This window comes from Lactobacillus sp. HBUAS51381 (assembly GCF_012641095.1).
Classification (GTDB): Bacteria; Bacillota; Bacilli; order Lactobacillales; family Lactobacillaceae; genus Levilactobacillus.
In genome coordinates this window covers 1-57671 of sequence record NZ_JAAVSC010000012.1, presented here as the reverse complement: position 1 = coordinate 57671, position 57671 = coordinate 1, and the positions used below count along the sequence as shown (strand labels likewise).

The 57671-nt window shown below is 51.1% G+C and carries 53 protein-coding genes and 2 tRNA genes (1 of these 55 running past the window's edge); 48 read left to right on the top strand and 7 right to left on the bottom strand.

Annotation, left to right across the window (positions count from 1 at the left end):
• From HEQ50_RS05930 to whiA, 23 genes are all read left to right on the top strand, one after another.
• On the top strand, positions 1 to 15 hold the 3' portion of the coding sequence (locus HEQ50_RS05930) for a response regulator transcription factor (RefSeq protein WP_168899606.1). The gene continues 693 nt to the left of window position 1, outside the view; only the last 15 of its 708 coding nucleotides appear in the window; its start codon lies off the left edge, out of view; it ends in the stop codon at positions 13 to 15.
• Positions 12 to 1361: a cell wall metabolism sensor histidine kinase WalK gene (locus HEQ50_RS05925; protein WP_168899605.1), complete on the top strand. Its 1350-nt coding sequence runs from the start codon at positions 12 to 14 to the stop codon at positions 1359 to 1361. Before HEQ50_RS05930 ends, HEQ50_RS05925 begins: the two co-directional genes overlap by 4 nt.
• A 412-nt stretch (positions 1362 to 1773) precedes the next feature.
• Positions 1774 to 2658, top strand: a complete 885-nt coding sequence (locus HEQ50_RS05920; RefSeq protein WP_168899604.1) for a phosphate ABC transporter substrate-binding protein — start codon at positions 1774 to 1776, stop codon at positions 2656 to 2658.
• A complete protein-coding gene (pstC, locus tag HEQ50_RS05915; protein WP_168899603.1) occupies positions 2658 to 3587 on the top strand; it encodes a phosphate ABC transporter permease subunit PstC in 930 nt (309 codons plus the stop codon). The genes HEQ50_RS05920 and pstC overlap by 1 nt, the downstream gene beginning before the upstream one ends.
• Before the next feature lie 2 nt (positions 3588 to 3589).
• Positions 3590 to 4474 (top strand): phosphate ABC transporter permease PstA, encoded by an 885-nt coding sequence (gene pstA, locus HEQ50_RS05910; RefSeq protein ID WP_168899615.1) that lies wholly within the window; start codon positions 3590 to 3592, stop codon positions 4472 to 4474.
• A 48-nt stretch (positions 4475 to 4522) separates the two neighbouring features.
• A complete protein-coding gene (pstB, locus tag HEQ50_RS05905) occupies positions 4523 to 5311 on the top strand; it encodes a phosphate ABC transporter ATP-binding protein PstB (protein ID WP_232842693.1) in 789 nt (262 codons plus the stop codon).
• Between the two features lie 18 nt (positions 5312 to 5329).
• Positions 5330 to 6088 (top strand): phosphate ABC transporter ATP-binding protein PstB, encoded by a 759-nt coding sequence (gene pstB, locus HEQ50_RS05900; protein WP_168899601.1) that lies wholly within the window; start codon positions 5330 to 5332, stop codon positions 6086 to 6088.
• 11 nt (positions 6089 to 6099) lie between these two features.
• Complete coding sequence (phoU, locus tag HEQ50_RS05895) at positions 6100 to 6777, top strand: phosphate signaling complex protein PhoU (protein WP_168899600.1); 678 nt, start codon at positions 6100 to 6102, stop codon at positions 6775 to 6777.
• A 156-nt stretch (positions 6778 to 6933) separates the two neighbouring features.
• Entirely contained in the window at positions 6934 to 7272 is a 339-nt protein-coding gene (locus tag HEQ50_RS05890) for a PspC domain-containing protein (protein WP_168899599.1), read from the top strand.
• Between the two features lies 1 nt (position 7273).
• Positions 7274 to 7645, top strand: a complete 372-nt coding sequence (locus HEQ50_RS05885) for a phage holin family protein (protein WP_168899598.1) — start codon at positions 7274 to 7276, stop codon at positions 7643 to 7645.
• Positions 7646 to 7733: 88 nt separating this feature from the next.
• Complete coding sequence (hprK, locus tag HEQ50_RS05880; protein ID WP_020088205.1) at positions 7734 to 8669, top strand: HPr(Ser) kinase/phosphatase; 936 nt, start codon at positions 7734 to 7736, stop codon at positions 8667 to 8669.
• A 5-nt stretch (positions 8670 to 8674) separates the two neighbouring features.
• Positions 8675 to 9538, top strand: coding sequence for a prolipoprotein diacylglyceryl transferase (gene lgt / locus HEQ50_RS05875; RefSeq protein WP_168899597.1), 864 nt, complete (start codon positions 8675 to 8677; stop codon positions 9536 to 9538).
• Positions 9539 to 9553: 15 nt separating this feature from the next.
• Positions 9554 to 10567, top strand: coding sequence for an NAD(P)H-dependent glycerol-3-phosphate dehydrogenase (locus tag HEQ50_RS05870; protein ID WP_168899596.1), 1014 nt, complete (start codon positions 9554 to 9556; stop codon positions 10565 to 10567).
• Positions 10568 to 10596: 29 nt separating this feature from the next.
• Positions 10597 to 11502, top strand: coding sequence for a UTP--glucose-1-phosphate uridylyltransferase GalU (gene galU / locus HEQ50_RS05865; protein WP_168899595.1), 906 nt, complete (start codon positions 10597 to 10599; stop codon positions 11500 to 11502).
• Positions 11503 to 11568: 66 nt separating this feature from the next.
• Positions 11569 to 12510 (top strand): thioredoxin-disulfide reductase, encoded by a 942-nt coding sequence (gene trxB, locus HEQ50_RS05860; protein WP_168899594.1) that lies wholly within the window; start codon positions 11569 to 11571, stop codon positions 12508 to 12510.
• Positions 12511 to 12703: 193 nt separating this feature from the next.
• Positions 12704 to 13348 (top strand): YfbR-like 5'-deoxynucleotidase, encoded by a 645-nt coding sequence (locus HEQ50_RS05855; RefSeq protein ID WP_168899593.1) that lies wholly within the window; start codon positions 12704 to 12706, stop codon positions 13346 to 13348.
• A complete protein-coding gene (locus HEQ50_RS05850; RefSeq protein WP_168899592.1) occupies positions 13345 to 13866 on the top strand; it encodes an acetyltransferase in 522 nt (173 codons plus the stop codon). The genes HEQ50_RS05855 and HEQ50_RS05850 overlap by 4 nt, the downstream gene beginning before the upstream one ends.
• A gap of 210 nt (positions 13867 to 14076) precedes the next feature.
• Entirely contained in the window at positions 14077 to 16083 is a 2007-nt protein-coding gene (gene uvrB / locus HEQ50_RS05845; protein ID WP_168899591.1) for an excinuclease ABC subunit UvrB, read from the top strand.
• A 21-nt stretch (positions 16084 to 16104) separates the two neighbouring features.
• Positions 16105 to 18954 (top strand): excinuclease ABC subunit UvrA, encoded by a 2850-nt coding sequence (uvrA, locus tag HEQ50_RS05840; protein ID WP_168899590.1) that lies wholly within the window; start codon positions 16105 to 16107, stop codon positions 18952 to 18954.
• A 158-nt stretch (positions 18955 to 19112) separates the two neighbouring features.
• Complete coding sequence (locus HEQ50_RS05835) at positions 19113 to 19655, top strand: HdeD family acid-resistance protein (RefSeq protein WP_168899589.1); 543 nt, start codon at positions 19113 to 19115, stop codon at positions 19653 to 19655.
• A 495-nt stretch (positions 19656 to 20150) separates the two neighbouring features.
• Positions 20151 to 21035 carry an RNase adapter RapZ gene (gene rapZ / locus HEQ50_RS05830; RefSeq protein ID WP_168899588.1) on the top strand — a complete coding sequence of 295 codons (885 nt, stop codon included), beginning with the start codon at positions 20151 to 20153 and terminating at the stop codon, positions 21033 to 21035.
• The gene (gene yvcK / locus HEQ50_RS05825; protein WP_168899587.1) at positions 21032 to 22045 is read left to right on the top strand and encodes a YvcK family protein; all 1014 of its coding nucleotides are present in this window, start codon (positions 21032 to 21034) and stop codon (positions 22043 to 22045) included. The genes rapZ and yvcK overlap by 4 nt, the downstream gene beginning before the upstream one ends.
• A 3-nt stretch (positions 22046 to 22048) precedes the next feature.
• Positions 22049 to 22987 carry a DNA-binding protein WhiA gene (gene whiA / locus HEQ50_RS05820; RefSeq protein WP_168899586.1) on the top strand — a complete coding sequence of 313 codons (939 nt, stop codon included), beginning with the start codon at positions 22049 to 22051 and terminating at the stop codon, positions 22985 to 22987.
• A gap of 285 nt (positions 22988 to 23272) precedes the next feature.
• Here whiA and clpP read toward each other — a convergent pair whose 3' ends face one another.
• Positions 23273 to 23869 carry an ATP-dependent Clp endopeptidase proteolytic subunit ClpP gene (gene clpP / locus HEQ50_RS05815; protein WP_168899585.1) on the bottom strand — a complete coding sequence of 199 codons (597 nt, stop codon included), beginning with the start codon at positions 23867 to 23869 and terminating at the stop codon, positions 23273 to 23275.
• Positions 23870 to 24144: 275 nt separating this feature from the next.
• Here clpP and HEQ50_RS05810 point away from each other — a divergent pair, with 275 nt between their 5' ends.
• Together HEQ50_RS05810 and HEQ50_RS05805 are read left to right on the top strand one after the other, a co-directional pair.
• Entirely contained in the window at positions 24145 to 24594 is a 450-nt protein-coding gene (locus tag HEQ50_RS05810) for a LytTR family DNA-binding domain-containing protein (protein ID WP_168899584.1), read from the top strand.
• 5 nt (positions 24595 to 24599) lie between these two features.
• Positions 24600 to 25337 carry a LiaF domain-containing protein gene (locus HEQ50_RS05805; protein WP_168899583.1) on the top strand — a complete coding sequence of 246 codons (738 nt, stop codon included), beginning with the start codon at positions 24600 to 24602 and terminating at the stop codon, positions 25335 to 25337.
• A gap of 95 nt (positions 25338 to 25432) precedes the next feature.
• On the opposite strand, the gene HEQ50_RS05800 is transcribed toward HEQ50_RS05805, so the two are convergent.
• Positions 25433 to 25504: transfer RNA gene (locus HEQ50_RS05800), tRNA-Arg, on the bottom strand.
• A gap of 193 nt (positions 25505 to 25697) precedes the next feature.
• Here HEQ50_RS05800 and HEQ50_RS05795 point away from each other — a divergent pair.
• Positions 25698 to 26306 (top strand): ECF transporter S component, encoded by a 609-nt coding sequence (locus HEQ50_RS05795; protein ID WP_168899582.1) that lies wholly within the window; start codon positions 25698 to 25700, stop codon positions 26304 to 26306.
• A gap of 145 nt (positions 26307 to 26451) precedes the next feature.
• Here HEQ50_RS05795 and HEQ50_RS05790 read toward each other — a convergent pair.
• Positions 26452 to 26523, bottom strand: a tRNA-Arg gene (locus HEQ50_RS05790).
• A gap of 255 nt (positions 26524 to 26778) precedes the next feature.
• Here HEQ50_RS05790 and HEQ50_RS05785 point away from each other — a divergent pair.
• From HEQ50_RS05785 to HEQ50_RS05730, 12 genes are all read left to right on the top strand, one after another.
• Positions 26779 to 27807 (top strand): sugar-binding transcriptional regulator, encoded by a 1029-nt coding sequence (locus HEQ50_RS05785; protein WP_168899581.1) that lies wholly within the window; start codon positions 26779 to 26781, stop codon positions 27805 to 27807.
• Between the two features lie 69 nt (positions 27808 to 27876).
• On the top strand, positions 27877 to 28887 hold the full coding sequence (gene gap, locus HEQ50_RS05780) for a type I glyceraldehyde-3-phosphate dehydrogenase (protein ID WP_168899580.1): 1011 nt from the start codon (positions 27877 to 27879) through the stop codon (positions 28885 to 28887).
• A gap of 189 nt (positions 28888 to 29076) precedes the next feature.
• Positions 29077 to 30279: a phosphoglycerate kinase gene (gene pgk / locus HEQ50_RS05775; RefSeq protein ID WP_168899579.1), complete on the top strand. Its 1203-nt coding sequence runs from the start codon at positions 29077 to 29079 to the stop codon at positions 30277 to 30279.
• Positions 30280 to 30422: 143 nt separating this feature from the next.
• The gene (gene tpiA, locus HEQ50_RS05770; protein ID WP_168899578.1) at positions 30423 to 31181 is read left to right on the top strand and encodes a triose-phosphate isomerase; all 759 of its coding nucleotides are present in this window, start codon (positions 30423 to 30425) and stop codon (positions 31179 to 31181) included.
• Positions 31182 to 31290: 109 nt separating this feature from the next.
• The gene (eno, locus tag HEQ50_RS05765) at positions 31291 to 32610 is read left to right on the top strand and encodes a phosphopyruvate hydratase (RefSeq protein ID WP_168899577.1); all 1320 of its coding nucleotides are present in this window, start codon (positions 31291 to 31293) and stop codon (positions 32608 to 32610) included.
• Between the two features lie 120 nt (positions 32611 to 32730).
• Positions 32731 to 33921, top strand: coding sequence for an LPXTG cell wall anchor domain-containing protein (locus HEQ50_RS05760; protein ID WP_168899576.1), 1191 nt, complete (start codon positions 32731 to 32733; stop codon positions 33919 to 33921).
• Between the two features lie 59 nt (positions 33922 to 33980).
• On the top strand, positions 33981 to 35537 hold the full coding sequence (locus HEQ50_RS05755; RefSeq protein WP_168899575.1) for a ClC family H(+)/Cl(-) exchange transporter: 1557 nt from the start codon (positions 33981 to 33983) through the stop codon (positions 35535 to 35537).
• Positions 35538 to 35633: 96 nt separating this feature from the next.
• Positions 35634 to 35870, top strand: a complete 237-nt coding sequence (gene secG / locus HEQ50_RS05750) for a preprotein translocase subunit SecG (RefSeq protein ID WP_168899574.1) — start codon at positions 35634 to 35636, stop codon at positions 35868 to 35870.
• A 149-nt stretch (positions 35871 to 36019) separates the two neighbouring features.
• On the top strand, positions 36020 to 36763 hold the full coding sequence (locus HEQ50_RS05745; RefSeq protein ID WP_168899573.1) for a carboxylesterase: 744 nt from the start codon (positions 36020 to 36022) through the stop codon (positions 36761 to 36763).
• Between the two features lie 19 nt (positions 36764 to 36782).
• On the top strand, positions 36783 to 39185 hold the full coding sequence (gene rnr, locus HEQ50_RS05740) for a ribonuclease R (RefSeq protein ID WP_168899572.1): 2403 nt from the start codon (positions 36783 to 36785) through the stop codon (positions 39183 to 39185).
• A gap of 15 nt (positions 39186 to 39200) precedes the next feature.
• The gene (gene smpB, locus HEQ50_RS05735) at positions 39201 to 39674 is read left to right on the top strand and encodes an SsrA-binding protein SmpB (RefSeq protein WP_168899571.1); all 474 of its coding nucleotides are present in this window, start codon (positions 39201 to 39203) and stop codon (positions 39672 to 39674) included.
• Between the two features lie 373 nt (positions 39675 to 40047).
• On the top strand, positions 40048 to 41835 hold the full coding sequence (locus tag HEQ50_RS05730) for a DUF5776 domain-containing protein (protein WP_168899570.1): 1788 nt from the start codon (positions 40048 to 40050) through the stop codon (positions 41833 to 41835).
• Positions 41836 to 41944: 109 nt separating this feature from the next.
• Here HEQ50_RS05730 and HEQ50_RS05725 read toward each other — a convergent pair whose 3' ends face one another.
• Positions 41945 to 42526, bottom strand: a complete 582-nt coding sequence (locus HEQ50_RS05725; protein ID WP_168899569.1) for an LURP-one-related/scramblase family protein — start codon at positions 42524 to 42526, stop codon at positions 41945 to 41947.
• 123 nt (positions 42527 to 42649) lie between these two features.
• On the opposite strand from HEQ50_RS05725, the gene HEQ50_RS05720 reads away from it, so the two are divergent.
• The 4 genes from HEQ50_RS05720 to HEQ50_RS05705 all read left to right on the top strand — a co-directional run bounded on the left by HEQ50_RS05720 (position 42650) and on the right by HEQ50_RS05705 (position 45520).
• Positions 42650 to 43372 carry a uracil-DNA glycosylase gene (locus HEQ50_RS05720; RefSeq protein ID WP_168899568.1) on the top strand — a complete coding sequence of 241 codons (723 nt, stop codon included), beginning with the start codon at positions 42650 to 42652 and terminating at the stop codon, positions 43370 to 43372.
• Between the two features lie 43 nt (positions 43373 to 43415).
• Positions 43416 to 44393 (top strand): phosphate acetyltransferase, encoded by a 978-nt coding sequence (gene pta / locus HEQ50_RS05715; protein WP_168899567.1) that lies wholly within the window; start codon positions 43416 to 43418, stop codon positions 44391 to 44393.
• A 145-nt stretch (positions 44394 to 44538) separates the two neighbouring features.
• Complete coding sequence (tsaE, locus tag HEQ50_RS05710) at positions 44539 to 45018, top strand: tRNA (adenosine(37)-N6)-threonylcarbamoyltransferase complex ATPase subunit type 1 TsaE (RefSeq protein ID WP_168899566.1); 480 nt, start codon at positions 44539 to 44541, stop codon at positions 45016 to 45018.
• Complete coding sequence (locus tag HEQ50_RS05705) at positions 45011 to 45520, top strand: N-acetyltransferase (RefSeq protein ID WP_168899565.1); 510 nt, start codon at positions 45011 to 45013, stop codon at positions 45518 to 45520. The genes tsaE and HEQ50_RS05705 overlap by 8 nt, the downstream gene beginning before the upstream one ends.
• A 668-nt stretch (positions 45521 to 46188) precedes the next feature.
• Here the strand turns inward: HEQ50_RS05705 and HEQ50_RS05700 are convergent.
• Both HEQ50_RS05700 and HEQ50_RS05695 read right to left on the bottom strand, forming a co-directional pair.
• Positions 46189 to 46725, bottom strand: coding sequence for a 3'-5' exonuclease (locus HEQ50_RS05700; protein WP_168899564.1), 537 nt, complete (start codon positions 46723 to 46725; stop codon positions 46189 to 46191).
• Positions 46726 to 46751: 26 nt separating this feature from the next.
• Positions 46752 to 47513, bottom strand: a complete 762-nt coding sequence (locus HEQ50_RS05695; protein ID WP_168899563.1) for an exodeoxyribonuclease III — start codon at positions 47511 to 47513, stop codon at positions 46752 to 46754.
• Between the two features lie 335 nt (positions 47514 to 47848).
• Between HEQ50_RS05695 and murB the strand changes: the two genes are divergently transcribed.
• Both murB and HEQ50_RS05685 read left to right on the top strand, forming a co-directional pair.
• Positions 47849 to 48760, top strand: coding sequence for a UDP-N-acetylmuramate dehydrogenase (murB, locus tag HEQ50_RS05690; RefSeq protein ID WP_334427167.1), 912 nt, complete (start codon positions 47849 to 47851; stop codon positions 48758 to 48760).
• 21 nt (positions 48761 to 48781) lie between these two features.
• The gene (locus HEQ50_RS05685; protein ID WP_168899561.1) at positions 48782 to 50920 is read left to right on the top strand and encodes a sodium:proton antiporter; all 2139 of its coding nucleotides are present in this window, start codon (positions 48782 to 48784) and stop codon (positions 50918 to 50920) included.
• 375 nt (positions 50921 to 51295) lie between these two features.
• On the opposite strand, the gene HEQ50_RS05680 is transcribed toward HEQ50_RS05685, so the two are convergent.
• Positions 51296 to 51961 (bottom strand): DUF1361 domain-containing protein, encoded by a 666-nt coding sequence (locus HEQ50_RS05680; RefSeq protein WP_168899560.1) that lies wholly within the window; start codon positions 51959 to 51961, stop codon positions 51296 to 51298.
• A 245-nt stretch (positions 51962 to 52206) separates the two neighbouring features.
• On the opposite strand from HEQ50_RS05680, the gene cdaA reads away from it, so the two are divergent.
• The 4 genes from cdaA to glmS all read left to right on the top strand — a co-directional run bounded on the left by cdaA (position 52207) and on the right by glmS (position 57526).
• On the top strand, positions 52207 to 53055 hold the full coding sequence (gene cdaA, locus HEQ50_RS05675) for a diadenylate cyclase CdaA (RefSeq protein ID WP_168899559.1): 849 nt from the start codon (positions 52207 to 52209) through the stop codon (positions 53053 to 53055).
• On the top strand, positions 53055 to 54023 hold the full coding sequence (locus HEQ50_RS05670; RefSeq protein ID WP_168899558.1) for a YbbR-like domain-containing protein: 969 nt from the start codon (positions 53055 to 53057) through the stop codon (positions 54021 to 54023). The genes cdaA and HEQ50_RS05670 overlap by 1 nt, the downstream gene beginning before the upstream one ends.
• Before the next feature lie 32 nt (positions 54024 to 54055).
• On the top strand, positions 54056 to 55411 hold the full coding sequence (gene glmM / locus HEQ50_RS05665; RefSeq protein WP_168899557.1) for a phosphoglucosamine mutase: 1356 nt from the start codon (positions 54056 to 54058) through the stop codon (positions 55409 to 55411).
• Between the two features lie 291 nt (positions 55412 to 55702).
• A complete protein-coding gene (gene glmS / locus HEQ50_RS05660; protein WP_168899556.1) occupies positions 55703 to 57526 on the top strand; it encodes a glutamine--fructose-6-phosphate transaminase (isomerizing) in 1824 nt (607 codons plus the stop codon).
• Positions 57527 to 57671 lie beyond the last annotated feature (145 nt).

Sequence of the window (57671 nt, the reverse complement as noted above, 5' to 3'; positions counted from 1 at the left end):
GAGGCCCAGTCATGAAACGTCTGTTAGTGGTGTGGTTAACGATTGGTGTAGCCAACACAGTACTGGTCTGGATGATCCGACCAGCGCAATTAGGAATCGCCATTATCTTGAGCTGGTCGTTTGCGTTAATTGAGACGGCAGGCGTGCGGATTCTGTTGCGCTGGGGGGATCGACGGATCAACATTCTTACCAAAAAGGTCGAGGGAATTCGCCATTCCGAGACGCCAGCACATGTGCTCTTGTCTCCTCACGATCCCTTTTATCAGTTGGCCTTACAGATTAATTATCTCCAGACCCATCAGCGGAAGGTACAGCGGCGGATGGCGGGCCAGAACCAGGAGTTTGCAACCCTACTGGATTACCTGCCCATTGGGGTGATGGTGATTGACCGTTATCGGAAAGTGGAGCTGGCCAACCCGGCGATGGAACAATTCTTACAGCACCAAATTTCACCGCGGCGGCACCCCTTTACCCAGGATGTTCGGCAATTCGAATTGGCCAGTCTCATCAATTCGGCCTTGAGTGAAGCGACCACCCAGCACCGGGTGTTGAAGCTACCGGGGACACCGAATGAACGAACGGTTGATGCACAGGCCATTTATACGGAAACGTCGCAGGATTATTTTCAGGTCTTGGTCTTGTTGTATGATGTCACGGAAGTCTATGCGGTTGAGCAGATGCAGGTGGACTTCGTGTCCAATGCGTCCCACGAATTAAAGACACCGGTGACGGCAATTTCTGGCTTCGCTCAGACGCTACTAGCGGGGGCCAAGGATGATCCGGAGAAGTTGACGGAGTTCTTGGAAATTATCGATCAGCAGAGTAAACGCCTGGTGGAATTGATCAACGATGTGTTGACCATTTCTCATTTGGAGTCCGGAAATGCGGTCGAACTGGCGGAGGTGCCGGTGGGCAAACAGATTGAGATGCAGGTTTCACTATTGAAGCCACTGGCAGCAGTTAATCAGGTCACACTGATTAATGACGTGGCGCCCGACCTGGTGGCAGCCACCGATCAGCACAAGTTTGATCAGATTTTAAAGAACGTCTTAGGTAATGCGATTAAATACAATCGGCCCAACGGCAAGGTCACGTTATCGGCGACGGTGACCGGCAAGACCTGGGCCCTACGGATTGCGGACACCGGCGTGGGGATTTCGGCGCAGGACCAATTACGCGTCTTTGAGCGTTTTTACAGGGCGGAAGTCTCACACTCCAATCAGCGGGTCAGCGGAAGTGGCCTGGGCCTCGCCATCGTTCGGGAACTGGTCCAGTCGCTTAACGGCAAGATTGATTTGCAGAGTCAGCTGGATAAAGGGACGACGGTGACGATGACGTTTCCGGTGAACGCACCAAATTAATCGGAAGCCTCACGCGGTCCCCACAGCGCCGGAATCTCTGGCAGCCGCAGGTGGTCGTTGATGACTAATTTAATGGCGATAAGCCTTACCAGCTGGGACTGGAGCGTATTGTAAACTTTCATATGATAAGAATGGCGGACTCTCACCTTAGATGTGGTGGGGGCCCGCTATTTTTTTGCAGACGCAACTGCCCAGCGCTTAGCAAGAGGTTTGTCGGCTAAAGAAGCAGGTCAGCCCCCTGATCGATCGGCCGTCGATTAACCTGTAACACGACTGTTTTCACGAAAAAGTTATCGAGGTCGGGTAACATTTACACAACCTTTACAATACGCCTACAGGACATTTACATTGATTCGGTATACTTATTTTTGAAAAGGTCGCGCAGTAGCGTGTGCCGATAGGAGGTAGCGGTATGTCGAAGAAACGCTGGTGGCAAGGATTGGGCTTACTACTTGTCGTAGGTCTAGGTCTCTTTGCCTATCAAACGCGTGAGGTTAGCCACGCGGGCGAATCCATTACGGCAGTTGGATCAACGGCCTTGCAACCCTTGGTGGAAGCAGCCGGTGAGCAGTATACGGGTGAACACCTAGGCACGTTTATCAACGTTCAAGGTGGCGGAACCGGGACGGGGCTTAGCCAGATTCAAGAAGGCGCCGTTCAAATTGGAAATTCAGACCTTTTTGCCGGTGAGCAAAAGGGCATCAGAGCCCAACAATTGGTTGACCACCGTGTCGCCGTGGTGGGCATCACACCAGTCGTGAATAAAAAGGCAGGGGTCAACCATTTAACGACCGCACAACTCATTCAAGTCTTTACGGGTAAGGTGACGAACTGGCGCGAAGTTGGGGGGAAGAATGTTCCCATCGTTTTAGTCAACCGGGCACAAGGGAGCGGGACCCGGGCAACGTTTGAGCAATTTGGCTTAGCGGGGCATCAATCCAAGACCGCTCAGGAACAAGATTCATCGGGAATGGTTCGCCAAATTGTGGCCACCACACCGGGCGCGATTAGCTACGTGGCTTTCTCCTACGTGGACAAGACCGTTCAAGCCATCACGCTAAATGGGGTGGCACCAACGGAAGCTAACGTGATTACGAATGACTGGAAGATTTGGTCCTACGAGCACCTGTACACCAAAGGACAACCGACGGGCTTAACCAAGAACTTTATTCGGTACGTGCAGTCAGCGGCCGTTCAAAAGTCTCTAGTCCGGCAATTGGGGTACCTGTCACCGGATCAAATGAAAGTTAGCCGTGACGTTGACGGTCAAATTACGAAATTGGAGGGCGCCAAGTGATGAAATCCACAGAACAACTGGAACAACAGCTGAAGCGCCATTCCAAGGCCGCCAAATTAGAAATTTGGGGGAAAGTGGTTAGTTTCTCTGCGCTGCTTTTAATTGTGGCCGTAGTGGTTGCCATCATTGGTTTCGTGGCCTCCAAAGGTCTGGCTACGTTCTTTAGTAATCACGTGAGCCTCTGGGATTTCCTGTCGGGTAAGAGCTGGAATCCCGGGGTAACGGATGCGCACGGTAAGCCGGAAGTTGGCGCCCTACCGATGATTGTGGGCTCATTTCTGATTACAATCTTATCGGCCATTGTGGCGACACCGTTTGCGATTGGAACGGCGGTCTTCATGAACGAGATTTCGCCGAATAAAGGCGCAAAGATTTTACAGCCGGTCACAGAATTACTAGTGGGGATTCCCTCGGTGGTGTACGGGTTCATCGGCTTATCCGTGGTGGTTCCCGTAACGCGAGCCGTCTTTGGTGGGAGTGGTTTCGGGATTCTTTCCGGGACCTGCGTGCTCTTCGTCATGATCTTGCCCACAGTAACCTCGATGAGCGTGGACGCTTTACGCTCGGTTCCCCGTTACTATCGAGAAGCCTCACTGGCGTTGGGCGCCACGCAATGGCAGACCATTTATAAGGTGGTCTTGCGGGCGGCGACACCGGGAATGATGACGGCCGTGGTCTTCGGGATGGCGCGAGCCTTTGGTGAGGCCCTGGCCGTTCAAATGGTGATTGGGAATGCGGCATTGATGCCGGGGAGTTTGGTCGATCCAGCGTCAACGCTGACCTCCGTTTTGACAACGGGGATTGGGAACACCGTCATGGGGTCACTACAGAACAATGCGTTGTGGTCATTAGCCCTCGTTCTGCTCCTCATGTCATTAGTCTTTAACCTGATCATTCGCTTGATTGGTCGAAAGGGGCGTCTCCAATAGTGATAAATCCAAAAACACAAAATAAAATTGCGATTGGCACGTTGTATGGCGTTGCCGGGTTGGTCGTTTTGATCTTAATGGCGCTCTTAGGCTATATTCTGATTAGCGGACTGCCGCAGCTGAGCTGGCATTTCCTGACGGCCCCTGCCAAGGCCTTTCTCAAAGGTGGCGGGGTTGGTATTCAGTTGTATAACTCATTTTATCTCTTGATTCTGGCAATGCTGATCTCGTTTCCCATTGCCTTGGGGGCGGCGATTTACCTTTACGAGTATGCCAAGGATAACTGGGTGACGACCACGATTCGAACGGCGATTGAAATCTTGAGTTCACTGCCTTCCGTGGTGGTGGGGCTGTTTGGCTTCCTGTTCTTTGTGGTCAAACTGAACCTGGGCTTCTCGATTCTCTCGGGGGCGTTTGCCCTGACGTTCTTCAACCTGCCCTTACTGACGCGGAGCATTGAAGACTCCTTGCGGACGATTGATACCACACAACGCGAGGGGGGACTGGCGCTGGGACTTTCTCGCTGGGAAACGGTCACGCGGGTGATCCTCCCGGCCGCGGTCCCGAGCATCCTGACGGGGGTGATTCTGAGTGCCGGTCGGGTCTTCGGTGAGGCGGCCGCCCTGATTTACACGGCGGGGCAAAGTGCACCGGCACTGGACTTTACGGATTGGAATCCCTTCAATATTTCCAGTCCACTGAATCCGATGCGGCCGGCCGAAACTCTGGCCGTTCACATTTGGAAGATTAATTCGGAAGGGATCATGCCGGATGCTAAGGCCATCTCGTCGGGGTCTTCGGCCGTCTTGGTCCTGGCTATTCTGTTATTTAACTTTGCCGCACGTTACTTGGGCAAACGCCTGTACAAGCGGTTAACGTCCGCATAGAGGAGGTCGCGCATGTTTTTAAGCAATGATATTACCCAAAATACGGAGATGCTGGATCGGCATGTGGTGCAACCGGCCGACCCCCAGCACCCCACGATCCTCTCTACCGAGGATCTCCACGTTTATTATGGTAAGAAAGAGGCGATTGCCGAAGGTGACTTGCGGTTCGCGAGTAATCAGATTACGGCGTTGATTGGGCCATCCGGTTCGGGTAAATCGACCTTTCTGCGGTCCCTTAACCGGATGAACGACCGGATTGCCACGGTGACGGGACGAATCATGTACCGGGGCGTCGATATTAACCAACCGGACATTGACGTCTACGAGATGCGACGACGGGTGGGGATGGTCTTTCAGCGGCCCAATCCCTTCGCCAAGTCCATTTACGACAATATCGCCTTTGCCTTGCGGTTACGGGGCGTGACCGATAAACATGCGCTCGATGAAATTGTGGAGACCTCATTGAAGCAGGCGGCCCTGTGGAATCAGGTCAAAGACGATCTGAATAAGAGTGCACTGGCCCTCTCAGGCGGGCAGGCCCAACGGCTGTGCATCGCCAGGGCCATCGCGGTGAAGCCGGATATTCTGTTGTTGGATGAACCGGCCAGTGCGCTGGACCCGGTGTCAACCAGTCAGTTAGAGGATACATTGTTAGAACTTAAGCAGCACTACAGCATTATTATCGTGACCCACAACATGCAACAGGCCGGGCGGATTAGTGAATATACGGCATTTTTCAATCAGGGGCGCGTATTGGAATATGATACGACGAGCCATATTTTCACCAATCCGCAGGTTCAAGTGACGAGCGATTACGTTTCGGGGAACTTCGGTTAACGAGGAGGAGAATGGATAATGAGTAAGGAAATTTTAACCACTAAGGATCTTCATTTGTATTACGGAGACAAGGAAGCCCTCAAGGGAATCAACCTCAATTTTGATGCCAAGGGGATTACGGCGCTGATTGGACCATCCGGGTGTGGCAAGTCCACGTACTTGCGGACGTTAAACCGGATGAACGACTTGATTCCTAACGTCACCATTACGGGGACGATTAAGTTCAAGGGGCAAGACCTGTACGCGCCTAGCGCCGACACCGTTCAGATTCGTAAGGAAATTGGCATGGTGTTCCAGCAACCCAATCCGTTTCCATTTTCAATCTACGATAACGTCATCTACGGGTTACGGATCGCAGGAGAAAAGGATAAGGAAAAGCTGGATGCGGTCGTTGAAAAGTCCTTGCGTCAGGCGGCCGTTTGGGATGAGGTTAAGGATCATCTGCACGAAAGCGCGCTGGCCTTGTCCGGTGGGCAACAACAACGGGTCTGCATTGCGCGGGTACTCGCCGTTTCACCTGAAATTATTCTGTTGGATGAACCCACGAGCGCCTTGGATCCCGTTTCAAGTAGTCAAATTGAAACAACCCTCTTGAATTTACGCCACGATTATACGATTATTACAGTAACCCATAATCTCCAACAAGCGTCACGAATCGCGGATCGGACCGCGTTCTTCATGAACGGTGAGTTGGTGGAAGTGGACCAAACTAAAAATATTTTTATGAATCCCGCTGAAAAGCAGACGGAAGATTATATTAGCGGTCGATTCGGTTAAGGAGGCAAGTTATGCGTAGATTGTTTGATGACGAATTGGCGGAACTGGACGCAGACTTCACGGAAATGGGGATGTTGGTCAGCGAGGTCGTTCAACAGGCAGTGGATGCGTTTATGAACCGCGATGCCGTGGCGGCGCAGAAACTGATCGATCACGATCACGAGATTAACCAACGCGAAATTTCATTGGAGCAGAAAACCTTTGAAATGATCGCCTTGTATCAACCCGTAACCACGGATCTGCGAGAAATTGTGACCATTCTAAAGGCGGTTTCAGAACTGGAGCGCGCGGCGGATCACGCTAGAAACGTCGCCCACTCCGCCATCAAGTTTGGCAGCAAGCAGAAGATTCCGGTGCTGGAGCAGTTGATTGGTGAGATGAGTCAGATTACGACCCAGATGATTCGCGAGGTTCTGGCCGCTTACGTCAACAAAGATGACCAGGCCGCACGGGTCCTGGCGGAGGTTGACCGCAAGCTGGATCAACTGAACCATCAGATTAGAGCCGATAGTTATCAACAGATGCGGTTGGACCCGGCGTTTGAGACCGGCGCATCGATTTACCTTAACGTGGCCCAAGATCTCAGTCGAATTGGCGATTATGTGACCAACGTTTGTGAATGGATTGTCTACCTGAAGTCCGGCCAGATTGTGGAATTGAATCCGGCGAATGCCGACAACGCGAACTAGCGCGCGGCGGAACCGCATTAGCCGCGATTAGACCAAAAACTTAATCTAACCTGAAGATTTAACGGAACGGCCACTGGAAACTTGCTTTCAGTGGCCGCTTTCGTTATTCTTGCCATAAAAGGAATTTCAGGTTTTAAAGAAAAGGAGTGTCCGCTGATGGCAGAAAAAAAGCGTTTTGTTCGTTCTCGCACCAACCGTTTAGTGGGCGGTGTCCTGGGCGGAATCGCTGAACACTTTGGCTGGAACGCCAATTTGCTGCGGGTGATTTACGTCTTGGTTACGGTTCTGATGCCGTTTGCCCATGGCATCTTAGGACTTGCCGTTTACGTTATTTTATACACGTTCATGCCGCTCGAAGATCGTGCGGAGGGAAGTGGTCCCAGTTTGAGGGATTTATTTCGGGGAGCCAGTCCGGCACCTAAAGATAGTGGCCGTAAAGTCATCCACGATGTAACGGAACAGGACGTCAAGGATTCGCACAAGGACGGTGATTAGTATGCGCTTTTGGACCAGAATTCTAGTCAATGCCGTGATCTTCTTGGCATTGGCTGGTTTTTTTCAAAGTTCAATGGCTGGTGGTCTGCAGAATGCCTTCTACGTCTCCGGTGTCGGGATAGCCTTGTTAGCCAGCTTTGTTCTGGCGCTACTTAATGCCGTTGTCAAGCCGATCCTGTTCGTCTTGTCGTTGCCGATTACGGTGCTCACGCTGGGCCTGTTTAGTGTTGTGATTAACGCCATTATGTTGGAATTGACGGCCTGGTTTGTGGGCAGTAATTTTGCCTTTTCGTCGTTTTGGATCACCATGATGGTCGCTGTGATCATGTCGCTCTTCAATGCCATCATTAGCGATCATTTTGCCCACAATTAAGTTACCCGATACGGATGAATTTGGTAGGAGTAACTCCGGTAAAGTGCTAAAATTAAAGTAGTTCACTATGCAATAAGGAGGAACTCCTATGCCAGAAAGTGTTACAGTGGCTGATCTTGTGAAAGCGAACCGGCTAGATGTCTATTCCGGTGAGGATCATTTAGATCGGCTGATTACAACGAGTGATATTTCACGTCCCGGTTTGGAATTAACCGGGTACTTTAACTACTATCCAGCAAAACGGATTCAACTGTTGGGAATTACGGAAACGTCTTTTGCTAAGGGGATGACCCACGAAAAGATTCTCGATGTGATGCGGAAGATGTGTCAACCGGAGACACCGGCGTTCGTGATCTCTACCCAGCTCGATCCCCCCGAGGAACTGAAACAGTCGGCCGAGGAAGCCGGCATTCCGATTCTGGGAACGAAGCTGACGACGTCACGGGTCTTGAGTAACATGACCAATTTCCTCGAAGGTAAGCTGGCCGAACGTCAATCCGTCCACGGGGTCCTAGTCGACATTTACGGGGTCGGTGTCATGATCACCGGGGATTCCGGTGTGGGTAAAAGTGAAACCGCTTTGGAATTGGTCAAACGGGGCCATCGGTTGATTGCCGATGACCGAGTTGAGGTCTATCAACAAGACGAACAAACTCTGGTTGGGGCAGCACCGGCCATCCTGAGTCATTTACTGGAGATTCGGGGGATTGGGATCATTGATGTCATGAACCTGTTTGGTGCCGGGGCCGTCCGAGCCGAAACCGATATTGATTTGATTGTTCATCTCCAAGCGTGGAAGGACGATAACCATTTCGACCGGTTGGGGAACAACAGTGAATCGCAGAAATTCTTTGACGTGGTCGTTCCTAAGATTACGATTCCGGTTAGAACTGGGCGTAACTTAGCGATTATCGTTGAAGCGGCGGCCATGAACTTCCGGGCACGGTCAATGGGTTACGATGCCACCAAGGTCTTCGACGAGAACCTGAATCGACTAATTAAACAAAACTCACAAAACAAATAGGGGAGATGGGCGTTATTTTTTCACCAATCGTGGCGGCGCTTAATCCCATCGCCATTCATCTTGGCCCCATCGCAGTGCACTGGTATGGCGTGATCATCGCAACTGGTGTGGTCATTGCCGTTATTTTGGCAGTTCGCGAGGGCCGTCGTCGGGGGATTAATCCCGATGACATTTACGATATGATTCTATGGGCGTTACCCGCGGCGTTGATTGCGGCGCGGGCGTATTACGTGATCTTTCAGTGGCCGTATTATGCGAAGCATCCCGGCGAGATTATTGCCATTTGGGACGGGGGTATCGCGATTTACGGTTCACTGATTGGGGCGGGCTTGGTCGTCTTCTTTTTCTGTCGATCGCGGTTTATCCCGGTCTGGCTCATGCTGGACGTCGCCGCTCCGACGGTCATCTTAGGCCAAGCCATCGGTCGTTGGGGAAACTTCATGAATCAGGAAGCCTTTGGCCGGATAACCAGTCTGGCCTTCTTACAGGGCCTACACTTACCCAACTTTGTGATTAATCAGATGTTGATTAATGGGGCCTATCGTCAGCCAACCTTTTTGTATGAGTCGACGTGGGACCTTCTGGGGTTCATCGTGCTCATGAGCTTACGGCACACGCCGGGGCTCTTTAAACAGGGCGAGGTGTTTCTCAGCTACGTGTTGTGGTACGCCTTCGGTCGTTTCTTTATCGAAGGCATGCGGACGGATAGTCTGATGCTGGTTGGCGGCCTGCGCGTTTCACAACTGTTGTCAGTCGTGTTGGTGGTCGGCGCGTTAATCATCTGGGTCTACCGTCGTCGGCAACAGGTGCAACCAGCCGCCTATCTGGACGGCAATCCGTTCCGCGAACAATCTAAACTTTCTAAATAAGGAGAATCCATTACTATGTCAGAGAAAATTGCAGTACTCGGTGCCGGTTCATGGGGGTCAATCTTAGCGAGTGTCTTGGATGAAAATGGGCATGACGTCCGGTTATGGTCGTACAATCCAAAACAAGTTGAGGAATTAAATACGGCTCACACGAACTCCCACTATATCAAGAATTTTAAGTTTTCTCCCTCGTTAGTGGCTTACTCCGATTTAGCGAGTGCATTGGCCGACGTTCAGACCATTCTGTTTGTGGTCCCAACCAAGGCGGTTCGGTCCGTTGCCGGTCAAGTCGCCGCAATTTTACAGAAGACCGGTAATCGGCCAGCCTTGATTCACGCCAGCAAGGGGATCGAACAGAAAACCTACAAGCGCATCTCCCAGGTATTAGCCGAAGAGATTCCAGCGGCCAATAGGCAGTCGATTACCGTGCTTTCCGGGCCGAGTCATGCCGAAGATGTGGCCCGACATGACCTGACGTTGGTGACCGCCGCTAGTGAAAATTTAGATGCGGCTAAGCACACTCAGAAACTGTTCATGACCAACTACTTCCGGGTTTACACCAATCCAGATGTGATTGGGGTTGAAATTGGCGCGGCGTTGAAAAACATTATCGCCTTAGGTGCCGGGGCCTTACACGGCCTGGGTTATGGCGACAATGCCAAGGCCGCGTTAATGACGCGGGGCCTGGCCGAAATTTCACGGCTGGGGACCTCGTTTGGCGCCGACCCGATGACCTTTATTGGGCTCTCGGGTGTCGGCGATATTATCGTAACGGCGACGAGTTCCAATTCGCGGAACTGGCGCGCCGGTGACGAATTAGGTCGTGGTGAGGCCCTTGATGACGTGATCAACCATATGGGGATGGTGATCGAAGGGGTGGCCACCACGAAGGCCGCGTATGAATTATCTAAGCAACGTGGGGTGTCCATGCCGATTACCGAAGCCATTTATCAAGTGTTGTATGAAGGCAAGGACATCCGCACGGCCATTTCAGAATTAATGCAACGTGAAGGTCGTTCAGAATTTTAATTTAGTGGGGATACAGGAGGATACGAATTATGAGAAAAGTTAGAAAAGCCGTCATTCCAGCCGCAGGTCTTGGGACCAGATTCTTACCGGCAACCAAAGCTTTAGCCAAGGAAATGCTGCCCATCGTGGACAAGCCAACGATTCAATTTATCGTTGAGGAAGCCCGTAAGTCGGGAATCGAAGATATCGTGATCGTCGATGGGAAGTCGAAGCGGTCGATTGAAGACCACTTTGATTCTAATCCAGAATTGGAAGCCAACCTGGCTGCTAAGCACAAGGATGAAATGTTGCGGCAAGTCCAAGAAACGACGGGCATGAATCTGTACTTCATTCGCCAGCCGTACCCGCGTGGTTTGGGTGACGCTGTTCTAACGGCCAAGGCCTTTATCGGGGATGAACCGTTCATCGTGATGTTAGGGGACGACATGACCGATAGTAAGGTGCCATTGACCAAACAATTGATCGATCGGTACAACCAAACGGGGGCGTCGACGCTGGCCGTAATGCGGGTTCCCCACAAGGATACTGCCAAGTATGGTGTGATTAATCCTTCAGAAGAAACGGCACCGGGTCTCTACAACGTGACGAACTTTGTGGAAAAGCCACAACCTGACGAGGCGCCCAGCGACCTGGCCATCATCGGGCGGTACCTCTTCACGCCAGAAATCTTTGAAGCCTTGGAGAACACGCCGGTTGGTCTGGGCAACGAGCTGCAATTGACGGATGCCATCGATAACTTAAACAAGACGCAGCGGGTTTTTGCCCACGAATATACGGGCAAGCGGTACGATGTCGGCAATAAGTTTGGTTGGATTCAGACCAACATCGAATACGGCCTGCAACACCCTGAAACCAAGGATGCCTTGCGCAAGTACATTAAAGAAATGGGTGCGAAGCTGAGTGCCGAGGATGAAAAGGCGCCCAAGTCAAAATAGGTGACAAACTTCCTTTTTGATAGTAAAGTACACTAAAGGCTAAGAGCAGAAGGGAGCGTTAAAGATTTGAAAAACTATGATGTCATTGTAATTGGTGCGGGACCCGGTGGTATGACCGGCGCACTCTACGCTTCACGGGCAAACCTTTCCGTCTTAATGTTGGACCGTGGTATTTACGGCGGTCAGATGAACAACACGGCGGCAATCGAAAACTATCCCGGATTCAAGTCGGTTCTCGGACCAGACTTGGCTAAAGACATGTATGAAGGTTCTACCCAATTTGGGGCAGAATTTGCTTATGGCAACGTTGAAAGCATCGAAGATCACGGTGATCATAAGGTTGTGAAGACCGATGACGGTGATTACAGTGCCGGGGCGGTTCTGATTGCCTCTGGCTCCGAATACAAGAAGCTGGGCGTGCCTGGCGAAAATGAATTTGGTGGCCGCGGTGTGTCCTACTGCGCGGTCTGCGACGGGGCGTTCTTTAAGAATCGCGATGTCGTGGTCGTTGGTGGTGGTGACTCTGCAGTCGAAGAGAGCCTTTACCTGGCCGGCATCACGTCCAAGGTGACGGTGATTGTTCGCCGTGATCAATTACGTGCGCAGAAAATCTTACAGGATCGGGCGTTCGCTAACGACAAGATTGAATTTGTTTGGAACACAAACGTCACTGAAGTTGTGGGTGACGCGATGAAGGTAACGGGCGTCAAGACGAAGAACAATCAGACCGGGGCGACCGGTGAGATTGCGGCAAGTGGCGTTTTCATTTACGTCGGTAACCTGCCAATGACGGATGCCTTTACGAGCTTGGGCATCACGGATGACAAGGGCTGGATCAAGACCGATGACCACATGGCTACGACGGTTCCTGGTATCTTTGCCATCGGCGATGTTCGGCAGAAGACCTTACGGCAGATTACGACTGCCGTTGGCGACGGTGGAATCGCGGGCCAAGAAGCCTTCAGTTATCTGGAAGCTCTAAAGTCCAAGGCGGCTTCCGCCAAATAAGGTTTGACTAAGCGGAAACGACCTCGCGGGGTGTTTCCGCTTTTTGTAAAGTCACGGGCCAGTGTTGGGCTGGCCGTACATAAGGTAGCCGGCTTTAACGACAAGGCACGAGTTTGAGTTAGGGAGATTAGCGCGCGTGTCGTCGAAGTTAGCCGATAATTAAAACTAAAATGAAATCGAGGAGTGGTTTTGTATGGGGATGAATCAATTTTTACAAAGCTTAAGTGATCTGGAAACAATCGACCGGGCCCCCGGTTACTTCAAATTCGAGCAACATTCCGTGGCGGCCCATTCGTTTAAGGTGGCCGAAGTTGCCCAATTCCTGGGCGACGTTGAGGAAGGCGCCGGACATCAGGTGAACTGGCGGCTGCTTTACGAGAAATCACTGAATCACGATTACACGGAGCGGTTCATTGGGGATATCAAGACGCCCGTTAAATACGCGACGCCCCAGTTACGGCAGATGCTAGCCGATGTGGAGTCTTCGCTGACGGCCAACTTTATTAAGAATGAAATTCCCGCGCAGTTCCAAGCGGCCTATACGCGTCGCTTGGGCGAGGGAAAGGATGATACCTTAGAGGGACAGATCCTGTCCGTGGCGGATAAGGTCGATTTGCTCTATGAATCCTTTGGCGAAATCCAAAAAGGAAATCCAGAACCGGTGTTCACTGAGATTTATCGTGAAAGTTTAACCACGATTTTAAAGTTTAAACAAATGGCCTGCGTCCAGTACTTCTTGGCGGAGGTGCTCCCAGAGATGCTGGCGACCGACTTTAGCGATCGTCAAAAGCTGGAAGCCTTAACGAACAAATTGTTGAAGCAAGGAGATCAAGCATGAAATTAGCTGAAGTTTGGAATCAAATGATCCCGGGGGCCATGGTACGGCCACTGACGCACGCTGATGATGATTTAATTTATGATTTTCAGGCCGCTCATCCGGCCTACTTTAATCATTTTCAAGACCACCCCGTGACCCGAAACGAGGCCATTCAGGATGTGACGGACGTCCCCATGAATGCCATGCCCGACCAGAAGGCCTATTTGGGTATCTTTCAGGACGATCAATTGGTGGTCTTGGTGGATCTGATTATTGACTATCCGCTCCCGAGCTTGGTTTGGCTGGGAATGTGGATGACCGATCGACAGTTAACGGACGAGCAAGCCGCTGATTACTATCACAGCTTAGTGGCGACGTTGCGGGCCGCTGGGGCAGTGCAACTCCAACTCAGCGTCTTCATGGGTGATCGGGACATGAAGCAGTTCTGGGAGGACCAGCAGCTGCAGGCGATTCAAACCACAACGGTCGTTCGGGGCGACCGAACGGCGAACGTGACGATCTATCAGGATAAGTTTTGAGCGTAAGCCGTGAGACTGGCGAAAGTATGTTCGGTATGGTAAAATATTTGGGCACGATGGGAAGCAGACTGTTTCCCATTTTTTCTGGTGAATGAAGAATTTTTACAGGCCATAAAGCTGGCCACTAAGAGTATTGTTGCTGCTAACCATCAGCTGACTGATGGGTTTAAATAATAATTTTAATGAAGAATTTGGTAGGGAGGTTATGCCATGATCGATCGACAATCGGATCGGAAGTTTGAGTTAGTGTCGAATTATCAACCCACAGGGGATCAACCGGAGGCCATTGCGCAACTGACCAAGGGACTCAACGACCATGAAAAGGCGCAGATTCTGTTGGGCGCCACTGGGACCGGGAAGACCTTTACGATTTCTAACGTGATTAAGAACGTCAACAAGCCCACGCTGGTGCTGTCCCATAACAAGACGTTAGCGGGCCAACTTTACGGTGAATTCAAGGAGTTCTTTCCGAACAACGCCGTGGAGTATTTTGTCAGTTATTATGATTACTATCAACCGGAGGCCTACGTGCCATCGAGCGATACCTATATCGAAAAGGATTCCTCAATTAACGATGAGATTGATAAGCTCCGGCACTCGGCGACCAGTTCACTGCTGGAACGTAACGATGTGATCGTCGTGGCGTCCGTTTCCTCAATCTTTGGGTTAGGGGACCCCACCGAATATAAGAATCACGTGGTTTCGCTACGGGTCGGTCAGGAGATCGAACGGGATGCTTTGCTACGTAAATTGGTTAACATTCAATTTGAACGTAACGATTACGACTTTCAACGGGGCCGGTTCCGGGTTCACGGGGACGTTGTGGAGATTTTCCCGGCGTCACGGGATGACTGGGCGCTGCGGGTCGAGTTCTTTGGCGATGAAATCGACCGCATCCGCGAAGTCGATTCGCTGACGGGTGAGATTGTGGGCGATCGTGAGCACGTTGCAATCTTCCCGGCTACCCACTTTATGACCAACGACGACATCATGGAGAAGGCCACGGCAGGCATCGAAGGTGAAATGAAGGATCGGGTCGCCGAACTAGAGAGCCAGAGTAAGCTACTCGAAGCCCAACGACTCAAGCAACGGACAACCTATGACCTAGAAATGATGCGGGAAATGGGTTATACGAGTGGGATCGAAAACTACTCACGGTGGATGGATGGTCGTAAGGCCGGCGAGCCACCGTACACGTTGCTGGACTTCTTCCCCAAAGACTTTTTGCTGGTTGTGGATGAATCTCACGTGACGATGCCTCAGGTGCGGGGGATGTATAACGGGGACCAAGCACGGAAGCAACAACTGGTGGACTATGGCTTCCGGTTGCCAAGTGCGTTGGATAACCGGCCCCTCAAGCTGTCCGAATTCGAACAACACGTCAATCAAGTGATCTACATGTCGGCTACACCGGGCCCTTACGAGCATGAGCAGACGAATCACGTGGTGCAACAGATCATTCGGCCAACCGGATTGCTCGACCCCACGATTGAGGTACGACCAATCATGGGTCAGATGGATGACTTAGTCGGGGAGATTAATCAACGCGTCGAGGCTAACGAGCGGACGTTTGTGACCACGTTGACCAAGAAGATGGCCGAAGACTTAACGGACTATCTAAAGGATCTCGGGATTAAAGTGGCCTATTTACACTCGGACATCAAGACGCTGGAGCGAACACAAATCATGCGAGACCTGCGTTTAGGCAAATACGATGTCCTAGTCGGCATTAACCTGCTGCGGGAAGGGATCGATATTCCTGAGGTCTCGCTTGTGGCGATTCTGGATGCCGATAAGGAAGGGTTCCTGCGTAACGAACGGTCGCTGATCCAGACGATCGGTCGGGCCGCCCGGAACGCCCACGGGGCAGTCGTGATGTATGCCGATTCTGTGACGGAATCCATGCAGGCCGCGATTGATGAGACGGCGCGACGGCGGAAGGTTCAGATGGCCTACAATAAGGAACACGGGATTACGCCGAAGACCATCATTAAGCCGATTCGGGACCTAATTGCCGTGACCAAGAAGAACGATCACGAAGGTGAAAAGGACGACTTTGTATCGAGTGACTTCGAAGATATGTCCAAGGACGATCAGCGGAAGTTAATCTCGCGGTTGGAAGATGAGATGCGGGCAGCCGCTAAGAAGCTAGACTTTGAACAGGCGGCTTCATTGCGCGACACTGTCATGGATATGAAGACCGAGATCGGAGATTAGGTCGAGTAAGGAGAATATGAATTGTTAAACGATAAAATCGTGATTCACGGCGCAAGAGCGCATAACTTAAAGGATATTGACGTCACTATCCCGAAGAACAAATTGGTCGTTATCAGTGGCCTTTCCGGTTCTGGGAAGAGTTCGTTGGCGTTCGATACCCTCTACGCGGAAGGCCAACGCCGTTACGTGGAAAGCCTGTCGTCCTACGCCCGTCAATTTTTAGGGCAAATGGACAAGCCCGATGTCGATTCGATCGATGGGTTGAGTCCCGCAATTTCGATCGACCAGAAGACGACCTCCAAGAACCCCCGGTCAACGGTCGGGACGGTTACCGAGATTAACGACTATCTACGGTTGTTGTGGGCCAGAGTCGGGACGCCCATCTGTCCCAATGATGGCACGAAGATTACCAGTCAGAGCGTTGAACAGATGGTCGATCAGGTGCTGGCTTTGCCGGAACGGACGAAGCTACAGGTGTTGTCGCCCATCGTCCGCGCCAAGAAAGGCCAGCACAAGAAGGTCTTTGACAAGATTCGGCGTGAAGGCTTCGTGCGCGTGCGGGTGGACGGCGATATCATGGATATTGATGATGTTCCCGAATTAAATAAGAATCAAAGCCACGACATTGCCATTGTGATTGACCGGATTGTGGTCAAGAGCGGGATTCGTTCCCGTCTGTTTGATTCCTTCGAGGCGGCCCTGCGTTTGAGCGGCGGGTATGCCATCGCCGATCTCATTGATGGCGAGCCCCTAATCTTCTCGGAGCACTATGCCTGTCCCGTCTGTGGGTTTACCGTGGGGGAATTGGAACCGCGGCTCTTCTCCTTTAACGCGCCATTTGGGGCCTGCCCGGACTGTGATGGCCTGGGGGTAAAGTTGGAGGTCGACCTGGATTTGGTCGTTCCTGACAAGACTAAGACGTTGCGTGAGGGTGCCCTAGCGCCGTGGAACCCCATCAGTTCGCAGTATTACCCGGCCCTCCTCGAACAGGCTGCGGCAGCCTTTAACGTGGATATGGACGTGCCCTTCAAGGACTTGCCTAAGGCCGACCAGAACCTGGTGCTCTACGGGTCTCAAGGGAAGGAATTTCACTTCCACTATGAAAATGACTTCGGCGGGGTCCGGGACGTTGACGTCGCCTTTGAGGGCGTGGTCCCCAACGTTGATCGCCGCTACAAGGAAACCAATAGCGATTTTACGCGTGACGTCATGCGTAAGTACATGGCCGAGTTGACTTGTCAGACGTGTCACGGGTACCGACTGAACCGTCAAGCACTAAGTGTTCAGGTGAACCATCAACACATTGGCGCGGTCTCCGATTTACCCGTTGACAAGGAACTGGCTTTCTTTAAGGATTTAAAGTTTGGCGAACAGAACCAAGTCATTGCCCAACCCATCCTCAAGGAAATTCGGGATCGGTTGACGTTCTTACGAAACGTCGGTCTGGACTACCTAACACTGAGCCGCTCCGCACGGACGCTGTCTGGTGGGGAAGCTCAACGGATTCGGTTGGCGACGCAGATTGGGTCAAACCTGTCGGGTGTTCTGTACATTTTGGATGAACCCTCGATTGGTCTCCATCAACGAGACAATGATCGGCTAATCGCGTCGTTGAAACAGATGCGTGACCTCGGGAATACCCTGATCGTGGTCGAACACGATGAGGATACCATGCGGGCCGCCGACTATATCGTGGATATTGGTCCGGGTGCCGGTGAGAACGGTGGTCACGTGATGGCCGCCGGCACGCCGAAACAGGTCATGCGTTCCCGGAAGTCATTGACCGGGCAATACCTGTCTGGCAAGCGTTACATTCCAGTACCGCTAACCCGGCGGCCCGGGAATGGCAAGTCCATTCGCGTGACCGGTGCGGCCGAGAACAACCTAAAGGATATTACAGTCGATTTTCCGTTGGGAGAATTCGTCGTGGTGACGGGGGTTTCCGGTTCCGGAAAGTCAACGCTGGTGAACACCATCTTGAAGCGCGCACTGGCGCAGAAGCTCAACCATAATTCCGAAAAACCCGGGAAATACAAGAGCATTGCCGGGGTCAAGAACATTGAACGACTGGTCGATATCGATCAGAGTCCAATTGGACGGACACCGCGGAGTAATCCCGCGACCTATACCGGGGTGTTTGACGACGTGCGGACGCTATTTGCCCAGACGAACGACGCTAAGATGCGGGGCTATCAAAAGGGCCGCTTTAGCTTCAATACCAAGGGTGGTCGGTGTGAGGCCTGCCACGGTGATGGAATCTTAAAGATTGAAATGAACTTTCTGCCCGACGTCTACGTGCCTTGTGAGGTGTGCCACGGTACGCGGTACAATTCCGAGACGCTGGAAGTCGAATACAAGGGGAAGAACATCGCGGACGTCTTGGATATGACGGTCAGCGAAGCCCTGAAGTTCTTCGAGGCCATCCCCAAGATTACCCGCAAACTCCAGACCATTCAGGACGTGGGTTTGGGCTACGTGAAGCTCGGTCAACCCGCCACCACGTTGTCTGGTGGGGAGGCTCAGCGGATGAAGCTGGCTTCCGAACTGCACAAGCAACAGAACGGGAAGAATTTCTATATTCTGGATGAACCCACCACGGGGCTGCATACCGACGACATCAAACGCCTGCTGACGGTGCTTCACCGGTTGGTCGATAAGGGCAACACGGTGTTAGTCATCGAACACAACTTGGATGTCATCAAGACGGCCGATCATTTGATTGATCTGGGGCCTGAAGGCGGGGAAGCTGGCGGTAACATCGTTGCCACCGGTACGCCGGAAGAGTTGGTTAAGGTCAAGAACAGCTATACTGGACAGTACCTGAAACCCGTTTTGGAACGGGATAAGGCGCGGACCGAGGCCGACGCTTAAGCAACGTCATGAAAATGTAAACTGGGGACGAGAAGACCGCAAATTGGCGGTTTTCCCGTCCCTTTTTGTTAGGTGAACTTGTTTACCTCAGCGAAAACCAGTACAATGGTTGAAAACCGGTCGACAGTTGACCGAAGTTGTGAGGAGATAATCAAACGATGTTTAATATGAATCGAACACGGTGGGGCTTTGACTGGAGCGAATTTATTCTCGGCATCTTATTCTTAGTTGCTGCGTATGGTCTTTTCCGGTCACCTAAGATTGGCCTAACTGGGTTAGCGATTATTTTTGCCATTATGGCGTTACTAAGCGGATTTACCACGATTGCCGGATACCGCAAGCTGCATGAGGTCACGGGAGTCCGTGCGAACTTTGCATTGGTGTTAGGTATCTTAGATATTCTGATTGCCGTGGTGTTCTTCTTCGATATGAACAGTGCCATCGTCACGTTGGGGTACCTATTTGCCATCTGGTTTATCGTTGATTCGTTGGAACGTTTACTGGTTGTCAGTCACCTACGAAGCTTTGGCGGCTTTTACTTCTGGCTCTCCATTATTTTTGATGTGTTAGCGTTGGTAGTGGGGATCATGTTGTTCGTCCATCCCGTTGTGGCGGCCTTGTCGCTGAACGGATTGATCGCCATTTTCTTCACCATCTTTGGCGTCAATGCCATCTGGATTTCTATCGCCCGTAGCCGGTAAACTGGACATGGCCCCTGCGGCTGTCAGCAATTTCGCCTGCAGCTAAAGGACGGGCTTCCGGCTCGCCTGGAAGCCCTGTACAGCTCGCAGGTCTCCCAAGTCGTCCCACGGTCTAAGCTGACCAGAAACGTCAGCTAACACCGTTGTCACGGCTGGCTCCATTGCTGGCCGCCTTCGGTACACTGGCGCGTGTTACCCGGTTGCGGCGTCTAGTACCGATCGCGTTGACAGGTATCCGGTTAATCTTAGTTACCGTCAAAGCTACGCGAACGGTAAGGCTGCCAGCACGACGCTGATTTGCTGGCCGCCGCAGGCAAAGCTGACATCCAATATAAAATGACAAGTAGCGCTAGCTCCGACCGAATGGTGGGGCTAGCGTTTTTGATAACAAGCGAAAGTTAACGGATTTTAGGAATTTAGGGGAAATGTTAGGAAAAGACACGCCCGGTGTGTTATACTGCTTAAAGACGTTTTTAAAGAAGCTGGAGGAGAATCATGACAAATGAAATCCATTTAGTCATCATAACTGGGATGAGTGGTGCCGGGAAGACCGTGGCCATGCAGAGTTTTGAAGATCTGGGGTATTTCTGTATTGACAATATGCCGCCTTCGTTACTGCCCAAGTTTTGGGATTTAGTCCGCGAATCTGGTAAGTTGTCGAAGATCGCCTTGGTTATTGATTTACGATCCCGGGCCTTTTACGACGAAATCGTCAAGATGTTAAATGATGTTGCGGTTCATGGCACCATGAACGCCCAAGTTCTATTCTTGGACGCGTCCGATGAGGAACTGGTTTCACGTTACAAGGAAACCCGGCGGTCCCATCCCCTGGCCAGAAATGGTCGTGTGATGGAAGGTATTCAACGAGAACGCCGACTGCTGTCACCGATTCGGCAGGCGGCTCAGTTGGTGATTGACACCACGTCGCTGAGCCCACGGAAACTGCGGGAGGAAATCTTCCACAACTACGAGACCGAGTCGGCTCAAGTCTTTCACATTGAGGTCATGTCATTTGGCTTTAAATACGGATTGCCGATTGATGCCGATATTGTCATGGACGTTCGGTTTCTCCCTAACCCGTACTACATTCCGGCGTTACGGAATCAGACGGGGAAGGATCAGGAGGTCTACGACTACGTCATGGCGCAACCGCAAACCGAAGAATTTTATGAACAATTCATCAAGCTCCTCACGACGATCGTGCCGGGCTACAAAAAAGAAGGTAAGGCGAACCTTACCATTGCGATTGGCTGTACGGGCGGACAACATCGTTCCGTAGCCTTGGCAACACGGATTGGGCAGGCGTTAGGCAATACGTACCCCGTTCACGTGACCCATCGCGATATTGAGAAGCGAAAGGAGTCCGCTAACCGATCATGAGAGATCCATTGCGTACCCGCCGGCCCAAGATTGTGGTCATCGGTGGGGGGACTGGTTTACCGGTCATCTTAAGCAATCTGCGCGACCGTGATGTCGATATCACGGCCGTCGTGACGGTTGCCGATGACGGCGGTTCCTCTGGGATTATTCGACACTACGTTAACGTGGTGCCGCCTGGAGATATCCGTAACGTCATGGTGGCTCTGGCCGAAGTCCCATCTATTTATAAAGACCTGTTTCAATACCGATTCGAAACGACTGATGATTTCTTTGCTGGCCACGCCATTGGAAACCTAATCATTGCCGCCCTATCGGAAATGAAGGGTGGTATTTTTGATGCCGTCCAAGAACTGTCTCAACTCATGCGCGTGAACGGCCACATCTATCCGGCCGCCAACGAGCCATTGGAGTTGCACGCCCAATTTGCCGACGGCAGTACGCTCAGTGGTGAGTCCGAGATTACGGCGGCACATAAGCTGATTAAGCGGGTGTGGGTCGAGACCAGTGATCATCACACCCAGCCACATGCGGTCCAGCAAGTGATCGATGCGATCATGGATGCCGATCAGATTGTGTTGGGACCGGGGAGTTTGTTTACCAGCATTTTGCCAAACTTAATGATTGAGAGCGTGGGGAAAGCCGTTAGGGAGAGTCCCGCTGAAGTGGTCTACATCTGCAATATCATGACGCAGAAGGGTGAGACGGAAAACTTCACGGACGCCGATCACGTCCACGTGCTCAATCAACATTTAAATGAAAACTTTATCGATACGGTCTTGGTCAATTCACGGACCGTGCCGGATCAGTACATTGATTACCAACGCTGGGACGAAATGTCGCAGCCCGTTCGTCACGATTTCCAGGGACTCCGCGATCAGGGGTGTCGGGTAATTTCGACGGACTTTCTCGAACTACGCGATAACGGGGCCTTTCATAACGGGCAAGAAGTGGTGAATGAGCTGCTGAACCTGATTGGGCAACCGCGCTATCGCATGAAACGGAGGCCTTAACGAATGTCATATGCCAGTGAAGTGAAGAAAGAATTAACCACCCTTGAAGTTCATCGGGACAACGCCAAAGCCGAGCTGGTAGCGTTGATCCGCATGAATGGTGCGTTGGGCTTAGCCAACCATCGTTTTGTCTTGAATGTTCAGACGGAAAACCCGGCGATTGCGCGGCGGATGTACCAGTTACTTAAGCAGTTCTATGATTTGGAAAGTGAACTGTTGGTGCGGCGCAAGATGAAACTAAAGAAAAACAACCTCTACATTGTGCGGGTGAAGACCGGTGTTACGGAAGTGTTGTCTGATTTAGGCATCTTTGATGGCATGCAACTGCTCGAATCCGTTCCGGCGGAGATTTTAAATTCCGATATGTCGGTGCGGTCGTATCTCCGGGGGGCTTTCCTCGCCGGAGGGTCCGTGAACAATCCGGAAACCAGCCGGTACCACCTGGAGATTTACTCTCTATATGAAGAGCACAATCAGATGATTGCGGAAATGATGAACCGCTACAACCTGAACGCGCGGACCATCGTGCGGCGGAGTGGCTACATCACCTATCTCAAGAGTGCTGAAGAGATTGCGGATTTTCTCTCGCTGATTGGGGCGACGACCTCCATGCTCAAGTTCGAGGACATTCGGATTATGCGGGATATGCGGAACTCCGTCAATCGTCTGGTCAACTGCGAGAATGCCAACCTGGATAAGGTGGCCAACGCCTCAACGCGTCAGATTGATAACATTCAATTTATCGATGCAACGGTTGGCTTGGGCCAATTACCGATCAAGCTGCGAGAAGTCGCCGAGACCCGGCTGGCCCATAAGGAAGTTAGCCTGAAGGAATTGGGTGACCTCGTACCCGGCGGTCCCATCTCTAAGTCGGGGATCAACCACCGTTTACGGAAGATTAACGACTATGCCAAGCAATTACGCGAACAGGCGTCGGCTTAACCCGGTGTTGTTCGCCTAGTCATTTGCGATGCTGTGAATAAGAAAACCTTGAAGCTAATCATGAAAGGACCCAGGTGAAACCGCTCGGGTCCTTTTTTGAAACGATAGGTAGCAAAAAAGAGTTTGGACAAAACGCCCAGACTCTTGGTGTCTCTAAATGTAAATTTCTGAAATATGGACCAAGGGGCAGCTGGTTCCGCTTAAACCAGCTAATCGCCCTTTGTCCTACGCTTGCAAAAAAACACCCAGTGGCCACAGCCACTGGGTGTTTTCGATTAACTTAAATTACTTCTTTTGTTCACTACTGTTGGTCATGATGTGGTCGATTAACCCATAATCAACGGCTTCTTGGGCACTCAAGTAGTTATCCCGTTCAGTATCTTGGTTCAAACGTTCAACGGGTTGACCGGAATTGTCGGCCAAGATCTTGTTGATTAATTCACGCGTCTTCAAGATTTCCCGCGCCGCAATTTCAATTTCGGTTTGTTGACCTTGAGCACCACCAGATGGTTGGTGAATCATTACTTGGGCGTGAGGCAAGGCAAACCGCTTGCCCTTGGTCCCGGATGAAGCCAAGACACTGGCCATGGAAGCTGCCATCCCTAAGGTGATCGTTTGCACGTCAGATTGGATGAAGTTCATGGTATCGTAGATGGCTAAGCCGGAAGACACCACACCACCAGGTGAGTTGATGTAAAGCGAAATGTCCTTGGTGGAGTCTTGGGCATCCAAGAAGAGCAATTGTGCAATGATGGCGTTGGCCATGTCATCTTCAATTGGGCCGGACAACATAATAATTCGGTCCTTTAAAAGTCGTGAATAGATATCATAGGCCCGTTCGCCACGGGATGATTGTTCAATAACTGTAGGTACTAAATTCATGACAAGATAGCCTCCCTTATTTAATTAACGTAGAAATGGCTAGCGATTGCTAACATGTTGCTAGTGTACCGCTATGGTCAGAATAGGTCAAACAATATGACTTCAATAATTATGACAACCATTTGACTAGAACTATCATACCAGAAATTGGCTAAACGTCACGTATTCTATCACTTGGGCGACCAGTTACGTTAGGAGAGTGACCACTTACGGAAAAGCTATTTATTTTTCGCTGACCGTATGGTTAACTAAGAAAGACGAAAGGGGGAGACGACTTGAAAATTCACGTTGTGGTTGATCCACAACTCACCGAGCCCGAAGTGACCGTGCGCGTACCGTCGCGGACGCCGCTGGTCGATCAGGTAGTCGCCGCGGTGGAGAACGTCGCAGCGGGCGACCGTCAATTGACGTTTAGCTGGCACGGTGAGCGCTATCGCGTCAATCTCGTGGATATTCTGTTCTTCGAGGCCAATGATCATCAAGTGGCGGTGCACACGGCGACAGCGATGTACACGACCAGTCAGCGACTATACGAGTTGGCGGACAGCCTACCACCGCAGTTTACGCGGGTTTCCAAGTCGGCCATCCTCAATCGGGCACAGGTCTTCTCACTGGAACATTCGGTGACGGGCAACCTGGTTAAATTTCAGAATTCACACAAGCAACTCTACGTTTCGCGTCGTTACTATCAGGCGTTGAAACGGGCATTAGAGGAAAAGGGGTAAGTAATATGCGTAAACAAGCAAATTGGTTCTGGGGCGTCTTTCTCGTCTTGGGCGCCGTCGTGCTGGTCACCAGTCAACTGGGGATTTTTAGCTATCATGTGGGACTTTGGCCACTCTTACTCGCGGTGTTTCTAGTCGCAGCGTTCGTCGAGAGTCTCATGCATTTAGCCGTTTGGGGGATGGTGTTCTCACTGGCCTTTCTGGCGATTATCTTTGCCCAACCACTGGGGATCGCAGCCTTGGCACCCTGGACCATCCTGATTGCGGCGGTCCTGTTGTCATTGGGCCTGTCACTCATCATTCGCCCTAAGCGTTGGTACCATTACGATTGGCGAACGCAGGGAAATTGGTCACACCATCATCACCGCGATTGGTCGCGACACGACGTCGATGATGTAGAGACATTGAATGATGCCGACATCGCGGTCAATGTAAACATGAGTAATAGCATCCGGTATCTGCAATCGACTGATTTTCGCCGCGCCAACGTCCGGGTCTCGATGGGAAACGCCAAGCTTTACTTTGACGACGTGACGCTAAGTGATCAAGGCGCGACCATTACCGTCGATGCGCATCTGGGAGGCGTCCAGTTGTATATCCCAACGGCGTGGAACGTCAAGGTCGATGTGGACGCCGATCTCGGGAGTGTCGAGACGACTGGGGATCCCGCCGGTACGGATGGGCCGACGGTGATCATCAACGGTCGGGTCTCACTCGGTGGTCTGGGGATTATTTATATTTAAATGATTGGCGTGCGCGTGATTCCAGCGAGCACGCCATTTTTAGATTAAAAAAGGTCCCATCCACGAGGGATGAGACCAAGCCGCTTTGGTAGTGATGCGCCCGGAGGGAATCGAACCCCCATTTCAAGAACCGGAATCTTACGTGCGATCCATTACACTACGGGCGCATAGTGATTAACAACACCTTAACCACTATAACTGATTTTGGATAAAAATACAAGCACGATTCTTCTAGAAACTGGAAATTAAATCGCGAGTGGCTTGGGACCGTAATCCGCCGGTAGAACCAATTGTCAAGTCGCCATTATTCGGGAAATCATGCTATAATATCGGCATTAACGTTTCAGTGGAGGAAAATAAATGACGCGACATAAAACTTTTCGCCTCGTCGTGGATGCATTGTTGATGGCGATTGTCTTACTACAAAATATTTTGCCGTTTCTGGGGTACATTCCGTTGGGGCCATTCAGCATGACGTTGATCGGTCTTACGGTGATTGTGGCTGGCACGGCGCTAGGACCCAAGGATGGGATGCTCATTGGTGGTTTCTGGGGACTGATTACGTTTGTTCGGGCGTTTACCTGGCCATCGAGTCCGGTAGCCCCACTGGTCTTCACCAATCCGTTGGTATCGGTGGTCCCACGCCTCTTAATGGGGTTGGGTGCCGGCCTGATTTATTTGTGGGGCCGTAACCGGCAGTGGTCGATGCGCCGGTCAATGGCCTGGGCCGCAGCAGTGGGGGCCTTGATTAACACGTTACTGGTATTGGGCTTAGTCTTTTTCTTCTATCAAACACCGGCCGTGGCAACCGCGTTTGGTGCGAAAGGCAACCAGACGCTGGGCTACGTCCTGATGCTCTCGTTGGTGACCAATGCCATTCCCGAGCTGATCTTAGATGTGTTGGTGGCGCCGCTGATTGCCGTACCCCTGCGGCGGCGTTGGGATAAAATCAACCACGTCGTGCGGTAGATCAATTGATAGATAGCCTAAGAAAAACCGTGAGGTCCAGTAGGCCCTCACGGTTTTTAGTCGTCTCAGGGAGTAGGAAAGGCTAGGTCGCCAGCTAAACACCGCAACAAAAAAACCGCAACCATCGCTGGTTACGGCTAACTGATGCGCCCGGAGGGAATCGAACCCCCATTTCAAGAACCGGAATCTTACGTGCGATCCATTACACTACGGGCGCAACATGCTTTGCTCTTTTTGAGCACCTAACTACTATAACTGAAGCTGAATATAAATTCAAGGGGTCGTTTAAATATTTTTAATTTCTGCGCTACAGCCTCCCAAATCTTCGGGAGTGTTGGCTTGCAAAGTCGTGGTGAGGGGCTTATACTAACAAACGTAAAGGTTAGCGAGGGTTGACCTGAATTTTTTTGATTAAGGTGGGCGCTAGATGGCCCTAGGTGGTCGCCAAACGTCCCACTAGGAGGTAAGTCGGATGCGTGAAGATTGGCAATGGGTTGAAGCCATCATGCCCCAAATGGTGACGAAATTAACCAGCCGGTTCCGCGTCTTACAAGGCATCGCAAACACGCAACCGGTGGGGCGGCGAACGTTAGCCCTCCATCTAGATTGTTCTGAGCGAACGGTTCGCACGACGACGGACGCTTTAGCTGAACTTGGCTTTGTCCAGATGTCGGTTAAGGGGATGCAAATCACCCAGGCGGGCCAGCAGCTTTTACGGGGCTTGGCACCGGTGATGAACGACCTGTCCGGTTGGCAAGAACGCGAGCAACAGTTGGCGACTAAGCTACACATTGCCCACTGCACGATTGTGCCCGGTGATAGTACCGCACCCACGGGATCGTTACTTGCCATGGCACAGGCGGCCCAACAGGTCTTAACCGATCAATTGCCACTAGGTAAGAGTACCATCGCCGTGATGGGCGGTCACACGTTGGCCACCGTGGCTTCGGTATTGACGCCGGCCTTGTCGATTAACCGGCAATTGCTGTTTGTACCGGCACGCGGTGGGGTTGGCGAATCACCAGCCATCCAAGCCAATGCGGTCAGTGCCCAGATGGCCCAGCAGACCAACGGCCAGTTCCGTTCTCTGTTTATTCCTGAGCAATTAAACACGGCGACCTACAAGCCGCTGTTTGCGGAGCCCGCGATTCATGAGGTGCTCCAGTTGATTGCCCACAGTAACGTTGTGATTCACGGCATTGGTCAGGCTTTCGTGATGGCCAAGCGCCGAAAAATTTCACCCCACGTGATTGCCGACTTAACGGCGGCACATGCCGTGGGGGAGGCCTTTGGCCATTTCTTCGATGCCGAGGGTCACGTGGTCAGTAAATTTCCCCGAATTGGGGTAGAGATTGCTGATTTAGCCGCTAAAGAATTAGTCATCGCCGTTGCCGGCGGTGCCGAGAAGGGGGCTGCAATTGCGGCCTACATGCATTTAGCGCCAGCTTCGACTTGGTTAATTACCGATGAGGGAGCTGCTGACTTTGTTTTAAAAAAGTGATACACTTAACACGTACTGCTTTTTAAAAAAATTATTCTTTATTTGCTTCCTGAAGGAGGAAATCACAGTATGACTGTAAAGATTGGTATTAATGGTTTCGGACGTATCGGCCGTTTGGCTTTCAAGCGGATTCACGAACTCCACTCAAGTGACATCGAAGTTGTTGCCATCAACGATTTGACGACACCTTCAATGTTAGCTTACTTGTTGAAGTATGACTCAACTCATGGCCGTTTCCCTGGTGAAGTTTCATCAACGGATAAGGGGATCGTGGTTGACGGTAAGGAATACCCTGTATACGCTGAACCAAAGGCTCAAAACATTCCTTGGGTTAAGAACGACGGTGTTGACTTCGTCCTCGAATGTACCGGTTTCTACACTTCCGAAGAAAAGTCTCAAGCACATATCGATGCTGGTGTTAAGCGGGTATTGATCTCCGCTCCAGCCGGTGCCGTTACGACTGTTGTTCCTGGCGTTAACTTGGACGTCTTGAGCAAGGACGATGTGATCGTTTCTGCTGGTTCTTGCACGACCAACTGCTTGGCCCCAATGGCATACTTCTTAAACGAAGAATTTGGCATCAAGGCTGGGACGATGACGACTATCCACGCCTTCACTTCTACGCAAATGATCTTGGATGGCCCTCGTGGCAAGAAGATGCGTAACAACCGTACCGCAAGCATCAACACCATTCCTCACTCAACTGGTGCTGCTAAGGCTATCGGTTTAGTTATCCCTGACTTAAAGGGTAAGTTACAAGGCCATGCACAACGTGTTGGTGTTGTTGATGGTTCTTTGACTGAATTGGTAACTGTTCTGGACAAGAAGGTTACTGCTGACGAAGTCAACGAAGCAATCAAGAAGCACACTGAAGGTAACGATGCCTTTGGTTACAACGCTGATGAAATTGTTTCAACTGATATCATCGACGACGATCATGGTTCCGTATTTGATCCAACTCAAACGGAAGTTACGACTGCCGGTGACACCCAATTGGTTAAGACCGTTGCTTGGTACGATAACGAATGGGGCTTCACTTGCAACATGGTCCGGACCTTATTGCACTTCGCTACGCTCTAATCAGCTAGCGGCGCAAGTCGGTTAAATTTAAACAGTTAATGAGTTAAACGCGGCGGAGGAGGGCATTCTCCGACGCGTTTTTCATTGGTTTTGAAAATTAGCACAAGTCCTTTGAAATCTGAAGGTAAGTGCTGTATATTGTGAAAGTAATCTTTTATTTTGATAAGCAATCAAGGAGGGTTTTCTAAATTGGCTAAATTAACAGTTTCTGATTTAGACTTAAAGGGCAAAAAAGTCCTTATGCGGGTCGACTTCAACGTCCCAATCAAAGACGGTGTGATCGGTAACGATAACCGTATCGTGGCTGCATTACCAACGATCAAGTACGTAAGTGAACATGGTGGTAAGGCCATCCTGTTATCCCACTTAGGTCGGATCAAGAAGGAAGAAGACAAGCCAGGTTTGTCCATGCGTCCAGTCGCAGAACGCCTGTCCAACTTGTTAAACAAGCCAGTTACCTTCGTCCCAACGACGGAAGGTAAGCAACTCGAAGATGCGATTGATGGTCTGAACGACGGCGATGTTTTAGTTATGGAAAACACCCGTTACGAAGACGTTAAGAATGGCGAAAACGTTAAGCGTGAATCCGGTAATGACCCTGAATTGGGCAAGTACTGGGCTTCATTGGGTGACGTCTTCGTTAACGATGCGTTTGGGACGGCTCACCGTTCTCACGCGTCTAACGTCGGCATTGCGTCTAACATGGGCCAAACCGCCGCTGGTTTCTTAATGGAAAAGGAAATCAAGTTTATCGGTGGTGCCGTGGACAACCCTGAACACCCATTCGTTGCTATCTTGGGTGGTGCCAAGGTTTCCGACAAGATCGGTGTGATCGACAACTTGCTGGCTAAGGCCGACAAGATTCTTATCGGTGGTGGGATGACTTACACGTTCTACGCTGCTAAGGGTATGAAGATTGGGAACTCTTTGGTTGAAAAGGACAAGATTGATTTAGCCAAGGAAATCTTGGACAAGGCCGGCGACAAGTTGGTTCTGCCTACGGATTCCGTGGTTGCTGAAAAGTTTGATAACGATGCCGCTCACAAGACGGTTGACGGCGATATTCCTGATGGCTACATGGCCTTGGATATCGGACCAAAGTCGATTGCTGAATTCGAAGATGTTTTGAAGTCAGCTAAGACGGTGGTTTGGAACGGCCCAATGGGTGTCTTCGAAATGAGTAATTATGCAGAAGGTACCTTGGAAATTGGTAAGTTCTTGGGCACTTTGACCGAAGCTAAGACCATCGTTGGTGGTGGGGACTCCACTGCTGCCGTTCAACAACTCGGTGTTGCTGACAAGTTGTCCCACATTTCTACTGGTGGTGGCGCTTCTCTGGAATACCTTGAAGGTAAGACGTTACCAGGAATTGCCGCAATTTCTGATAAGTAAATTTATAAAGAGCTGTGGTGCCAGTCATCATGGCTTTTTATTATGACACACGCTGGTTGTGAAGACACTTCACTGGCTAATTGACGGTGAGTTCGGTAAGATGATGAGCGTAGTCAATTTATTTTGAGAAAGGGTGGATTAGGTTGCGGATACCCCTGATTGCAGGTAACTGGAAAATGAATAAGTCGGTTGCGGAAGCTCGCAGTTTCATCGAAGCTATTCAGGGCAAGTTACCGGCTGCTGATACCGTGGAAACGGCGATTGCAGCGCCTGCTTTATTTCTACAAACGATGTTGGATGCCAACCGAGACGATGTCTTACGGATTGCAGCGGAAACGTGTTATTACGAAGACGAGGGGGCCTATACGGGTGAAACCAGCCCTAAGGCACTTCACGAGATGGGGATTCCCTATACGATTGTGGGGCATTCCGAACGGCGACGGTACTTTAACGAAACGGATGATGTGATCAACCGTAAAGTCCTCGCGGTTTTGCGCAACGGCATGACCCCAATCGTGTGTTGTGATGAGACGATGGGTCGACGTGAGTCCGGTGAAAAGATTCACTGGGTCGTCAACCAAGTCACCGCTGCCCTGAAAGGGGTTAGTCTTGAGGAAGCGTCGAAGATTGTGATTGCCTACGAACCCAGTTGGGCAATTGGCAGTGGCACCTCGGCATCGTCTGACCAGGCGGAAGAGGGCTGTTACCTGATCCGCCAGACGTTAGCCGACATTTATTCGGATGAAATGGCTAACGGGGTTCGCGTTTTGTACGGTGGGAGTGTTAAGCCCGACAACATCGCTGGGCTCATGCAACGAGACAACGTCGACGGGGTTCTTGCCGGCGGGTCTAGCCTCGATGAACAGTCATTTATTCAGCTCGCAAACTACCAAAATTTGTAAAACGGTCAAAATGTGATTGAAAGTTCAAAGTTAAACTTATAGAATGATACATGGGATGGTTGTCTAGTTCCCGTGAAGCCAAACTTTCATAAGGAGAGAATACAAAAAAATGTCTATTATTTCTGATATTTACGCACGCGAAGTCTTAGATTCTCGTGGTAACCCAACTGTTGAAGTTGAACTCTACACTGAAGCCGGTGCTATGGGCCGGGGGATCGTTCCTTCTGGTGCCTCAACTGGTGAACACGAAGCCGTTGAACTTCGTGATGGCGACAAGAGTCGTTTCATGGGTAAGGGTGTTACCAAGGCCGTTGACAACGTTAACAACCTGATTGCCAAGGAAATTGTTGGCTACGATGTTACCGACCAACGCGCTATCGACCAAGCCATGATCGACTTGGATGGGACGCCAAACAAGGGTAAGTTAGGCGCTAACGCCATCTTAGGTGTTTCCTTAGCCGCTGCCCGTGCTGCTGCTGACGAATTAGGCCAACCTCTGTACAACTACTTAGGCGGGTTCAATGGTCACGTTTTACCTACACCAATGATGAACGTTATCAACGGTGGGAAGCACGCCAACAACAAGGTTGACTTCCAAGAATTCATGATCATGCCTGTTGGTGCTAAGAGTGTCAAGGAAGCTATCCGGATGGGTTCCGAAACGTTCCACAACTTGAAGAACTTGTTGAACGAAAAGGGCTACTCAACGGCCGTTGGTGACGAAGGTGGTTTCGCACCTGACTTGAAGAACAACGAAGAACCATTCGAAATCTTAGTTGAAGCTATCAAGAATGCCGGCTACGTCCCTGGTAAGGATGTTGCGATTGCCTTTGACTGTGCCTCATCAGAATTCTACAACGCTGACACCAAGAAGTACGAACTTAAGGGTGACGGCAAGGAATACACTGCTGACGAATTCGTTACCTTACTTGAAGGTATCGTTGACAAGTACCCAGTTGTTTCTATCGAAGATCCTTTGGATGAAAACGAATGGGAAGATTGGCAAATGGCTACGAAGCGCTTAGGCAAGAAGGTCCAAATCGTGGGTGACGACTTGTTCGTTACGAACACGGACTATTTGGCTAAGGGGATCAAGATGGGCGTTGGTAACTCTATCTTAATCAAGCTGAACCAAATCGGGACTTTGACTGAAACTGTTGAAGCCGTTGAAATGGCTAAGCAAGCTGGCTACACGGCCGTTATCTCTCACCGTTCTGGTGAAACTGAAGACACGACGATCGCCGACTTAGTGGTTGCTTTGAACGCTGGTCAAATCAAGACTGGTTCAATGAGCCGTGGCGAACGGATTGCGAAGTACAACCAATTAATGCGGATCGAAGACCAATTAGGTAAGACTTCCGAATACAAGGGGATTCACTCCTTCTATAACTTGGACGAAGACGCACGTTTGGCCATCGTTAACAAGTAAATTCAAAAGTTAAATCAGAAAGTGGTTGCGACTCACTGCGGTGGGTGGCGACCACTTTTTTATTTTCCCGAAAATATTTCGCTACCTTTTGCGGAGTTAGGCGGTATAAGGGGGAATTTGATGATGAAGATGAATTGGCAACAAGGCGTAATGCTGGGCTTGTTTGCGGGCGGCTTTTTGATTGGGACTGGTGGTGTGGTGGGGCTGGCGGATGAGCGTAAACCGTATGATCTTCAGATTAACTATTACATTGCGGCATTGGATGAAGGCTTGCAAGAATCCAGACGATTTTATACGACAGAGAAGGTACGCGTAACCCCTGGAGAGGCACTGAACGGTAGGCCAGAACTGGCTGTATTCCTGTCGAATACGCGCAGCAATGCGAAAGCCCCCGATCCGTCAACGTTAAATGGTCCTATGAACTGGACTTACTCGGGTACACGAAAGTTTGCGAATGTTAAGCTAAAGTATGTTAATACCAAGAGTAAATTAGTGGTTTCCGATAGAATGATTAGGGGAAATGTGACAGTTGGCGGGAAGTTGAATATTTCTGCGCCTACCGGATATCAGTTGGTGAATGCGGACGATACTAATCGGATAGTCAAATCAATAAGTGAAGAATGGCATGTAATGGTAACGCCGAAGACAACTACGACGGGATCAACTGAACCAGATGAATCCGGAACCTCTCAACCGGAACCACAGCCAACTAAGCCAGGAGAATCAGAGCCGGAGAAGCCATCTGAGCCGGATTCTAACCCAGGGGATATGAAACCCGGAGAGCCGAACTCGGGAGAGACAAAACCCGAGAAACCAACTCCCGAGGACCCTAACACTACGCCCCACCCAGGAGGCAATCCCGCTCCGATTCAGCCCACGACGCCTAGCCCAATCCCTCACCCTCAGCCAACCTTGCCGCTCACCCCGCCATCATCGGTTGTCACCGATAGACGGAAACCGGTTGGTAAGGTCCCCACAGTTACCGTTCCCCGACCTCACGTCACGGCCGAGTCGGCACAACCTAACACCGACACCAACCTGGATCACGTCTCAGAACTCACTGAACACCCCATTACGGCCATTACGGATGACTCACTAGCAACTATGCCAGCCACGACGACTAAGCCGTCTCAGGGCGCTAAGAAGCCCCATTCAGAGAAGCTACCGGTTGGTGGTCGTCAATGGCGTGTTTCAAGTACGCGCCGCCAAAAATTACCACAAACGAACGAACAAACGTCAAAGGGGAGCTTGCTAGGGTTGGTAGCGCTAGCAGGAATTGGACTCAGTCGTTTTTGGCGCTTCCGTGACTGAACTCCGCTAAATCTGTGATAGACTAATTGGTGGACGATAAAAAACGGAGGAATCAGCACATGCAGAAGAAACAACACATTCAACCAGATTTAACGCGGTTAAACGCCATTTTCTTTGGAGCCCTCGTGGGGCTATTTGCGGGAATCGTGGTGAGTGTGTTTCGCCTGCTGATTGAGCATATGCTGATTTTCGTACAAGGCATTTACGGCTGGCTGGGGCAGCATCCGTGGTGGCTGATCCCCTGGGCCATCCTGCTGGTTGGCGTGGCTTTGTTAGTGGGGCATTGGGTCAAGCAGTCGCCGATGATTAAGGGGTCTGGGATTCCCCAAGTTGAGGGCCAGTTGGCCGGAGAGTTGGACTATGCGTGGTGGCCGGTGCTCTGGAAGAAGTTTGTCAGTGGTGTCTTGGGCATTGGCTCTGGACTCTTTCTGGGACGAGAAGGCCCGTCGATTCAGTTAGGCGGGACCGTCGCTCAGGGATTGGCTTATCGCATGGGCTTTAAGGGAACCCAGCGTCGGTTGGTCATTGCCGGCGGTGCGGCCGCGGGGCTTTCGGCGGCGTTTAATGCGCCAATTGCCTCAACATTATTTATTCTTGAAGAGGTCTACCACAGCTTCTCAACTTTAGTCTGGCTAACCGCCTTGACTAGCGCGGTCGTGGCCAACTTTGTTTCCAATGGTATTTTTGGCTTAACGCCCGTGTTACATATTAATTATCATCAAGCCCTGCCCCTGAAATATTACGGGCTACTGCTACTATTAGGCATTGGTCTCGGCGTATTGGGGTATGGTTATCAGTGGGTAACCCTGCATGTCGGTAGCTGGTATGCTCGACTCAAATGGTTACCGCGACATCTCGATGGAGTGATTCCGTTTCTTGCGGTGATTCCGATTGGATTAATGTGGCCGCTGGCTTTAGGCGGTGGGAATCAGATGATTGTGACTTTTGCCAAAAATACGCCTTTACTGTTGCCCCTGATTGGCTACTTTATTTTGCGGTTCTGCTTCTCAACCGTTAGCTATGGTTCCGGTTTACCCGGCGGGATCTTTCTACCGATCTTGACGCTGGGGGCATTACTGGGGGCAATTGGAGCCCGGCTATTTGTCTTAATGGGCTGGCTGCCCGCCATGTTCGTGGCGAATTTCATTATTTACGCCATGGCCGGCTATTTCGCGGGGATTTCTAAGGCACCATTTACGGCGATTCTACTCATTACGGAAATGGTGGGGACACTCCACCATCTGATGCCACTAGCCGTGGTCGCAATCGTGGCCTACATCACGGTTGACCTACTGGGTGGTGCGCCAATCTACGAAGCCATGCTACAGCAGCTAGTGAAGCCGGCCGAGGCCAATCGGGATGGCGTGGCCGATCGGGTGGAGTATCCGGTTGGCGAGAATTCCGGCTTCGACAGCCAACAGGTGCGCGACCTGACTTGGCCGGAAGGGTCACTATTGGTGGCGGTTCGACGTGGTGAACGGGAGGTTATTCCCAACGGTGATACCATCATTAAGTCGGGGGATACTCTGATTATCTTCACCTATCACCACAACCGGGCTTATGTCCGTCAACAGCTGACGCAATTAAATAATTCTCCCCATCGCTTACTGGATTAAGTGAGCGCAGGACTGGTAAAACCAGCGCGACTATGATAAATTAGGAAGAGTATAGTTAGACCTATTAGACCTATTCGATAGGTAGGAGGCAAATTTGTGTATAATTTTTTAATGACTTGTATTTTAATTGTCAGTGTTTTAATCATTATTGCGGTAATGATGCAACCTGCTAAGACCAACGATGCTTTGTCTGCTTTATCCGGTGGTGCTGATGACTTATTCGCTAAGTCCAAGCCACGTGGTTTTGAAGCCTTCATGCAAAAGGTCACCGTCGTCTTGGGGGCAATCTTCTTTGGATTGGCACTGGCTTTAGTTTTTCTATCTTCACACTAGAGATTTGAGCCTCCTGTTTGTGTTTGCTACAGGGGGCTTTTTTACAGCTAGTGATGGGTTGAGAACCAGCCCGAGACTTTTCTCAAATCGTGTGTCCGCACGAAGTTCACGAAGACTATCTCAGCAATAGCGGAAAGTGGTGGTTTTACATGATTCGAAAACCAACCCAGCTCTTCTTTGAGCAGGGGCCTCACGCAGTTGTTCTGCTGCACGCCTATTCGGGTAGTTCTAACGATATGCGCTTACTGGCTCGCCGGCTGGAAAGCGAAAATTACACGGTGTTAGCCCCAATCTTCACGGGGCATGCGACGGGTGATCCCGCGGATATTTTACGGGACGGTTCGCCGCGGAAATGGTGGCAAGATACGCGTGATGCCATTGCCGCGTTACGGCGCAGAGGGTATCAACAGATTGCCATCTTTGGTTTGTCCCTAGGTGGGTTGTTCGCGACGCGGGCGTTGCAGACGGACCCGCAACTCGTGGGTGGTGGAACGATTGCGTCACCCGTGGTCTTTCGCGGGCAGACGCACGTTCCGGAAGCCTTTATTCAGATGGCGCGCGCAGCCTATCAGCAACAGCAATTAGATGCGCCCGACATTGCCAATCGAATGGCCTGGATTCAGGAACATTTGCCCGCTCAGTTGGCGGCCATTCAAGCGTTTACGGATACGACGGCGACCCATCTCGATCAGGTGAAACAACCGGTCTTCATTGCCCAAGGGGATGCGGATCAGATGATTGATCCCCGGTCGGGTGAATGGTTGGCCGCGGCCTATCCGCGTCAACAAACGGATTTTCATGAGTACGCTGGTGCTGGCCATGTGTTGACGGTCAACGCAGCGCACCACGCCTTAGAGGCGGATATATTGACGTATTTACACACAATCTTTTAAAAATAACGAGGAATCGATAGTGCAAGATAATTTAAAGAGTGATTTAACAGCGTTCTTCCGGGCACACTCGGACCAGAACTACACAGTAGAAGATATTTCAGATGCACTGCACTACCACGGCTCAGCCGCATTCAAGCTGATCGTGCAGGAGTTAGCGCAACTGGAACGGGACGGCTTAGTTCAAGTGACTGAACACGGCCATTTTCAGCTCGATCCAAGCCAACGGACATTGACCGGGATTTTTCACGGCAATGACAAGGGCTTTGGGTTCGTGGCTTACGACGAGAATAAGGTTGAACCGGATGCCTACATTGCACCCAACAATACGTTGCGGGCGTTGAATGGTGATACGGTTAAGATTGAAATCGTTCGAGCCGGCGATCCCCGGAGCGGTAAGGGTCCCGAAGGTAAAGTCACGGAAATTGTGGAACATCACTACGAACAAGTCGTGGGTGAGTTCATGCAGACGGATGATGACGCCGGTTACCTGGGCCAAGTTCGTTTGACCGACAAGAAGGTCATGAAGTACAAGTTCTACGTGACCAATGTTGGCTTGAACCCAACGCCGGGTGAAGTGGTTACGGCCGAAATTACGGAGTACCCCAATGATGCGCATCCGGATGCCATGGTCGGGATTGCTAAGCAGGTCATCGGTAGCGTGGATGACCCCGGCATTGATATTTTACAGATCGTGTACCAACACAACATTCCATCCGAATTTCCGGAAGAGGTCATGCAGGCCGCCGATGAGATTCCAGATCACGTGCTCCCTGAAGAAATGAAGGGCCGCGAAGACATTACGGATCAAGACTTGGTCACCATTGATGGCGAATCGTCCAAAGACTTGGATGATGCCGTTACGGTTTGGAAATTGGACAATGGGAACTACCATTTAGGGGTCCACATTGCCGATGTTTCCCACTACGTTCAGGAAGATTCGATTTTGGACAAGGAAGCCTACAAGCGGGGAACCAGTGTGTACCTGACTGACCGGGTTATTCCAATGCTGCCTCGGCGGTTGTCCAACGGTATTTGCTCGCTAAACGAGGGCGAATTGCGGTTGTGCATGAGCTGTGACATGGAAATCGATCCCGATGGCCACGTGGTTAAGCACCGGATTCACCCATCCGTCATGCGGTCTAAGGCGCGGATGACGTATACGGCGGTTAACCAGATTCTGGAAGCTCACGATCCCGTGACGATGGATCGTTACAAGGCGCTCGTACCGATGTTTGAACAAATGGGTGAACTGCACAAGATCTTGGTTAAGCAACGGAAGCGTCGCGGAGCCATTGATTTTGACGACCGTGAAGCAGAGATCATCGTGGATGACAAGGGTCACGCCATCGATGTTAAGTTGCGGACGCGGGGCATGGCTGAACGGATGATCGAATCCTTCATGCTGGCCGCCAACGAAACGGTTGCGGAACACTACTTCCGGGCCAAGGCACCGTTCCTTTACCGGGTTCATGAAACGCCAGATGGCGATCGTGTACGGAGTTTCTTCGAATTCTTGACGGCCTTTGGGATCAACGTTAAGGGTGATCCCAATCACTTGCGGCCTAAGATGTTGCAAGGCATCTTAAAGCAAGTTGCTGGAAAGCCAGAAGAAGCCATGGTTTCCGTCATGATGTTACGGAGCCTGAAGCAAGCGCGGTATGCCGATCAATCCTTGGGTCACTTTGGATTGGGCGCCGAGTTCTACACTCACTTCACGTCGCCAATTCGGCGGTACCCCGATACGATGGTGCACCGGATGATTCACTACTACGAAGATCACGGAATCAACGACGCCAGCAAGGAAAAGTTTGCTCCCATCTTGGAAGAGATTGGGGTGCACACGTCCGAAGCTGAACGGCGGGCGATTGACGCTGAACGTGATACCAACGATATGAAGATGGCTGAATACATGGCCGATCACGTTGGGGAAGAATTCGATGCCGTGGTTAGCTCCGTTATGAAGTTTGGGATGTTCGTTGAACTCCCGAACACGATTGAAGGGTTAATCCACATCAGTCGCATGCAGGATGACTACTATGAATACGTCGAAAAGTATCTGGCCTTAGTGGGGCGGAATACGCGACGGACGTACAAGATTGGCCAGAAAATTCGGGTCAAGGTCATCCACGTTGACAAGGAACAAAGCGAAATTGATTTCGAGTTGTTGCACCCTGAAGATGCCCCAGTGAGTGATCTCTTGCCAAAGAGAGAACACCGTTCACGCGGTGGCCGCAACGGGAACTTCCACGGTCGGAACAACAATAGCAACCATAATGGTAATAATGGTAACCAGCACGGCGGTAGCCGGAACGGCAATCACCGCAATGGGAACCAACGGTCGACCAACCAACACGGTAATGGCAATCACCATAGTTCGAATAATGGGGGCCAACACCGTAATTCACAAGGTGGCCGACACTAAGCGAGGTGACAGCACTTGGCTAAGAAAAAGTCTAAGAAGACGCCGGATAACGTGCTCGCGCAAAACCGTAAAGCCCGTCATGATTACTTTGTGACGGAAACGGTCGAGGCGGGGCTCGTGCTGACCGGTACCGAGATTAAATCGATTCGGGAACGGCGGATTAACTTGCAGGATGGGTTTGCGCAAGTTCGGAATAATGAAGCGTGGTTGATGAATGTTCATATCAATGAGTATGTTCAGGGAAACCGATTTAATCACGATCCGTTACGAAACCGTAAACTCCTACTGCACAAGAAACAGATTCATCGACTCGGATTGGCAGCGCAGGATAAGGGGACGACTCTGATTCCCCTCAAGGTTTACCTTAAGCATGGATTTGCGAAGGTGCTCATTGGCGTTGCCCACGGGAAACGGGAATTTGATAAACGAGAAACCATTAAGCGACGTGAACAGGACCGGCAGATTGCCCGGGTCATGAAGCGTTACTAGATTAGAGAAGCCACTGGAACGGATAGTCGTTCTGGTGGCTTTTTTAGGTGGTTCATCAACTAATGTTGCTGGGGAGAATTTCAGAGGATCATTTCGCTTACGAATTGGTTCTTTTCTTCGCCATATATAGCTCGTAGTATAAATGGGTTATAGAACCTGATAGTCAAGCTGAATTGCCTGCAAGCCGCAACAGACGTAAACTTTACGAACTAATTGTGCCATGAAAATAGTGAATTTACGTGTGAAACAAAAAGTAAGAAAAGTAACATAAATGCTGTTATTTTTTAATAACATGTGTTATCTTTTAAATACAGAAATATTTGTAATTGGTGAAAATTGACTAGGGAAATCTACACTGAGGGGGCAGATGAAGATGAATAAAAAAGTAAGCGTTTTTTTAGCTGGCACCGTGTTAGCCGCGGGCGTTGGAATTTGGGGGCTTGAGGCAGGAACGGTTGCAACACCCGCTTATGCCGAGACGACGAATGCGGCGACTGTCGGCAATCGTGAGACGAATTTGGCTTCAGGTACGTATGGTACGGTCAACTGGTATTTAACGGCCAATGGGGAATTACACTTGGGTGCCGGGGCGTTGGGCGAAGACACTAGCTTACCCGCGCAGGTTGGTCGATTGGCGGCGCAGATTGCCAAGGCCCAGGGTGTGACGGACCCCACAAAGGCGCAGGTTCAGACTGCCGCCGATCAGGTGACGAAGGTGGTTCTCGATGGCCCTGTGGTTGCGCCGGTGGATGCCAGCAGCTTGTTCAGTCAATTACGCAACGTGACGACGTATGAACACCTTGATCGATTGGATACCAGCCACACGACCGTGATGAACAACATGTTTCACGTGATTGATTTGGACAGTAAGACAACGACGATTGATGTTTCGCATTTTGATACGAGCCAGGTTACCTCGATGCAATACATGTTTTATGGTCAGTCGGCGGTGAAACAACTAGACGTTACCGGCTTCAATATGGATCGCGTCACCGATACCATGGATATGTTCTACAGAACGACCAGTCTTGAGCAAGTTGACTTTGCTCAAGGCACGTTCCACAACCTCAGCAGTGTGATGTATATGTTTGGTTTTAGTGGTGCTCAAGTCATTAAATTGCCAAAGTTCGCACCGTCAGCTGATTTTTCTGGCTTTTATATGTTTGCTGGGACGAAGATCATTACTGAATTGACGTTGGGTCCCGCGACGACCTTTAAGAGCGGGACATCGCCTAACTTGAATACACCGCTTCAGGATATGCCCGACGTTTACACGGGTCTTTGGCAAGCGGTCGGTAAGGGAACCGTGGGGAATCCGTTGGGCGATGAGTACGCGACGGGCAATGCGATTACGACGCTCTATACGGGAGATGCCAAACCCACGACCGTTGAAACGTACGTCTGGCAACCTGTGAATCGGGTGATTGAACCGACGACACCGCCAACGACGCCTAATGAGCTCGCCCAACCGGTGACAGTCCAGTACCGCGATAACCAGGGCAAGCAGTTGGCCGATGATGTCACGTTGACGGGGGACCTCGGAACACACTACCAGGCAGAGCCGTTGACATTTAACGGCTACAAATTGACTAAGACGGATGGCGAGGCCACGGGGACCTTTACCACGCAGCCTCAGACCGTGACGTTCCACTATGCGCCGAGTCTGGTCACCGGTGGGGATGGGGATGCGATTGCACCAATTTCCAGCGTGGTCTATGCCACACGAAAGATTGGGCTGTATCGCACCAAGAATTTCTCCAACCAATCACGGGTTCACTGGTATAAAAAAGTTAAGCGCGCCGAACGGCCGATGTTTGTCGTAACCGGAACGGCGACCTCTAAGCGCGGCAATCTTCGCTATAAGGTTCGTGACGTCAATCATCACTCTAAGACGGCCGGAAAGACCGGTTATATCACCGCTAAGAAGAGCTACGTGACGTCCGTGTACTACGCCACTAAGCAGCCACGAATTAAGGTAATCAATGCGCAGGGGATTAACGCGTACCGGCAAAAATCGTTGAAGACGGCGCAACGGCACTATCGCAAGGGACAGACGCTTAGGGTTAAGAAGATTGTCCAGTATAACAAAACGACCCGTTTTCAGTTAACCAATGGCCAGTACGTGACGGCCAATAAGAAATTAGTGATCGCAGAGAAGTAAGACGAACAGTACCCATAGATCAACGAAACGGACCTGAAGTCACAACCTCAGGTCCGTTTCCTTTTGTTTAAATTTAGGGGAACTGGTCAGCTGACTAACCGGTTCGCGGTCACTCTTTTAGCCCATCGCGTTGGGCCTTGGTGCGGTCGACAATGGGGGTGATGCCACCGGAGGGAAGTGTCCCGGGAGCCCAAGTTGGCCGAACGGGGAGCGCGGATCCCTGAGACTTTTTACCCCAGCGGTCCAGAATCGAGGCTAGGCAAATCACGAGCGCCTCGTGATCGGGTTGATCGACGGTTAACGCAATGGTCCCACCGCCGGACTGGCTGACCCGGTCGATGCTGGCAATGCTGTCACGACCGTGGGTGATGCTAAAGTGGCCACTCGAGATATTGCCCATGATCACCCAGTTAAGGCCACGAACGAAAAGAACTTCGCGGATAACCCCTAGGGTCTTGCTGACGTGGCCCACAATTTGCCGGTGGTAAAGCAGGCGGAACTTGGGAAGTAACCCCAACGTTTCTTGCTTAACCTCGGCTTCCAGCGCCCCGTCAATGGTGTAGACGGAGAGCACATCGGCGCGTAGCCCCCATTTGCCCACGAGGAGGTAGCGTGAGTCGTTGTCGGCATCACGAATAACTGTGGTGGCTTTGGCCGATAGCGCGGCCTGATTCAGATACAGCGTACGCATGGAAACCCTCCCTTAAAAATAGCGATGACTTCATTAATCTCATTCTACCATGTTTTCCGGTTCACGTTCGACAATATCATTTGCGGCGTTGTTATGATAGAATAAAAGCGTGAGGTGTTGGGAATGAAACCGTTTATTCATAATGATTGGTGGCCAGTGTTGGAACCCGAATTTGAGCAGCCGTACTATCAACAATTGCGGCAGTTTTTAGTCTCGGAGTATCAGCACTATCAGATTTTTCCGGATATGTACCATATTTTCACGGCCTTTGAGTGGACCCCGTTCAGTCAGGTCAAGGTGGTTATCCTGGGGCAAGACCCGTACCACAATCCTGGGCAGGCCCATGGCTGTAGTTTCTCGGTTCTGCCGGGTACCCCGCTACCGCCGTCATTACAGAATATTTATAAGGAGCTGCAAGACGACCTGGGCATCAAGCCGGTCAGTCATGGCTATCTGGAGAAGTGGGCCAAACAAGGCGTGCTGCTCTTGAACTCCGTGTTGACGGTGCGGTATGGCAAGGCTTTTTCTCATCAGGGTCACGGCTGGGAACGCCTGACCGATGCGGCTATTTCGAAGTTGTCTGAGCGACCAGAGCCCGTCGTCTTCATCCTTTGGGGTGGGGCGGCCCGCTCAAAGATTAAGTTGATCGATACCAAGACCAACATCGTCTTACAGTCGCCGCACCCCAGCCCGCTGTCGGCGTACCGGGGATTCTTCGGCTCCAAACCGTTTTCCAAGACCAACATCGCATTAACATCATTGGGTGAGACGCCCATCGATTGGCAGTTGCCGGAACACGCGACGGTTGACGATGGGCCCAACACCACAACCAACCAACAAGCATAGGCACAGAATTGATTCGTGGGATATTTTATGGAGGTCATCATCTATGGAACTTTTTGATAGTCTTAAACAAAAGATCAACGGACAAAACAAAACCATTGTATTTCCGGAAGGCGCTGACGTGCGGGTCCTAGGGGCTGCCAGTCGGTTAGCTGCCGATGGGCTGATTCATGCTGTCGTTTTGGGTCACCAAGCTGAAATTCAACAGACAGCGATTAACAATGCTATCGATTTGGAGCCGTTAACCATTTTAGATCCGACGGCGATTCCAGCCGACCAACATCAAGCGATGTTAGACGCCTTAGTTGAACGGCGGAAGGGGAAGAACACGCCGGAACAAGCCGCTAAAATGTTGGAAGATCCCAACTATATTGGGACAATGATGGTGTACATGGGGCAAGCCGATGGGATGGTCTCAGGGGCCATTCATGCGACCGGCGATACCGTGCGCCCAGCCTTACAGATTATTAAGACCAAGCCTGGCGTTCGGCGTATTAGCGGGGCGTTTATCATGCAAAAGGGCGAACAACGGTACGTCTTTGCCGACTGCGCCATCAACATCGAACTGGACGCTGCCGGAATGGCGGAAGTTGCCGTTGAGAGTGCCCACACTGCCGAGGTCTTTGACATCGATCCTAAGGTTGCCCTGCTGAGCTTCTCAACCAAGGGGTCCGCTAAGGGGGACATGGTGACGAAGGTTCAGGAAGCTACTAAGATTGCCCACGAGACGGCACCGGATTTAGCCGTGGATGGCGAATTACAATTCGATGCGTCCTTTGTCCCAAGTGTCGCGGCACAGAAAGCGCCAGATTCTAAGGTTGCTGGTCATGCCAACGTCTTTGTCTTCCCAGAACTCCAATCCGGGAATATTGGCTACAAGATTGCGCAACGCTTTGGTGGCTTTGAAGCCATCGGGCCTATCCTGCAAGGCTTGAACAAGCCCGTTTCCGACCTCTCACGGGGCTGTGATGAGGAAGATGTTTACAAGGTGGCCATTATCACGGCGGCCCAATCATTAGATTAAGGCCGTGCTTTAACAAATAATATTAAACAAAAGAACGATTAAGTACCCGGATTGCTATTTTTCAGCAGTCCGGGTATTATTTGTAATGGCGAGTTTGTACGACGAATTAGAATCAATATAATTTCAGCGTAAAAGGGGAAGAGAAATGATGTATGAAGTAACGGTCACAAGTCCGGAAGCCACAATGGCACTTGGGCAACGACTGGCCCCGACCCTTCAGCCGCGAGATGTTATTTTACTTGATGGCGATCTGGGAGCGGGCAAGACGACATTTACCAAGGGATTAGCGTTGGGATTGGGCATCACCCGTAACGTGAAGAGCCCAACCTTTACGATTATCCGGGAATATCAGGGGGGACGACTGCCCCTATACCACATGGATGTGTACCGTCTAGAAGAAGGCGGCGGGGATGAGCTCGGCCTCGATGAGTATTTCAATGGGGATGGCGTTAACGTGGTGGAATGGTCCAAGTTTATTGCTGATGAGCTTCCTGAGCACTATTTGCGGATCGTATTTAAACGGGACGATGCCGCAGGCGAGAATCAGCGAACGTTACGGTTTGACCCCCACGGCGCCCATTTTGAAGCGTTAGTTCAGCAACTGGAGGACGGCTCGCATGAGTGATGAAGTAGCCATTCGCTTACCGAATGCGGCTGATGCCAAGGCCTTACTGGCATTGTTGGAGCGTTTACAAAAAGAGAGTGACACGTTTAGTCTAGCCGATGCTGATGATCCCATCAGTGCGGCGCAGGAAGCCGATCAGTTGGAACAGATTAAGGCAAGTCCCAAGCACCTGTTATTGGTGGCCAGTCTGGGTCAGCGCTTACTGGGAGTGCTCTCGATTTCGCCAACTCGGCAGGGAAATGTCGGCGAGTTGGGGATTGCCGTCGAGAAGAAATACTGGCACTTAGGCATCGGCACCGCACTTGTCGATGAGGCCCTGTATTGGGCGGACACGGCCAGTCAGTTACAAGCGGTAGGCTTGATCGTCCAGACCCGCAACGTCCCCGCTGTGAAGCTCTATCAGAAGATGGGGTTCGTCCGGACGTCCACGCCGCCAGAAACCGTGATTGACGATGATGGCGAACACGTAAAGGCGATAGAAATGGTGTACCGACTGGCTTAATTGGTCAATTAAAAACGCGTTACTGTTCGGGCAATGCCCTGAACAGTAACGCGTTTTAAGGTCGTGACTGAAGGTTGAAAGCTCACGAACACGCTCCAGTCCCCAGCTGGTAAGGCCTATCGCCATTAAATTAGTCATCAACGACCACCTACAGCTGCCAGAGATTCCGGCGCTGTGGGGACCGCCTGCGGCCTGAGAAGCGGTCCTCCGGCTCAGTTTGAAGCCTTACCAAAATTGTCAGTTTCCAAACACGTCCCGCGCTGTAAGCTGCTGCACAGCTAACACCGCTGTCACGACTACGGCCATCGGTCCTGCCCGCCTCCGGTTACGATAGTTGAAAACCATTAAATCTGCGGTGACATCGCTGGAATGGCAACGTTCATCCAGTTTAATTGTGTACATCACGTGTAGCCGTGAGCGAGTCAAATTTGGTCTCAGCCGTGGGAGTTTCCAAGTGATTTTGCTTGGAAACTGGCGACTTTGAGACGTGATTTTCGGCTCAAAGCGAGGGAAAAGACAGGGGGTTGGCTTTTCCCGGTCCTTTCCACCGCGTTCCAGACCAAATTTGGCGAACGGTAAGGCGGCCAGTACGCGACGATCATATTATAATAGCTGGAATCCTCGTCACACCAAGGATTCCAGCTGTTTCTATATTTCAAATCTTCAGGTTAAGCATTAATCGTGACAAAATTCTTCAAGGGTTGGGTTCCAAAGTGGTTGGCCTCGTACAACAAAATGTTGGCGCAGGCTAGGCTATCATCGAGCGCGTTATGGTGATGGTTTAGGTCAATCCCAAGCTCGTCACACACGGTATTGAGCTTGTGGTTCGGAAATTCCGGAAAGAACTTGCGGCTCGTCTTGACCGTATCAAGGGTCAGGTAGCGGGCGGTCGGCAGGTTGTAGTGTTCTAGCGTGCTCCGCAAGACCCCGTTGTCAAAGGGGGCATTGTGAGCGATGACGAGGCGATCGCGCTGAAAGAAGGGGGCCACGTGCTCCCAAACTTCTGGAAAGGCCGGTGCATTGGCCACATCACGTTCATGGATGCCATGAATCTGAACATTGCGCCAGAAGAATTCAGTGTCGGGTTTGATCAGTGAGTAAAATTCATCCACGACCTGATTGTTACGCACGATGGTCAGGGCCAATGAACAGGCACTGTACCGCTTACCACTGGCCGTTTCGAAGTCCATAGCGACAAAATTCAAAAGTGCATCTTCCCTTCAAAATTGGTTTAGACAGTCACGTCAATGTCGAGTTCGACCGGACAGTGGTCGGACCCCATGACTTGGTCTAGTATTTTAGCGTCTTTGAGCTGTGGTTGCAAGCGTTGACTGGTGATGAAGTAGTCGATCCGCCAACCGGCATTGTTGTCGCGGGCGTGGAAACGGTAGCTCCACCAAGAATAGCGTTCGGTCGCGTCCGGGTTGAAATAACGGAACGTATCGGTATAGCCAGCGGCCAGTAGCGCCGTAAACTTTGCCCGTTCGTCATCGGTGAAGCCGGCATTCTTATGGTTGGTCTTGGGGTTCTTCAAGTCAATCTCAGTATGGGCGACGTTGAGGTCACCACAGAAGATGACGGGCTTCTTCGCGTTAAGGCCTTGTATAAAGTCGAGAAAAGCGGCTTCCCAGCCCATGCGGAAGTCCAGCCGTTTCAATCCACTTCCCGAATTCGGGGTATAACACGTTAGGATGTAGAAATCGGGGTATTCGAGGGTAATCGTGCGTCCCTCGTGATCAAAGTCAGGGGCATTGATCCCATAGATCACGTTGAGGGGCTTGTGTTTGGTGAAGAGGGCCGTGCCGGAATAGCCCTTGCGTTCAGCATAGTTCCAGTATTGGTAGTAGCCGGGGAGATCCAGGTCGATCTGGCCTTCCTGAAGTTTGGTTTCCTGAACGCCAAAGAAGTCGGCATCCAGTTCCTTAAAGGTCTCGACAAATCCTTTTTTCACGATGGCCCGTAAGCCATTGACATTCCACGAAATAAATTTCATGACGCACCTCCAACTGTTACCTCTCAGTATACCAGAAGTTTTACGCGAGGGGGTGGTCGTTCACCTATGGCAAGGAAGCCCGCTAAATCTGGCTTTTGCGTGCTGAAATTAGCCATGAATGGGACCGACTGATTGGCCTGTAGAAGGGAAAATCCTGGTGAAACTGGTCGAAATTGGCCTAGCACCGGGCAGATTTCAAAATTTAATCCCGAATTCATGCGCGTGGCGTGCGGTCGCGGGGGGTTCCATGGTAAAATAATGCTATGACTGTTGTTCGTTGAAGGTCAGTGATGCCCGAAACGAACGCTAACTTTTTGAGAAACGAAGGGAATTTAATTATGATGGAAGAGATTACAGCAGCATTTCCAGCAATCGAAATTTTGCGAAATGAACCCTTGGCGCATTATACCCATACGCTGACCGGGGGGCCGGCCGATTATCTGGCCTTTCCCACCAACGTTCAGGAGACAAAATCGCTCTTAGCCTATGCGAACCAAGCAAAGCTGCCCGTTACGGTTGTTGGCAATGCCAGTAATTTAATCGTTCGCGATGGTGGTATTCGGGGACTGGTGATGATTCTGACAAAGATGAATACCATCACGACCGATGGCCACACGGTGACAGCCGAGGCGGGCGCCGCCATGATTAAGACCACTCAGGTGGCTCAGTCGTTTGCGTTGAGCGGCGTTGAATTCGCTGCTGGGATTCCCGGGAGCGTCGGTGGTGCCGTCTTCATGAATGCCGGAGCTTACGGTGGCGAGATCAGCGAGGTGGTGACGTCCGCTGAGGTGCTGACGCCGACCGGTGAGATTCGGACACTGAACGCCAAAGAACTGGACTTTGGTTACCGGCACAGTTCGATTCAGGACTATCATGACATTATTCTTACAGCGACCTTTACCTTGACGCCCGGTGACGGTCAAGCCATTCAAGCTCAGATGGACGATCTGAATGCGCGTCGGGCGGCCAAACAGCCTTTAGACCTGCCGTCTTGCGGGAGTGTGTTTAAGCGCCCTGAAGGTCATTATACGGGGCAGTTGATTCAAGCGGCTGGGTTGCAGGGCTTTCAGTTAGGTGGTGCGCAGGTCTCTACCAAGCACGCCGGTTTCATTGTCAACATTGACCATGCAACGGCGACCGATTACTTAAATCTGATTCATCATATTCAGGATGTGATTTGGCAAGAAGATCAGGTTCATCTGGAAACCGAAGTCCGCATTATCGGTGAAGAACCAACACAAAACTAAAAGAGAGAGGGGGAACCCTATGTGCCTATAGTTGAAGCAGTGATTCTGTTAATTGTCCTGGTCCTTTTGTCCAATATTATCAGTCACTACCTCACGTTTATTCCCGTCAGTTTGATTCAGATTGCGCTGGGTCTCATGGTCGCGCTGGTGTGGCAATTTGAGGTGCCACTTGAGACTGATTGGTTTTTACTCCTGTTTATTGCGCCCTTGCTGTATAACGATGGTCGGCGCTTTCCGAAACGAGAGCTCTGGCGGCTACGCGGACCCATCTTTGGAAATGCCATCTGGCTGGTTTTTCTGACCACGTTACTGGGCGGTTTTCTGATTTACGAATTGATTCCGAAGATGCCGTTGACCGTGGCCTTTGCCTTGGCGGCGATCCTGTCGCCAACCGACCCGGTGGCCGTGCAGTCCATCTCTAAGCAGGTCAAATTGCCGGCGAGCCTGATGCATTTGGTGAGTGGCGAAAGCCTGATCAACGATGCCAGTGGGTTGATTGCCTTTAAGTACGCCATCGCGGCGACCGTTACCGGTGCTTTTTCGGTGGGAACGGCCGTGGGCGACTTCATTTACATCAGTATCGTCGGGTTCCTGTCCGGGCTGATCTTCATGACGGCGATTCAGCTGTTGATGGATATCCTGCGCCGGCAGGGCATTGACGATGTGATTTTTAACACGGTCTTACAGATTGCGACACCGTTTGTCATTTACCTGGTGACTGAAGAAATTACCCATGCCTCCGGGGTTATTGCCGTCGTGACGGCTGGCGTGTTGTTCCATGCGCGTGAGAGCCGTATTGTCGAGGATTCCCCAGAGTTAAAACTTGTCACTGAAAAAGTTTGGGATATTATTATTTACTCATTGAATGGGATTGTGTTCGTTATTCTGGGAATCGAGTTGCCCGTCGCAACGTCGCAGGTGATCAAGGGCGGCCAATTTAACACGGGACAGGCGCTGTTCTTTGCCTTCATGGCATGGGTGGTGTTAGTGGCCATTCGGACGTTGTGGACGTACGGATACATTCTCTTCCAGCGGCTGACGCATAATCACAGCAACGAGCGACCGAGCTTCCGAACGGCTATCTTATCCGGCCTGTCCGGTGTCCGGGGCGCCGTTACCATGGCCGGGGTGCTCTCGGTGCCGACGGTGATCGCCAGTGGTGCTAGTTTTCCGGCGCGCTCGTTGATGCTGTTCGTTGCTTCTGGGGTGATTATTATCAGTTTAGTGGCGGCGACCATCATGTTGCCGTTGATTTCGACGGATAAGCAGCCCTTGCAGACACGAGCCAGCGCCAGTGATGACATTGCCAACGACATTAATCTGGATGATGAGGACGAGGAAGAATTTCCCGAAGAGCCGATTCGTCAGATTAGTGAGGAAGAGGCACGGGCCTACATCATGCGCTTAGCGATCTCCAAGATTGAAGAGCTACGCCGACCGAACAATCAGCGAGCCGCATATGATTTGATCTTAGATTATCAGTTCATTATCCGACGCCTAGAGATGAGTTATCGGGCCGATACGGTCATGCAAAAAGTGTTGGATGATGAGATTAAGCTGCGGCAGGTTGCTATTGACGGCGAACGTGCCACCCTCAAGGAACTGCGACAGGGCGAAAAAATCACGCAGACCAGCTACGTCGGGGCTTTGCGGCGCATTGAAAATCTGGAGGGGCGTTTGACCCAAGTCTCCGGTCATACCATGCCGGGCGTGATTAATTATTGGCGGCGGTTCTTTAAACATTTGTGGCGGGATGCGGCCTACTGGTTGCATTCGGAGGATACGGATCGGCTGCATGCCGAGAATAACCTGATTGAACGGGAAACGGCGAAAGCGGCTATCAAGGCGTTATCGGAATATTTGTCACGAACGGATATTGATGAAACCCAGTTCGATAACCAGGCCGTATATCACTTAATTGTCCAGTACCGTAACCGGATTGAACGTGCCAAGGCCGCCACGGCACCGCATCGCAACGACGATTATCAGCACCAGATTAACAAGCTACGGGTGCGCGCATTGGGTGCCGAACGGACGGGAATTCAGTCGCTATTGGAGGCTGGCAACATCACCTGGACCAAGGCAACCCACTTGCGCCAATACGTGAATTATGCGGAGAATGTCTTAGTCATGTCGTTGTCGGACGAAGAGGGCGAGTAGTCCCGGCTTCCGGTCAACATGAGATATTAAGGTCAACAATAAAGGCTGCGTTTCGCCGATGCAAGTGCATGGCGGAACGCAGCCTTTGGTGTAAGCTAGTGATAATGCGAATAGGTAGGTCTTGTTAAGTAAGCGGTGGGGGGTTCGGTCAACTACCTCGCTGTTCGTCGGATTTAGTCTGACATGCCGTGACAGGGTGGGCCAAGCTAGGACCTGATTTTGGTTCTTAGTTTGAACTGGCGAATCGCTGCTCGATCCACAGACGGTCCGAAAGCGTTAGTGGTCGTCATTCGGCCGCAAGCTCCAGTCGGCTAATCTCCCCCTGCCAAGATCAAAAAAGGACGCCAACCGATAAAAGGTCGTCGTCCATGATGGTTAATCGGGTAATTCGTCATGCCCGCTATTGTGCATAATTAGGTAGAGAATCCAGTAACAGAAGAGCTGGATGAAGGTAAGCAATCCGACAAAGATCCACATGTTGCCGGTCCACATATCCATGATAGGCCGAATGAACTGTTCGGGATTAATGAAGAGATAGATGGTGTGAATCCGCAAAAAGCGGCCAATATAAAGTCCCACCGAGGTTAGGAAGGTCAACAGTAAAACGATCAGGATACGAACGGCGTGATTGCCCTTCGCCATGCGGGTGCTGATGACCTGACTGACGTAATTGAGGCTCCAAAAGCCCAATAATGTGCAGCTCATGGCACTGACAATCATGTAGGTGAAGTAGATCCACAGGTGAGGCGTGACGCGTAACAGGCCACTTAGGGCGTACGGCCGAAGCAACGATAGGTGGAACAGATCGGTCAGTAAGTAAGGGGCATTTGGATAGAACAACAACCAGAGAAGCACCAACGGCCAGAAGAGCCAGGCGCTCTGCGGCTTGTGCTTTCCCAGATGGAAGCTCAGTTCGATCGGGATGTACCCCAGAAAGGTATTTAACAACAGAAACGAGAAGGGATCCTTGGCACGGAAGTACAGAAAAATCAGCCAAGCCACAAAGAATATTCGAATTTCCCACCGGGCCCGCCGATTCATTAGCCATCACAATCCTTTCGTCAAGTCTCTGTCTTCATTTTACAGCCTTTGGGGTAAAAACGAACAGAATATGACTTCTAGTTTACCAGAATCTTTTTGAGAAAAGGCTGATTTAAGTGGAGCTTAACGTTTCTGTAAATTTTGCGGGGGTTCGGTGGGATTTGCATGGCATTCTACCGATTCGGGGCGAAATGTCAGCGACCCCGTGCTATAATTAAATCTGAATTCAATTTGGAGGGAAAGTCATGAACCTGGATTGGGGCAATCTCCTTACAATAGGGAATCTAGTCAACCTACTCGACATTTTGGTCGTCTGGTTTGTCATTTATGAATTGATCGTGATGCTACGGGGAACCAAAGCCATTCAGCTTTTCCGGGGCGTCATCTTGATTCTATTGGTGAAGTTCGTCAGTGCTTACCTGGGCCTCAACACGGTATCGTGGTTGGTCGATCAGGTCATCAACTGGGGGGTTATCGCCATCATTATCATCTTCCAGCCCGAGATTCGACGGGGGCTGGAACATCTGGGTCGCGGTTCCTTGTTTGTGCGGATTCGGCACGAAAACGAAGCGGCCAATCACATGATTGAGGGCCTGGATAAGGCGATTCAGTACATGTCCAAACGGCGGATAGGGGCGTTAATGACCATTCAACGCGATACCGGGTTGGAGGATTACATTGAAACGGGGATTGATTTGGATGCGGAATTAACGGGTGAACTGTTGATTAACATCTTTATCCCCAACACGCCACTACATGATGGTGCGGTCATTATTCGTGATAATCGCATTGCGGTGGCCGCAGCCTACCTGCCGCTGTCCGAGAGTAACCTGATTCCGAAAGAATTGGGAACACGTCACCGGGCGGCCGTGGGGATTTCGGAAGTGACGGATGCGTTGACGATCGTGATCTCTGAGGAAACCGGTGAAGTCTCAATCACCAAGAACAATGAGTTACTGCGGGGGTTAACGCAGGCGGATTATCTGAAATTCTTGCGCGATGAGTTGGTTAATGAAGAGGCCGCCGATAATGGTAACGTCTTGGTTAAGGCGTTGGATTGGTTCGATCAACGATTTAGAGGGGGGCGGCGCTAATGAAAAACGAGCGTTACACAACATGGTTGTACCGCATTCTCGCGTTAATCTTGGCCATTCTCCTGTTCTTCTATGTCAACAGTACCAAGTCGTCAACCAGCACGCAGTCGACCAGTTCGACGAACAATACGTCCCTGACGGCGACCAAGACCATGAAGGTGTCGGTCCCTTTACAACTCAACGTCAACAGCAATAAGTACTTCGTGACGGGGTACCCGCAGAAGGTCAAGGTGACCCTGCGAGGGCCGCTGGCGTTGGTCACCACGACCGCGAACACTCAGAACTTTAAGGTGTACGCCGCCCTGAGCGATCTGGGCGTGGGTAAGCACAAGGTGACCCTGCATCAAGAGGGGCTGAATCATGAGATTGAATCCAGCATTTCGCCTTCGAAGATCACGGTTGATATTGAACCACGTAAGACCGTTTCGTATCCCGTGAAAGTGCGGTACAATAGTCAAAATATTGCCGCGGGATATTCTGCAGGAAAAGCCACTTCCGATGTGACGAGTGTTAAAGCCACGGGGGCGGCCAACGAGATTTCACGTATTAAACAGGTGATTGCGCAGTTGTCGGTTCCCCAAAACACCAAGAAGACGGTGAATAGCCAAGCCGTGATCGAAGCGGTGGACGGCAGTGGGAACACGGTCAACGTGATCTTAACGCCGTCGACGACCACGGCGAACCTGCCGATCACGTCTGATGGCGAGAGCAAGAAGGTTGGTTTAGACCTGAATGCGAAGAACGGCTCGTCCGGAACGACCTATAAACTAACCAGTAACGTATCAAAGGTGACGGCCTATGGGAGTGCTTCTCAACTGAAGGCCCTCGACAATGTTGCCGTGGACGTTGACGTCAGTGACGTCAAGAACAATACCACGAAGACCGTCACCCTCGATACGAATGATAATAATGTCACCGCCTTTGACCCCTCCACCATTAAGGTGACGATCAAGGCAACCGCAAATTAACGAAAATTGTTTGAGAAATGAGGAAGATTACGATGAAGTATTTTGGAACTGATGGCGTCCGGGGCGTTGCGAACCAAGAGTTAACCCCAGAATTAGCCTTTAAGGTTGGCCGGTTTGGCGGCTACGTTTTGACGCAACACGCAGACAGTGAAAATAAGCACCCACAAGTTCTCGTGGCGCGCGACACGCGGATTTCCGGCCAATTACTGGAAAATGCGTTGGTAGCGGGACTGTTATCAGTCGGGATTGAAGTGCTCCGTCTGGGCGTCATCTCCACGCCGGCCGTGGCCTACCTGGTTCGGACACAGGGCGCTGCCGCAGGGGTCATGATTACGGCTTCCCACAATCCGGTAGAATACAATGGGATCAAGTATTTTGGGAACGACGGCTACAAGCTTTCCGACGAAATGGAAGAAGAGATTGAAGCCCTGTTGGATGCGCCGGACGATAAGCTTCCTCGGCCAGCCACGGATGGTTTAGGGACGGTCGAAGACTATTCCGAAGGCAGTCAAAAGTACATTCAGTTCTTGGAACAAACCATTGCCGATGACCTCGAAGGCCTGCATATTGCCGTAGACTCCGCTAACGGGGCCACGAGTGGATTGGTTTCTCGGCTTTACGCGGATCTGAACCTTGATTTCGATACCATTGCCACCACGCCCAACGGTCTGAACATCAATGATCAGGTCGGCTCGACCCATCCCGAACAACTGCAGAAGTTTGTTGTCGAAAAGGGGGCCCAGGTTGGGTTAGCCTTTGATGGGGACGGTGACCGGTGCATTGCCGTAGATGAGACTGGTCAAATCGTCGATGGCGATAAGATCATGTACATTTGTGGGAAGTACATGGCCGAACACGGTCGGTTGAAGAAGGATACGATTGTGACCACGGTCATGAGTAACCTGGGGATGTACAAGGCCATGGCTGCCCACGACCTCAAGTCCGTCAAGACCAAGGTCGGGGACCGTTACGTGGTGGAAGAAATGCGCAGATCCGGCTACAACCTGGGTGGCGAACAGTCCGGCCACGTTGTCTTCTTGGACTTCAACACGACCGGTGATGGCTTACTGACCAGTCTGCAACTGCTGCACATCCTGAAGGTGACGGGGAAGAAGTTATCCGAACTCGCCGCCGATGTGACGACCTACCCGCAAAAGTTGGTTAACATCAAGGTTGCGGACAAGCAAGCCGCACAAGAGAATCCAAAGGTTCAGGCCGCTATTGCGACCGTTGAAAAGGAAATGGCTGGCGATGGCCGAGTCTTGGTTCGCCCTTCAGGGACGGAACCGTTACTCCGGGTCATGGCCGAAGCTCCAACCGAGGAATCCGTTGCGGCGTATGTCGAACGAATCGCTGCGGTAGTCCGTGCCGAAGTGGGCGTCGACTAAACGCAGGCAATGCGTAAATAGACCAATTGAAAAAAATCATGAAAGAGGGCACCCGGCCACGTTGGTTGGGCGCTTTTTTCATGAAAAATTATAATAAATATGATGATAGACCAGTTCGAGATTTTTTGATTGACAACCTTTGGCAAACGCTGTAGAGTAAAGACATTCAGAAATGTTTTTCAAAACGTTTCAGTCTATACCAATTTTAAAGAAAACAGATACATTTCTATTTTAATTTAACGACCCTCTTGGCATTTGCCGGGACTGGCGTCGAGAAAAGGAAGAAAACTTATGTGTGGAATTGTTGGTGTTACTGGGAATGACAATGCCGTTAAAATCTTACTAAACGGACTCGAAAAGCTCGAATACCGGGGCTATGATTCAGCCGGAATTTATGTGAACGATCAAAAGGGACAGGATTACCTGGTCAAGACCAAGGGCCGGATTTCCGAATTACGTTCTAAAGTGTCCGCCACTGCCGGTGTTCATGGGTCAACCGGGATCGGTCATACGCGTTGGGCGACTCATGGGGTTGTCAGCGAGGCCAATGCGCATCCTCACTTTTCCAACGATGATCGGTTCTACTTGGTTCACAATGGTGTGATCGATAACTTCCAAGAACTCAAAGCGAAGTATTTGAGCGATGTGCCATTTAGAAGCCAAACGGATACCGAAGTTGTGGTCCAGTTAATCGATAAGTTTGCGGTTGAGGAAAACTTGGATGCTAAGGCGGCCTTCTTGAAGACGTTAAGTCTCCTCAAGGGGTCTTCATATGCCTTTCTGATGATGGATCGTGAACAGCCGGATACCTTGTTCGTGGCTAAGAACAAGAGTCCACTCTTGATCGGGGTTGCCGATGGCTTCAACGTGGTCTGTTCCGATGCCTTGGCAATGTTGAAGGAGACCCACGACTTCTTGGAATTAATGGATGGTGAAGTTGTAACCATCACGCCTGACAAGGTGGCGATTCAAGATGCCCAAGGGAACCCAGTTGAACGTAAGCCATTCCACGTTGACATGAACGCGGACGAAGCTGACAAGGGAACGTATCCTTTCTACATGCTCAAGGAAGTCGACGAACAACCAAACGTGATGCGCAAGTTGGCCCAAACCTACTTGTCAGAACACGGTGTTCCTCAGATTGACCAGAAGCTATTGGATGCCATGCAGGCGGCGGATCGGTTGTACATCGTCGGTGCCGGGACCAGTTACCATGCTGGGTTAGTCGGCAAGCGACTTTTTGAAAAGCTGGCCCACATCCCAACGGAAGTGCACGTTTCTTCCGAGTTTGCCTACGAACAACCGATGCTGTCCAAGAAGCCATTCTTTATCTTCTTGACCCAGTCCGGCGAAACGGCCGATAGTCGTGAAGTGTTGGTTAACGTCAATGACGCTGGCTACCCAAGCCTGACCATCACCAACGTACAGAACTCCACGTTGTCTCGTGAAGCGACCTACACGTTGTTGCTCCACGCCGGTCCAGAAATCGCTGTGGCTTCGACCAAGGCCTACACAGCGCAAATCGCATTGGAAGCCATCTTGGCAAAGGCGTTGGGTGAAGCTACCGGTCAGATTGTGGCGCAGGACTTCAACGTTCGTCAACAATTGGGTCTGGTCGCTACGGGGATGCAAGCCATTGTTGATGAAAAGGATAAGTTGGAAAAGATTGCCAACGACTATCTGATGCAATCTAACCGGGCCTTCTACATTGGCCGTGGGATTGACCACGCGGTTTCTCTAGAAGCTGCTTTGAAGTTAAAGGAAATCTCTTACGTGCAAGCTGAAGGGTTCGCCTCTGGTGAATTGAAGCACGGAACGATTGCCTTGATCGAAAAGGATACGCCAGTGATCGGGTTCATCACTCAGGCCAAGACGGCTGGGTTGACGCGGAGTAATCTGCAAGAAACCATGGCACGGGGGGCCAAGACTTTGACCATCGTGCGTGAGGGCTTAGCCATTGACGGCGACGACCTGATCTTGCCAGACGTTGACGAAATGTTAATGCCATTACTGAGTGTGGTACCGGCCCAATTGTTGGCTTACTACACCAGCTTGAACAAGGGCTTGGACGTGGATAAGCCACGGAACTTGGCCAAGAGTGTCACGGTTGAATAAGCCTTGAACTTGAAATAATTAACGAAGTCGTCCAGTGATTGGGCGACTTTTTGTTGTGCGCCCGGCATGGGCGCTAACTAGGCGGTGAAAATCCGCTGTGGGCCGTAGTAGTCGGAACCACGAGCCGAAGGCAAAGGTGTCCATC

What these genes read in the sequence shown, in the direction of transcription:
- HEQ50_RS05925 (WP_168899605.1), top strand. Translation starts at nt 12, where the DNA reads ATGAAACGTCTGTTAGTGGTGTGGTTAACGATTGGTGTAGCCAACACA.
- HEQ50_RS05920 (WP_168899604.1), top strand. Translation starts at nt 1,774, where the DNA reads ATGTCGAAGAAACGCTGGTGGCAAGGATTGGGCTTACTACTTGTCGTA.
- pstC (WP_168899603.1), top strand. Translation starts at nt 2,658, where the DNA reads ATGAAATCCACAGAACAACTGGAACAACAGCTGAAGCGCCATTCCAAG.
- pstB (WP_232842693.1), top strand. Translation starts at nt 4,523, where the DNA reads ATGCTGGATCGGCATGTGGTGCAACCGGCCGACCCCCAGCACCCCACG.
- pstB (WP_168899601.1), top strand. Translation starts at nt 5,330, where the DNA reads ATGAGTAAGGAAATTTTAACCACTAAGGATCTTCATTTGTATTACGGA.
- phoU (WP_168899600.1), top strand. Translation starts at nt 6,100, where the DNA reads ATGCGTAGATTGTTTGATGACGAATTGGCGGAACTGGACGCAGACTTC.
- HEQ50_RS05890 (WP_168899599.1), top strand. Translation starts at nt 6,934, where the DNA reads ATGGCAGAAAAAAAGCGTTTTGTTCGTTCTCGCACCAACCGTTTAGTG.
- HEQ50_RS05885 (WP_168899598.1), top strand. Translation starts at nt 7,274, where the DNA reads ATGCGCTTTTGGACCAGAATTCTAGTCAATGCCGTGATCTTCTTGGCA.
- hprK (WP_020088205.1), top strand. Translation starts at nt 7,734, where the DNA reads ATGCCAGAAAGTGTTACAGTGGCTGATCTTGTGAAAGCGAACCGGCTA.
- lgt (WP_168899597.1), top strand. Translation starts at nt 8,675, where the DNA reads ATGGGCGTTATTTTTTCACCAATCGTGGCGGCGCTTAATCCCATCGCC.
- HEQ50_RS05870 (WP_168899596.1), top strand. Translation starts at nt 9,554, where the DNA reads ATGTCAGAGAAAATTGCAGTACTCGGTGCCGGTTCATGGGGGTCAATC.
- galU (WP_168899595.1), top strand. Translation starts at nt 10,597, where the DNA reads ATGAGAAAAGTTAGAAAAGCCGTCATTCCAGCCGCAGGTCTTGGGACC.
- HEQ50_RS05855 (WP_168899593.1), top strand. Translation starts at nt 12,704, where the DNA reads ATGGGGATGAATCAATTTTTACAAAGCTTAAGTGATCTGGAAACAATC.
- HEQ50_RS05850 (WP_168899592.1), top strand. Translation starts at nt 13,345, where the DNA reads ATGAAATTAGCTGAAGTTTGGAATCAAATGATCCCGGGGGCCATGGTA.
- uvrB (WP_168899591.1), top strand. Translation starts at nt 14,077, where the DNA reads ATGATCGATCGACAATCGGATCGGAAGTTTGAGTTAGTGTCGAATTAT.
- HEQ50_RS05835 (WP_168899589.1), top strand. Translation starts at nt 19,113, where the DNA reads ATGTTTAATATGAATCGAACACGGTGGGGCTTTGACTGGAGCGAATTT.
- rapZ (WP_168899588.1), top strand. Translation starts at nt 20,151, where the DNA reads ATGACAAATGAAATCCATTTAGTCATCATAACTGGGATGAGTGGTGCC.
- yvcK (WP_168899587.1), top strand. Translation starts at nt 21,032, where the DNA reads ATGAGAGATCCATTGCGTACCCGCCGGCCCAAGATTGTGGTCATCGGT.
- whiA (WP_168899586.1), top strand. Translation starts at nt 22,049, where the DNA reads ATGTCATATGCCAGTGAAGTGAAGAAAGAATTAACCACCCTTGAAGTT.
- clpP (WP_168899585.1), bottom strand. Translation starts at nt 23,869, where the DNA reads ATGAATTTAGTACCTACAGTTATTGAACAATCATCCCGTGGCGAACGG.
- HEQ50_RS05805 (WP_168899583.1), top strand. Translation starts at nt 24,600, where the DNA reads ATGCGTAAACAAGCAAATTGGTTCTGGGGCGTCTTTCTCGTCTTGGGC.
- HEQ50_RS05795 (WP_168899582.1), top strand. Translation starts at nt 25,698, where the DNA reads ATGACGCGACATAAAACTTTTCGCCTCGTCGTGGATGCATTGTTGATG.
- HEQ50_RS05785 (WP_168899581.1), top strand. Translation starts at nt 26,779, where the DNA reads ATGCGTGAAGATTGGCAATGGGTTGAAGCCATCATGCCCCAAATGGTG.
- gap (WP_168899580.1), top strand. Translation starts at nt 27,877, where the DNA reads ATGACTGTAAAGATTGGTATTAATGGTTTCGGACGTATCGGCCGTTTG.
- eno (WP_168899577.1), top strand. Translation starts at nt 31,291, where the DNA reads ATGTCTATTATTTCTGATATTTACGCACGCGAAGTCTTAGATTCTCGT.
- HEQ50_RS05760 (WP_168899576.1), top strand. Translation starts at nt 32,731, where the DNA reads ATGATGAAGATGAATTGGCAACAAGGCGTAATGCTGGGCTTGTTTGCG.
- HEQ50_RS05755 (WP_168899575.1), top strand. Translation starts at nt 33,981, where the DNA reads ATGCAGAAGAAACAACACATTCAACCAGATTTAACGCGGTTAAACGCC.
- HEQ50_RS05745 (WP_168899573.1), top strand. Translation starts at nt 36,020, where the DNA reads ATGATTCGAAAACCAACCCAGCTCTTCTTTGAGCAGGGGCCTCACGCA.
- HEQ50_RS05730 (WP_168899570.1), top strand. Translation starts at nt 40,048, where the DNA reads ATGAATAAAAAAGTAAGCGTTTTTTTAGCTGGCACCGTGTTAGCCGCG.
- HEQ50_RS05725 (WP_168899569.1), bottom strand. Translation starts at nt 42,526, where the DNA reads ATGCGTACGCTGTATCTGAATCAGGCCGCGCTATCGGCCAAAGCCACC.
- HEQ50_RS05720 (WP_168899568.1), top strand. Translation starts at nt 42,650, where the DNA reads ATGAAACCGTTTATTCATAATGATTGGTGGCCAGTGTTGGAACCCGAA.
- pta (WP_168899567.1), top strand. Translation starts at nt 43,416, where the DNA reads ATGGAACTTTTTGATAGTCTTAAACAAAAGATCAACGGACAAAACAAA.
- tsaE (WP_168899566.1), top strand. Translation starts at nt 44,539, where the DNA reads ATGATGTATGAAGTAACGGTCACAAGTCCGGAAGCCACAATGGCACTT.
- HEQ50_RS05705 (WP_168899565.1), top strand. Translation starts at nt 45,011, where the DNA reads ATGAGTGATGAAGTAGCCATTCGCTTACCGAATGCGGCTGATGCCAAG.
- HEQ50_RS05695 (WP_168899563.1), bottom strand. Translation starts at nt 47,513, where the DNA reads ATGAAATTTATTTCGTGGAATGTCAATGGCTTACGGGCCATCGTGAAA.
- HEQ50_RS05680 (WP_168899560.1), bottom strand. Translation starts at nt 51,961, where the DNA reads ATGAATCGGCGGGCCCGGTGGGAAATTCGAATATTCTTTGTGGCTTGG.
- cdaA (WP_168899559.1), top strand. Translation starts at nt 52,207, where the DNA reads ATGAACCTGGATTGGGGCAATCTCCTTACAATAGGGAATCTAGTCAAC.
- HEQ50_RS05670 (WP_168899558.1), top strand. Translation starts at nt 53,055, where the DNA reads ATGAAAAACGAGCGTTACACAACATGGTTGTACCGCATTCTCGCGTTA.
- glmM (WP_168899557.1), top strand. Translation starts at nt 54,056, where the DNA reads ATGAAGTATTTTGGAACTGATGGCGTCCGGGGCGTTGCGAACCAAGAG.
- glmS (WP_168899556.1), top strand. Translation starts at nt 55,703, where the DNA reads ATGTGTGGAATTGTTGGTGTTACTGGGAATGACAATGCCGTTAAAATC.